Consider the following 47,467-nt stretch of genomic DNA (forward strand, 5'->3'; position numbering starts at 1 on the left):
ATAATTTAAAGGGTTATTAAAACGATTCTCAATGAAGGAAGCATTGTCCTTCAAATCCAAATAATCATCGAAACCAAGTGTACGTGCAAATTTTGAAATGGTTGATTTTGAAACATCACATAATTTAGCCATTTCTCCAATACTTAAATTATGAATATCATAATAATGATTTAGCATTGTCAGCGCAATATGATGGTTAGTGGTTTCACTCGCTTGCCCGTTTAAGAATATGATAAGCCTGATAATAAGCAGTCCCATTTTAATTCTCCTTTCTTACAGTTTCCAAAATTCGAACTTTGTAATATTTGATACAAAACCTTGTTATTGTTAGCTTGTAAAGCGCTTTAAAAAGAAAAATGACAATTGAAAAAAGGAGCATAAACTATGGCAAAAGATTTTACTAATTTAGCTAAAACGATTGTATCACATGTCGGCGGCGAACAGAATATTGTTAGTTTATATCATTGCATTACACGGTTAAGATTTAATCTTAAAGACACAAAAATTGCAAAAGAAAATAAAGAAAAGATTCAACAATTAAATGGGGTTCTTTCTGTAATCGAGGGAAACGGTCAGTTTCAAGTCGTTATTGGAAATGATGTATCCGAGGTTTTTCAATCCATTATGAAAACCTACACTATTAAGAATGCATTAGAAGATGGAAGCGAAAGTAGTGAAAGTGAAGAAAAACATGGTAATGTTATTATTAGATTTTTTAATGTTCTGTCATCTATTTTTAATCCCATCATTATTACGCTCGCTGGAGCAGGGATGTTAAAAGCACTACTAGTTGTCTTAACAACTTACAACCTTTTAGATGCAGAGGGAAGCACTTATAAAATACTTTCAGCCGCGGGAAATAGTGTGTTTTACTTCTTACCCATTTTTCTAGCGATAAGTGCTGCACGAATTTTTAAGGTTAATATGTTTATTTCATTAGCCATCATCGCAGCACTACTTGAACCAAATTTCACAGGAATGATTACCGAAACGGGAGTTACCGTAGATTTTCTAGGCATTCCAGCCGTATTAATGGGCTACTCCGGTACAGTTATTCCTGCAATCGTTTCCATTTATGTTTATTCACATGTTGAGCGTCTACTTAAAAGAATTATACCAAAGAGTATGGAGATTTTCGCTCTCTCCTTGATTGCACTTTTGATCATGGTACCTCTCACCGTTCTAGTCATTGGCCCGATCGGTGTTATGCTTGGTGATGGGTTAGGGACAGTCATGAACACCATCAGTGACACGAGTGGGTTACTAGCTGGTCTACTAATTGGAGGGGGTTGGACTTTCTTAGTTATGATCGGCATCCATTGGGGTGTTGTCCCAATTATGGTAAATAATCTTACCCTTTATGGATACGATACCCTGCGTCCTATGATTGCTGCCGCTACCTTTGCTAGTGCAGGTGTTGCATTAGGGGTGTTCCTGAGGTCTAGAAATAAACATACAAAAGGTTTGGCCTTATCTTCAATTTTCCCAGCTCTTTTGGGTGGTATTACCGAGCCGATTGTCTATGGATTATCGATAAAATATAAAAAACCTCTCATTGCGCAAACAATTGTCGGTGCACTTGCAGGAGCATTTATGGGAGCGATGCAAACAAAAGCAATTGTCTATGTCTTCCCAGCACTCACAACTCTACCGGCCTTTTTTGGTGACACCTTTGGTTATTATCTTATAGGAATTACTGCTGCCTTTTTCGGAACAGCTATTTTAACCTATATTTTAGGACTTGGAGAAGTCGGAAAACAAGAAGAAAGAACAAAAGAAGCATCCAATAAACTTAATGTACTTGTTCCTGTCGATGGACAAGTTATAACGCTAGATGATGTAAATGATCAAGTGTTTTCTTCTAGAGCTACGGGAGATGGGTTGGCTGTATATCCGTCAAATGGCGAACTCGTATCCCCCGTAACTGGTAATGTTGTTACTGTTTTCCCTACAGGGCATGCTCTTGGAATAAAAACGGATTCAGGCACTGAAATTCTTGTTCATATAGGACTAGATACAGTTAATCTTGATAAAAGTATTTTTAACATTTCTGTAAATGCAGGTGAAAGAGTAACTCGTGGTCAGAAAATAGGTGAATTTGATCTGGATGCAATTAAAGAAGCAGGGTACGACCCAACAACCATTCTTGTTTTCACCAGTCAAATTAAAGAAGAAGATTTCGAAGTTGTTGATAAAGATGAGCAAAACGTAACTGAACTGACTAAGATTAACTGATATTTACCGTCAATTCGGAGTATCTCCTTCTACAAGGGAGTTGCTAATCAGATTTGAACTGCCCCCTGTCAAGTAGACAGTGGAAATAATAAAAAGAATCTAAGTGGCTTTAGCTCTATATTCCATAGGGCTAAGGCCATTAAACCGTTTTTGGTATCTTTTATGATTATAAAAATGGATGTACACATCTATTGCCTAATCTCTTCATCCATCATCTCACCTCTCAATAAGCGTAATATGAATTGGACAAAAACTATCGAAAAAATAGAATGCCATCCACTGTTGGGGAATGCCATTCTATTTTCTCTAATTCAATATCTTTACTGTCTAACCAAATGGTCTTAAACTAATTTTAGCGCAAGTCCTTTTTTATATCACATATTAATCTAAATCTGGACCAATCGCTTTTATCGCCTTGTTATACCAATCAAAATGATGACTTCTTGACAATTTCCCATCCCCAATTCGGAGTAGATTTATCAAAAATCTACACCTCAGTGACGGATAACCCTTTCCCACCTTGATCGAATTCACCCTCTACTTGATTGGTAGCTGTAGCTCCTCCCCATAAATATCCCCCGGGAAGTGACTACTCATTTTTTACACCTCACCCAAATAATCTGTAAAATCTATCTTTTCACCATTTGTTTGAATAATTTGCTTATAATAATTAAAACTCGCTTTCTTTTTTCGCGTTAAGCTGCCTGAACCATCGTTTTGCTTATCTACGTAGATAAAGCCATAACGTTTTTCCATCTCTCCAGTTCCTGCCGAAACAATATCAATTGGCCCCCACCATGTATAACCTAAAATATCAGACCCATCTTTAATTGCTTCAGCCATAGCAACTACATGATCTTTTAAATAACCCATTCTATCTTTATCAAAAATGTTACCTTTTACATCTAGCGCATCCCTCACCCCAATACCATTTTCAACGATAAATAAGGGCTTTTGATAGCGATCAGTTAGCTCATTACAAACATAACGAAGGGCAAGGGGATCAATAGGCCAGCCCCATTCCGTTTCCTCTAAATAGGGGTTCTTCTTTCCTAATAAACCACCCGTATTCCCTAAAATCTTCATTCCTGATTCATGTAGGGAGCTACGATAAAAACTAAAGCCAAGAAAATCACAGGTTCCTTCCTTTATAATTTGTAAATCCTCCGGTTCTATTAATAATTCCAACTTATTTTCCTTAGTGATTCGGCTGAAATACTTGGGGTATTCTCCTCTTAATTGGACATCGCTATAAAGTAAGGATCTTCTTCTTAACTGATAAGATTCAAATACATCATTCGGATTACACGTTGCTGCATAAATAGGGCTCAATGAGAGCATACACCCGATCTGATTATCTGAGTTAACGGCTTTTCCATTCAAGACAGCCTTCGCACTAGCAACAAACATATTATGACTTGCTTGATAGAGGGTCTGCAATTTCTCGCGCTCATCTCTAATATCTGTAATATCAATTGCTGCAGCTAAAAAAGGGATGGTATGGGTATGGTTAATTTCATTAAACGTCATCCAATACTTCACTTGGTCTTTATATCTGGCAAATACAACTTTTGAATATCTATCAAAATACTCAATTAGTTTTCTATTACTCCAACCACCATATTTGGTCACTAAGTGCAAGGGGGTTTCAAAATGAGATAACGTTACAACAGGCTCGATTCCTTTAGATTTCAACTTGTCAAAGAGCCGATCATAAAAAATTAACCCTTCCTCATTTGGTTCTTGCTCATCTCCATTGGGGAAAATTCTTGACCAAGCAATTGAGGTCCTAAAACATTTTAGTCCAAGTTCTGCAAGCATTTCAATATCTTCCTCAAATCGATGATAAAAGTCAATCGCTTCATGACTAGGATAAAACTCACCTTTTTTCAATTCTAATTTAACTTTCCCTATTCGCTTTTCTCCGACTGGCAAAACATCCGCTATGCTTAATCCCTTTCCACCTTCTAAGTAGGCTCCTTCAGCTTGATTAGCAGCAATAGCGCCCCCCCATAAGAAATCCTTTGGAAACATTAATAAACCGCTCCTTCACTTTTTATTTATATAATCTAGATCTTTAGTACCAATGAATTTGTATGCAGTCTAGGACATCTATATAAATCGATACATTTTGTCCTCTTCTGTTTTACCATAATTCTAACAAAGTTCTTAGTCATTTTACTTGTTATAAAACATGGCTTCATAGGTGTTTTCTCACCTAAATTATAGTGCAGAATATAACGCTGCATTTAAAAGTTCGCAAATGAGAAACCTTTCCATCATTAATTGAATATTCAGGTTTAGCTCCCCGCAGTTTTGGGACGAATTTCTGCTATCTTTATGTGACACTTTGTGTAAAATTAGAATGTGAACTTGAAGAACGCAAAAAAGGATGAGGGATTTTAAGAAGACGTCACATGCTCACCCAAAAATGGTTTTGAGTCAACGTCTTTAAATTAATAGCGGGGTAATACACGTAGCCTTAATCGATCATATCATTTAAGACCAAATGCACGACACTTAATAAACTTAGTCTGGTTGTTTAACCCTTTTACAAACCCGTTGTTATAGCCAGAGGCCAAGCTGTTTAGAACTTCTGATTGCCAATTTTTGAGCGGATCAATGGCTTGGATAAAACCAACCTTCAATCAGTGGACATTTTCGTTCTTCTCCCACTGATGGTCTTCTTTGAAAAATCATATTTATTATCATCTCCAAAACGTCGAACAATTGGCTTTATCCGATATATTAAAATCAATTATCTTTTCTAATAGTAGATAGTCTAACTCTTTATTCCACGGCATACGAATCAATTCTTTTGTATGATCATATCCAGCTTTTTTAATGTCTTCTTCTACATGTTGAATAGCCACTTGCTCAGGAGCGACCGCTAAATGCTTCTTAGCCACACTGAATCCAATAATAAAAGTTCCATGATCAGTAAACATCGGTTGATTCCATTTCATTTCTATTTTTAGATTAGGATACTTATCTTTTACCCAGTTCAACACTTCTTCTATACGTTCACGATGCGAATCATTAGCAATACCCTCTATAAAAGCTTGTAATTCTGACATATGAATACCTCCTAAATGAAAATTTATTGTTTTCGTAGTATTTTCTCCATCTTTTTTCCCTTGGCTAACTCATCGACCAGCTTATCCAAGTAACGAATTTCCTGCATCGTTGGCTCCTCGATATCTTCCACGCGGACACCACAGATCACACCCTTGATTAATGACCGTGAAGGATTCAATTGAGGTGCTTCTTCAAAGAAAGTTTCAAAGTTTGTCTGCTGTTCCAGTTGTGCCTCTAACTCTTCTAGATTATACCCTGTTAACCAACAGATAATCTCATCGACCTCTGCTTTCGTACGCCCTTTTTTCTCCGCCTTGGCAATATAATGAGGATATACGCTTGCAAAACTCATGGTGTAGATTTTATGCTTTGTCATGATCGTTTTCATTCCTTTCATTATAGTATAGTGTTGCTTATTATAATAAAAAATTCATATGTCTTCATATACGGATTTGACATGACTACAATCAGTATACCATGAGTGGCATTTCTAATTTGTTTAAGCATAGCTCCGCTAATTTTCTCCCATTCATGATAGTTACCAATAAATTAACAATGTAAAGAAACACCTTCGATAAAGTGCTCCTTTTAAATCGAAGGTGTTTTAAAGTGAGTGACATTTTCCATAAAATTCTTTATTGCTTCACATAAAACGAACCTTCAATCAGCAGACGGAAGGCTGCAGAATGTAGGTCATGCAGACGTTGCCACAGGACGTGGCGACCTTAGTCTGTAATCCTTCTTAAAGATGTGGCGGTTTTAGTCTACAATCTTACCACCCACTAATGACGGAGGGTTATCTGTGATAAATTCGAAATGATTCTAACTCAAGCTCATCCCAACTGTAATCCCAATTTTCTTCATAGTAGCTTATGTGAAGTATTGGTTTCACTTCAATATATTCTATATCCTCAGCAAAGACAGGCATCGTAACGGTCGTATTAGCGTAGACGTGCCCTTCTTGATGATGATTTGGATAATAAATATTGCCTAAATCATCAATGATTTGATAATTTACGTAAAAATCATGGAAATCGAGCTGCTCTCTGAGTCTTGCCAAATGGATTGCATGAGAAAATGAAAAATAACTAGAAATAGGTGTCAGTATCATATCATTAAATTGAATATCGATAAATTCATCGTTAACAACTTGTTGATTAATCTCAATCTTTTCATTATCAATAAGATCCAAGTTAAACGCGATCGACCAGTTCCCTTCTATCGTTTCTTGTTCTTTAACATCACGCTTATCATCTTCCACTTGCTTTGACCAGCTGATCTCTTGACCACGCACCCAAACTTGGATGGAGTCAGCTGGGTCTTCAATGGCTAACTCTACCGTCTCTAAGCCCGTATATTGGTTGTCAGCAACCTTACGAACAAAGGAGGGATAAGAACTAATCAGCTCCTTATTACCTTCTACCTCTAAAAAATCCACATACAAATACTCCCCTAAATCACGATCGGTTCTAATATCGTAAGCCACTGAAATACGTTCACCATCATAAAGGGCATCCGTAACCGTAACCGTTATTCCATTGCTAGAATCGGTTAAATCAATAGCTGTTAGATAATCAGCTCTATCTCCCATCAACTCAATATCGTCACTACTAAACCAACTGAACATATCACCCACAATCGGAATATTTCTTGCCACCGTGGGATTAATTAAAGCAAAAATGATATTACTTGCAATAACTAACGTTGTTATAAGGGCAACAAGATAAAGTTTGTTGTTATTTTGTTTGTCTGGTAACTGATTGAAGACGTGGTGCTTTATTCGTTTAACTTCACTTTCACTGATCGTTTGCTCTTGAAGCGGATCATCTAATTTCAAATCATTAAATATCTTATATAAATTTCCCATAAAACAAACCTCCAAGCGCTTTTTTATTTAACACTTTCTTGCCTCGATATAACCGGTTATCAACGGCTGCTTTACTAAGGTTTAACTTTTCAGCAATTTCTTGATTCGACATCTCCAAAAAATATTTCATAATGAAAATTTTTCGATCAACTGCTTTTAGGTTAGATAATTTGTTCAAGAGCTGATCTGTCGTTTCTTGCTTCATTACACTAGCTTCAGCCGATTCAACATAGCTGACGCCTTCATCCAATTCAGTAAAGATTGGCATACGATGCCATTCCCTTTGTTTATCAACTGCTTTGAACTTCGCAATCGTACACAGCCATTTTCCAAAATCGTCTTTGTCACCTTTAAAGTGCTTAATATTGGTGTATGCTCCAATGAACACATCACTTATACACTCTTCAACCAAATAATAGTCTTTATATGCCTTTAATGTATTAACAACGACACCTTTAACAAGACCAGCGTATTGATCGACAACATATTCAAGTGCGTCGGGATTCCCTTTTTTCATCTGCTTAATAAAATTAGCATCCGATATTTGCATGGTAAAAACTCCTTTTCATACAGCGAACCTTCAATCAGTGGTTATTTCCGGTCTTCGCCCACTTACGGGTAGCTAAGTAGCTCAGAACCTCCGTTGTCTCCCACCTAAATAGATAAGCGCTACTCTCCATTTTGAGGCAGGCATTTTTCAGTCTATGATAAAGGCCTTTATACTTTAATTATCGAACAATCAGCCCAATTGTTCTCATTTTTTTATTTAACTAAGTCATTTTCAATATATTGCGCCTTGTTCTCGTTCTTTTCTTAACACCTAATTACTACCAAAAATTAACCCTGTCCTCATATGAGGACAGGGTTAAAATAAATGAAAATTTGATCGTATCTTTCATTGCTTATATATGATCTTAAACCGTTCACAAACCACAGGAATTTTATGATGAAACGTTTGATTGACCTTTTCAAGTTCATTTCTAAAAAATCGTTCATGAACCTCACACCAATACCTTAATGTACGGTCACCTTCCCCCTCTAAATATGCGTGTTCTGCTGTCACTTCATCGAATGGAACGACTTCTACTGATGTTGTCTCTGCTATCGCAACAGCATTCCCATCTCCATCAAGAATAATATTGAGCTGGCCAACATAAGGAAGCTCCTCTTTTTCCAATTCATATAACGTGTAATTTGATGCGGTTGCTGTTTTCGTTCCTTCTCGTACTAATTTCGCTAATGCATCAGCCATTTCTTTTGAATCGCCAAATGCCCATGCTTGATAATCATTTGGCACATTCGGATTTATTTTTTTATAATCTTCCCACATTTGAATAATGGAATTCTTTTTCATATGATATTCAACCTACTTTCCGCTTAATTTCCTAACTGGTTACATAGCTCTTCCCATTTCTTCTCTAAGTCTTCTTTCTCCTTATATAACTGTTGTAATAATACCACATCATCAGTTTCCAATAACTTTTTGTCTAACATTTCAACCTTTTGCTCTAATAACACTAAATCACTTTCCAAGTTTTCTTTGCAATTACACTGCTTCTTTTGTTGCTTGGGGTTTTCTTTCTTTTTCTCCACACGTAACTGCACCGAACCTTCTCTTAATTTGGCCATTTTTTCTCTGGCCCTCGTATAGTTACCTTCAAAGCAATGGACTTTCTTTGATTCTATCCAATAAATTTTATCAAACAGTTTGTTAAGGAAATAACGATCATGGGATACAGCTAATATACTACCCTGAAAATTTTCAAGGGTTTCTTCTAACACTTCTCTTGACTCTATATCTAAATGATTCGTTGGTTCATCTAAAATGAGAAAATTAATATCTTGATGCATTAATTGAGCTAATCTTAATCGCATCCGCTCACCCCCACTTAGCTGAGAAACTTTTTGAAACACTGCATAGCCATAAAACATAAACCTTGCTAAAATATTCCTGGCTTCACCTTCTGTCACTTTAACCACGTCTCTGAACAGCTCAATAACCGTTTCATTTTCTATAGTAGAGAAAATATGTTGAGACAAATAGCCTATTTTAACATTGCTACCTATCCGCACCTCTCCTGTATCTGGATAAAGTTTTTCAAGTATTAATTTGAGTAATGTTGATTTTCCTGCTCCGTTTTCCCCTATTATGGCGGCTCGATCTTGGTACGTCATATGCATATTTACATTCTCAAATAACACCTTGTCATTAAATCGTTTTGAAATGGCTTTAAACATCACCACATCATTTCCACTGCGATTCGAAGCTTCCATCTCCAGATTGATTTTTTTACGATTTAATACAGGTCTCTTTAACTTCTCAATCCTCTCTAACGCTCTTTCCATGTTCCTTGCTCGCCTGTGAAGGTCTGCATTTGGCGGGCTCGCTCGGTTTGCCCAATCTCTTAACCGTTTAATCGCTTCTTTCATCTTTTTTATTTTCTTTTGCTGTTCCTCATAGGCTTGAAATTCCCTGAGAAGCTTTTCTTCTTTCTCTTTGACAAACTCTGTAAAGTTAGTATGATAAGTCGTTATTTCTCCATCTTCCAAATCAATCACCTGGTTGACTACTTCATCAAGAAAATACCGATCATGTGAAATAACAAGCACTGTACCTCTGTATTCCTTTAAAAAGTTCCCAAGCCATTCAACTGCCATTAAGTCAAGATGGTTGGTCGGCTCATCCAATAACAGCAGATCTGGTTGCTTTAGCAATATTAATCCTAATCCTACCTTTGTTTTTTCTCCCCCACTTAATTGCGAGAAGGACTGATCAAGTAAGAGCTGAAGATTTAATCCGCAAGCTATTTTTTCAATATTGGCATCTATTTCATAACCCCCACTATTCGCAAACTGATCTTGTAAGCTCCCATATTGTTCAATCAGTTTTGAACGTTTAGCTTCATTCATTTCTACCCCCATCTCACCCTCTAACCTTTTCATCGTTTCCTCCATCTGCAGTAAGGTGGAAAAAGCTGATTTTAATACCTCCTTTACCGTTGTCGACTCATAGCCACCTGGGATTTGCGTAAGATAACCAATAGCAATCCCCTTTTTCCAATGTATTTGACCAGAATCGGGTAAGTCTTCGCCTGCTAGTAAACGAATCAAAGTCGTTTTTCCGCTCCCATTTCGACCAACGAGACCTACCCGTTGCTTTTCTTTTATTTCAAACGATATATTTTCAAAAATAGCGTTCCCTCCGTGCATCTTAGCTATTTTATTAACACTACATACGATCACTTTTATTCCTCCTTTTAAAAACAAAAAAAGCCATGAGAAGACATACCTTCCCATGACCACAGTTTTATATAGAACGTCATAGTCACTTCATTAGCGTTCTATTTCATTTAAAAAAGGAGAGCATGAAAATGCCCTCCTTTCAACCGTCTTTTTATCATGTGGGTTAAGAGATGTTTTTCACCGTTTTAGTTTGCTATTGAGTTGTTAAAAAAGGACATACGTATCCCGTTAACACCTGCAACAGCAAATTTTGCACGATTCAAATAGAGGAATTCAATCCAAAAATCGCACAATAAAACAGCTTGATTCAACATCTTTATCCCACCTCCGCTTCATTAAAAGTTAACTCCATTTTATCACTTATCGGATTTTTGTTCAATTCGTAAAATTATACGAGGCAAATAATTGATTATTTAGCATGGGAACATATCACTCATTTAGGTGAAATTTAAAACACAAAGAAGAGGAAATTAAGAGAGGCACATAACATAAAATAATAAGCCGGCTTTCATATCTTAGAGTAATGAAAACCAGCTTTTCACTCCTAATAATGGAGTGACGTGTATTTTTATCTTTCTATACCACAGAAACGAAGAATGTTTTGAAAACAATAGGCTGTTCCAAAATAGCGCCAATTAGGGAAGCCTCACAATCAATCTCTATTACAGTTCACTTAAATTAATGGATTCTACAAGTTTAATGATATACTCTTCCTCCATATTAAACCCTTGAATAATAAATTCATATGATTCTGTTTTTATATAAGCTCTAATTACTTCACCTTGAGAGATTATAAAAGTTGGATGCCCTTGAAGGTCAACCTTATTCAGATCCTCTTTATTAGTCACCTCTGCCATGATGTTTTTTTTATAATCCTCTATTGATAAATTGTTTTTAGTCTGGTAAACAATTATCTCATCTGCTTCTTTACCATAGCTGGTCATTGTTGTAATTAAATTATTTTGTGAGGAAATATCAGTATTTGATTTCTTATCACTTAACAGGTTTGGTAACCTTAGATCAATTTCATTTCTAAGATGTTCCGCACCTCGAATATTACTAACTTGATCCCAATCTGAATGTTCGCTTATATCATTACTGCTGGATAAATAGTCATCATCAGATGAACCGCTTGTATTATGAATTTGTTGTTCATTACTATTTTGCATAAAATGATAAGTCCTATCTTGAAGTATCAAGGAATAGACACTACCAAATAAAATAGTAAGCAAAGTGACGGAAATTACTATGTTTTTAGTTACAAACCATAATCGAATTGGCTTTTTATTTTTTTCGAGTTCGTCCAGCCTTGCGTTCATCTTTTGTTTTATGAGCTTTTTTCTACCTTCTTCCCAGTGAATATCGATTTTGTTTAATTGATGATCGTAATGAGAATGATCTTTAAAAGAGTTCATGAACAGACTCTCCTTTCAAAAAATTCTTTTCCAAGTTATTTATGGCTCGATGTAGCGTAACCTTCACTTTACTTTTCGACCAACCCAAGATTTCCGCAGTCTCCTGTACAGAAAAATGCTTGATTTTCCGAAGCAGAATAACTTCTCTTTGCGATCTTTTTAACTGTTGTATGGCTTCTATTAATTCTTGGTCTGTTTCTTTGTATAAAACAATATCTTCCGGCAAATCATGGTCATCAGCTTTTATAGGCAATAATGTATCCTTTAAGAGTTGAATGTGTTTCGTTTTTCGTATATAATCAATTGCCAGATTCCTTGCGATTTTCATAATCCAAGTCTTGCAACTGGAGTGACCTTCAAATTGATCATAATTTAAATACGCTTTGATGAATGTCTCTTGTGTGATATCCTCAGCTTGTTTATAATCTTTTATCATAAAATTAACAAATAATAAAATATCTTTCGAATACAAATCATACAAGTTATTTATTCGGTCCTTTTTATGTTCAGACAACAAAATCCTCCTCTCCTCATAAAATATATTAAGTTTTTAAACTTCTGCTTATACTGCCCTCTTTACCAATATAGACGAATTGTTAACTTAACGGTTACGATAATAATAAATTTTAACGATCGTAAAACTTTATAACAGGTGAAAAAAGTGGTGGAAGGTTGATAGCTAATTTGTTAAATAATGAAAAATAAAGTAGGCAAAGAATAAACATAGGAATTTCATTCTATTTTTCCTTGTACCTATTTCTCAAGATTTAACTCTGAATTTTTTAGTGAAATTCACCGCTTCAAAGAAGAAATTTCGGACAAATCAATTTGAGTTTCCGATTGGTACGAAAAGAAAAGCTTAATTATTACACTCACAAAAAGCCTGTCCTATTTATAATTGAGAACAGGCTAATTATTTCAATTGAACTTTGTACAATACTCATATTTCTAAAAAAGATCACTTTTACATGAAGTTCTAATAATTTATAGAATTTCCAACCTGAAGAATTTCTTCTTTTTTAAGAGTATCTGTGAAAAATATATATTGGTAATCTTTTTGTTTTTTTAAAATTATTAAATCACTTTAAATTATTTTCTCAAAATATGTAAAACAGGAAGAGAAACCATATATCCAACAAAAAAACCAATATTGTATAAAAATAGATCAGCTAAATCAAAAACACCTACTTTTAATTGAACTTGTAGAAATTCAATTAAAATAGCAAAACCCTCAAATACTAAAAATCTTGGTAAAAACCGACTAAAAATAGTTGAATGAGTAACAAGAAATAAAATGGAAGAAAAATGATAATGTTAACAATCATCACTATCAATGATGCGGTATCACCTTGAATATCAAAAATAAACCCAAATGGATTCCAAGAATATCCCCCAGTTTCTCCAAAGTATTGATGATCTGGTCGAAGTAATCCGATTACTAAGACTAATAAATATAATCCTAAAATTAGATATCTATCAATCTTATTATCTAGTTTAAATACGATGTTCAACAATACATAGATAGTACAAATTACTATAAATACAGCTAGAACGTTCTTATTAGCACTCTCCATATTAGCAAAAAACATTGGTAATATATCTATAAAGAACCCTACATACACTAAGGTACCTACTAACATACTAAATAAAAGCAATATAAACTTTACTATTATCCTTTTTGTTTTAACCGTTATTGTAAACCTCTCCTTTCTTAATAGAATCTGCATTTAATACTAAATAGATTATCATTTACGTGTTTTTTATACACTTAATATGTTCTTGATAAGATTAAAAATAATATGAATATATTTCAAGTTATTTTAGAAAATTATGGATTATTCATTTTTCATCTAGTATATATATCATTTATTTTCATATTGAATTAGAAATCTCCTCACCAAGAGACGAGGAGATAAAATATTCTAACATTATATTCTTTTGCTCCATTGTAGTTTAAGCGACCCTTTAAAAACAATTTTATTAGACTAACACTTGTTTCTAAATCTTCTTCTAATGGAAAATGGCCTGTGTTTAGTAAATGGACGTCACAGTCTTTCAAATCATTTTGGAAGGCCAGTGTCCCTTCAGATCCGAAAAACATGTCATTTTTGCCCCACGCAACTAGCGTCGGTGGCTGATGTGTTCTGAAATATTCATACCATTCTGCGATCTTATCAAACAATTAAAGGTTAACTTAACCCTTGACTCGGCGTCTGATAAGATGCACCTAATAACTGAAGGGCTAACAACAAGAGATCACGTCTTATATCAGCTTATTCAATCCGTTTTCGATACATTGGAAACAACTGCTACTGTTCGCATTAAAAAGTGTGAGCATGCCGAATGTTATCTTCATTTTGTTGATACATCGAAGCCAGGAAAACGACGATGGTGCAGCATGGAGCTATGCGGCAACCGACAAAAGGCTGCGGAATTTTATGCGCGGAAAAAGAAGAAGCGTCGTTCATAATTCGACATCAACCCTTCAGATATAATTACTTACTGAAAAGCCTTCTGCAGGAATGGTACTAGGAGCTTCAATCATCCTATTTAATATAGGCTTGAACGTTACCGCATTCAAACGCAACAACGAGCGTATTTTTTAGTGTTCAGTACCATTCCTGCGTCAAAAAGGTGATAATGTTTTGATTTACTTCGGAATACTATTTTGTCTGATTGCATGCATTTCAAGTTTCATTAAGTTAAAGTATATATTTACTGGAAAACAAGTTGAAGGATAGATCCGGTTTACATACAGCTTTACTCTTATAAATAATTTATTAGAGCAGTTGCCACAGAAAAATAAATGAATAAGCCTACTATGTCATTTACTGTTGTAATGAATGGACCAGATGCTACTGCTGGGTCTATTTTAAGCTTATCAATTATTAATGGAATAACAGTTCCTGTCAAAGTAGAAACAAGTACGGTTACAAATAATGAGATGCCTACAACAAACCCTAGTGCCAAACTGGAATTTGGGAGAAAAAACGTTATGATGGCTACGACTATTCCACACACGACGCCCATCATGAGGCCCGTCAAGCTTTCTCGTTTTAACAATTTAATGATCCTGCTTTGATCAAACCTCTCTAACGCTAATCCACGGACAACGATTGCTAAGGATTGTGTCCCCGTATTCCCTGCCATATCGGCGATTAGTGGGATAAAAACGGCTAAAATAGCTACTTCTGCTAATGTTCCTTCAAACCCTCCAATTAGACCTGCTGTTAACATGCCAAAAAATAATAATAAAATGAGCCATGGCAACCTTTTTTTTGTGGCCGTAAAAGCATCGACATTAAGGTCTAGCGCTCCTTTTACAGCTGCAAATTGCCCAATATCTTCTGTTGTTTCTTCTTCAATGACATCGATAATGTCATCGACCGTTACGATCCCAATTATTTTTTCATCATCTGTTACTACCGGAACAGCTAATAAATCATAGTCTTTAATAAGAGTAGAAACCTCTTCTTGATCTGTCAAAGGTGATACAGAAACCACTTGCTCCTTCATTATATTTTCAATCAACTCGTCTTCTAATGAGGTAATCAATTCACGAAGCGATACGATGCCAATTAATTTTTCGTCTTCATTTGTGACGTACAAGTAATAAATCGTCTCAGCATCCGTTCCTTCATTTCGCAACCGTTCCATTACTTCGGATACCGTTTCCTTTGAAGCCAAGGTGATAAACTCCGTTGTCATGATTGACCCTGCTGCCTCTTCTTTATATGATAGCAATTGTTTAATGTTATTAGCTTCCTTTTCATCCATTTTATTTAATAAAAATGAAGCAACACCATCAGGAATTTGACCAAAAAAGTCCGTAATGTCATCAGCGGCAAGCTCGTTTAACATATTTAATGCAAACGCATCTTCCAGCTCAGAAAACACTATTTTTTGCTCCACTAAGGCTAACCCTTGAAAAATTCCAGCAAATTCGATAGGGTCTAGGTAATCATACAGACGCTTTCTTTTTTCCTCACTCATTTGCTTAAATATTTCAATTTGATCGGTCGAGTGAAGGTCTAAAAATGCCTTTCGAAAGCTATCTTTTTCATTTTTTTTCAGATACAAAAATAGATAATAAGTAAATTCTTCTCTGTTCTTAATATTTAATGTTCTTTCCATATGGTCTTCCTCCTTTCTAACCTCTATAGATGTTCCACATTTACCGTTAATACAAAATCAATTTTTTTAATGAGATAATATATTTCCGTTGTGTACTGTTTTTCAGGTGCTGAGAGTCGTAAGTCAATTTGTTGATTGCCGTTATCCAAGTCTTTTATCTTAATATCTCGTATGGTAATATCACTTTTTTCATTTTGACTGAGTCCTTGACCCTTTTGTTCGATCGTTTTAATGAGTTCTGTCATTTTATAATTTGGCTCCATGACTATTTTCACAGCCACTTCTCTTTCCCGTAAGGTGACAGGGCCGACGGTTTTAATAATTAGTGGTAAGAAATTAACTGCGATAATAAGCAAAATTATTGCAACCGTTGCTTCAAAGTAAAAGCCAGCTCCCACAGTAATGCCTAATCCTGATGCTGCCCATATCATCGCTGCACTTGTTAATCCAGAAATCACATCATTGTTTCTCCGAAGAATGACACCTGCTCCAAGAAATCCGACTCCACTGACAATTTGTGCAGCTAAACGCATAGGGTCAGATGCATAATGATGAAACGATTGAATAGAAACGATCGTAACTAAACAGCTTGCTACACTAATTACCATACACGTTTTAAGACCTAGCGGTTTATGTTTTAGTTGCCGATCGATACCAATTAACATACCAAAGAATAAAGCTAGAGATAATTTTAAAACCATTTCGAATTCAAAAATCATAGTAATGCCTCCTTTCAATGTATTATGACATTATCTTTCTTAATGTCCCCACCGTCCCAACAGTGGAAGTGGAAATGGTTCGTCTGTTCTTTTTTTGAATATCAATAAACGTTCACCTTCGTTATCACTCCACGAATAGTGGGTATCACTCATTTCCCTTTTCCACCTCCTTTTATCATATTAAAAAACCATCTTCAAACGAACGAAGATGGTTTCAATAAACACGAATCATAAAGCATGCCTAAAAAGGCAGACTGATCCTGCATAATCCTTCCTCCATTCGTAGAGCTTTAGCACTGTGCGGCATAGGACCAAATCCAGCTACATTAAAAACCACCTTAATTCGATAGTCTCTGTTGACCCATTGGCGTCTTTGGACATTTTTGGGCAGCAGCGTATCTCCAGCACAGGAGCCTCACCTAACGAGGTTTTTATTTAATTAATTTCTCCGTGAACATCATACATCCTGAACAAACATCTGTCAACATGCTTCTGCTACCCCATTTGTGCATTCACTTAACATTCTTTTGTTTCAGAGTATGGATTAATATGAACCAACACATCGGACACATCGTCATGCTCAGTCATTAATGCCTGCTTTACTTGTTTAGAAATATGATGGCCTTTTTCCACATTCAGTGTAGCATCGACGCTAATTTTAAGATCAACGACCACATATTGACCATGGCTTCGGGCCCGTAAGTCATCCACCTGCAAAACACCTGTTACGTTCTCCGTTGTTACAGTAAAACGTTTGCTCTCCTCCTCATCCAATACATTTTCCAGCACCATATGAATCGATTGCCGAACCATCTGATAACCAATTCGTATAATAAACAGGGCCACGATAATCCCAGCCAACGGGTCCAGATAGACCAGTTGCCCATACCCGATCTGATCACCAATGATTGCTCCGGCTACCCCGAAAAACACGCCAATCGAAGATAACACATCGGAGCGATGATGCCAGGCATCGGCCATCAAGGCCGGACTGTTGATTCGTTTTCCCAACCGATATTTATATTGATACATGAGCTCTTTGCAGATAATCGAAATCGCCACGCCGATGAGGGCAATACCTGTCGGCGCTTGGGGTGTATCGCCCCAAAAGACTTGCAAGGAAGACCAGGCAATTTCAATCCCGACCAAGATCAATAATATAGACACAATAATGGCCGCAATACTTTCCGCTTTGCCATGACCATACGGGTGTTCTTTATCAGGTGGTTTATTGGCTGCGCGTATGCCCGCCAGAACGGTGACCGAGCTGATAACATCTGAAGCAGAATGAACCGCATCAGCAATCAGTGCGCGGCTTCCAGATAGCCACCCGACAGTCCCTTTCATAATAGCTAGTAACAAATTTCCAATAATACCCATCCAAGAAGCAAATTGTGCTTTTCGGCTGCGTTGATCTTGCTTCATCTTCGTCCCCTCCAAACTCTCATAACCTTATACTATTTTAATAAGCGTTTTTTAGCCTTTTTTTCTCTGTGGAAAGATCTCTTTTATTCTAGCAAATCGACTTCATATGGGTCTACAGCAACCTTTTTGAGGGGATGAAGTAATGTAAGCGAGGGGCAAATGAATCTGCGAAGCCCAACAAAATTGCCTATATCCAACATGAAGGTAAGAAGGGAATGTAGCATTTCTAGGGTTGAAAAACAAGTTGGATCAATGGGATAAAATGACTGCTAGGAAAGGATTTAATGGAGAAGTACTGGGCATATTATATTTTTTCGTCAATGATTTATAGCCAAGGTTCCCGTACCAATACTCGGTGACAAGCTTCACTATATTTGACCATAAAAACACCCCCGAAAGTTAGATTTTTTACTCTAACTTTCAGGGATTGGTACCCAATTAGGGCATGTAGAGGGTCTATTTTCTATTTGAAGTATTGATCTATTTCTCTTTTCGTTTACGCTCTAAAATGGACCGCAGTTCGTCCAGTTCTTCTTTCGACAAAGACTCTTCTTCGATAAATTGAACTAGCATCGGTTTGAACGTCCCACCATAGATTCTTTTAATAAAAGACTGTGCCTCGGCGCGTTTACATTCATCTTCCGAGTATAACGGGAAAAAGGTATACACTTTTTGATCTTTGTTGACCCCTACGACCTGTTTTTTCGTTAATCGATCGAGAAGCGTTCGAATTGTTTTGGGTTTCCAATCCGTTTGTTCTTGCACAGCTTGGATCACTTGATTCGCAGTCTGAGGACTATTTTCCCAAAGGACTTTCATGATCTCCCACTCGGATTCAGAAATACTAGGCAGTCGATTAGACATCTCCTCCCCTCCTTCTATTCACATTATTTATAGATCCCTTTGCTACTTAATATGGCATGCGTAATTTCAGCAGCTTTACTTCCATTCGCATGATCTTGATGTTGGATATTCGTTGCAAAGAAATACGTATCCGTTTCGGTTTCGAGGAATCCTATAAACCAACCGTTTACAGCTCGACCATTCACAATCCCCGTACCGGTCTTTCCATAAAGCGTGCCTTCTTGATTTTCTTCTAACTTTATGGCCTCTTTAACTAATTGTACATTTTTTTCTTTAAAATGATATTCATTCTTATAAAATGCTTGAAGGAGCTCTACCTGTTCAATAGGTGAAATCTTTAAAGACGATTCTAGCCAATACTCGTCTAACCGTCCCGAAAGATCTTTATTACCATAATCGAACATTTCCAAATAATATTGAATACGATCTCTTTGCATTTGTCGATCTAACTTTTGAAAGTACCAAGTGACCGAGTAGCTCATTGCGGTTCTTAAGTCGTGATTAGCATGCCATTCATCATAATCATAATGTACGCCGTCCCACTCTAATAGTGAATCATCTCCTGTAATCACACCTAGCTCTAACGCCATTAACGCGGTGAATACTTTATAGGAGGAGTTAGGAGAGATCCTCATGACACTTTTTTCTCGGTTATAAATTTGATATTCATCGTTGCTCGCACTGTATAATACAAAACTACCTTCATTCTCTCCAAAGTATCCACTCAAGTCTTCATATATCGCCCGCTGATCATCAAATAAATAGCGCTCACTAGAGGAAGCGGTTACCGATAAAAGAGGGAATTGAGCGATTAAAAACAGCGTGATAACGATAAAAATAAACATACTTTGTAATTTTAATCGTTTCGATTCTTCAGTAAAAGAAGCTATATGGATCATCCGTCTTTTTATATGTTTTTCAGAACCTAATAATGGGGTTGCTAAATTTAAAATAGCGGATTCCTTATTCCTCTCCACAAATCGAATGATCGTCTTCCCATACTTTTCAAAATCGCATCGATCTATTGAATGGAGCACTTCCGTGTCGCAAGCCATTTCCCGATCAAGACGCATCATTTTAAAGGCTTTCCATACAAGCGGATGAAACCAATAGACAATCTGGTATAGGACAAATAAACAATTCGCTTTAATGTGCTTGCTTTTATAATGGTGCAGTTCATGTAGCAAGACATAGTTTATTTCCTCATCAGATAAATAGGATGCCATATTCTTCGGCAGTAAAATATAGGTGTAAAACAAACCGAATGTCATTGGGGAACGTACACTCGAAGTTTCTAAAATCTTTGGGCGCTTCTTTATCCCAAGCTTCCGTATACAGTCGCTATATCGTTTTTTCACCTTTTCATTTTTTATTTCTATGGCAGCTGATACAAGACGTTGTAACTTTACATAATGATACAATGCCAAAAAGAAGAAAAGCACCATACCTATAACCCAAATAATAATGAAAAATGATTGGACGAATGTATGATCAAAACGGCTGACCGAAGTGCCAAAATCATTCACCCAATTTTCCGATTGATCCGCTAAAGGCCAACTATCCTGAGTCGAAGCATACTGCTTTCCTTCACTCTCATGAATAAAAGACAAGCTCGGGATCTCTATAAGGTGAACGGGTATAAACGGGAAGGTTAAAGCAAAAATAAGCAAAAACCATAAATGATAGCGCCATTTGGCTGATAATTGTTTATAAAAAAATTTCCTTAGTAGTAGGATCACCGTGATCGTTACCGTTGACAACACAAGAGAAAGTACTATATGTGGCAATGTCATTTTTATTATCTCCATTTTAATTCATTTTTCTTTCTCCTCTTATTACCTCACACTAAAACACTAAAATTCTAACATTTAAATTTAAAGTTGTAAATTTCTGTTGACATTTCAGATTACACGCGTAATACTAGATTACAGGTGTAGTCTATGAATATATTGGCTCCGACCATTTTGTAAGACTCATCAAAACAAATAAAGTCGAAAGGAGATTAATATGAAGATCACAAAATTAACATGCACCATTCTCTTAGGAACCTTTTTATTTTTAGGATGTTCGAGTGACAAGGAACAGGCCAGTTCTGATCAACCAGAATCTGAAAGACCTACTCCGACGGTAGAAGACACCTTTAGCCAATTAGAGGAAGAATACGATGCTCGGTTAGGCATTTATGCATTAGACACGGGGACAGGTAAGACGGTTACATATCGTTCTGATGAACGTTTTATCTATGCATCTACCCATAAACCCCTGTCTGTTGGCGTCCTTCTTCAGCAAAAATCGATAGAGGATTTAGATGAACTCATCACCTATTCAAGTGAAGATTTAGTCAACTACAATCCGATAACAGAAAACCATATCGATTCAGGATTGACATTAAAAGAGCTTAGTGATGCCTCGATTCGCTACAGTGATAACACAGCTGCCAATTTAATTTTTCATGAAATCGGTGGACCGGAAGGCTTTAAAGAAGGACTTCGAGCCATTGGAGATAATGTAACCGAACCTGAAAGAATAGAACCTGAATTAAATGATGTAGAACCTGGGGACATTCAAGATACGAGCACACCGGAAGCATTGGCAAAAAGCCTGCAACAATTCACTTTAGGAGATGCGCTACCAAACGATAAACAAGCGTTACTAATCGATTGGCTCAAGAGAAACACAACGGGTGACGCTCTTATCCGTGCAGGCGTACCAGAAGGTTGGGAAGTTGGAGACAAAACGGGCTCTGGCTCTTATGGGACGCGCAACGACATCGGCATCATCTGGCCGCCAGACAGAGACCCGATTATCCTTTCCGTACTAACAAGTAAGGAAGAACGAGATGCAGAGCACGATGATGCCCTTATCGCAAGAGCCACAGAAGAAGTCATTAACATTCTTTTTGAGACAGAGTAAATGGCTCAAAACGAGTATACGGTGGTTATCAAACTGTAAGCTAACACAAAGGGGAGAATCGTTTGATTCAGTTCTCCCCTGATTTACTTCTTTGGTTCCTTCGAGCGAAGGTGGATCGTCGCTCGTTTCCTTAGGGCTGAGAAAGGGAGTGGCAGAAAATAACATGGTAAAGCTTAAAGCCTAAAATTTTTCTTGCTCAGATTTTTGAAATCAGATTACCGTGTTCTATCACTTACTCTGAATGAATGTCATGCTCAATATAACGAAAAATATTCGAAATTAATAAACGTTCGTCGTTAGAAACGAAGAATTAGAACGAAAGATGGCGACTCTTGTGGGAAGAAGCTCAGTCTGAAAATCCATTCTGACTGAGCTTTGCAAAGGGAGAATGAGTTAAAGGCGAGCCCCACGGAAAGCATCCATCTGTCGTGGAAGTGAGTCATAACGTTCGGAAATAGCGATACAATCCTGATCTATGACATCGATTTACTCTACCAATTTTTTAAAATATGCCTTACGTATAATAAAGAAGCTCAGCGTAAACAGCAGCAAAATAATGCCTACACCAACCGTCGTCATCTGGAAAAAGGCTGGTGAAAGTGTATCACGAATACTGAATAACACGGTAAATAATAACATCGCAGCCATTGTAAAAGGGACAAAAATCAGTATGGATAATTCTCTTGTCACAACAGCACTAATTTCTTTCATAGATAGTCCGATTTTGCGAATGCCCAAATATTTTTCTTTTTCTTCCGCTAAAGAGGTCTGCAAGTAAAAATAAAGTATACTCATGGCTGCACTTAAAAAAATCAGACTCAGCATAAAACCAATAAAGAACATGATTCTCTTTACAAATAACTCGTCAACATATAATGAAATTTTAGATGAGACATAACGCTCATCTGGTTCTGTCATGATTTGTGATTCTATTTTTTCTGCTACATCCCTTTTCTCTGTCCAATCCTTCAATTCATAGGCAAACACATGATATTCTGGATAATGGATTGCTTCATAAATCGCATCTGGTATAACATAATATACTGCCCGAAAGCCTGATACAAGAATCATTCGTTCTTCTAATCCTACGTACTGAAGAGGATCATCCACATAATCCTGAATGGCATCCGTATTTGGAATTATTCCCGCATTTCCTGCCACAACATAATATTCATTATCGTTAAGTGTTAGCGCTTCGTGTGTACCAAGTGCATTGAAATTCGTATTCGACATGAAGCCAATCCTGCGGTCTTCGTCTGTTTTGAACGCAGATTGATATGCATCGAAATCTCCCTCTGTTTGCTCAAGGGTTGTCTCCATAAATTCAATATCTTGCTGTACTTTTTCTATAGGGTTATTTGGATGTGAAATATATTGAAAGCTATACGGATAGACAGCTTCCGTATTTTCTTCGACATTATAATACGAACTGTACAAAACACTCGTCGTCACAAATATGGCAAGTAGTAAAATACTGAGCAAATAAATGACATGAGCATGTGAATTACCTTTCGCTTGTAAATTCGATACAAATAACATATTGGTTTTTTTGTAATACGAGGCGCTTTTTTGCAACCTCCGAATCGTAAACAAGATGCCTTGGGTTAATATAATATAAATCGTCATTAACAGACTGGTAAACAAAATCATCAAATAAACAATTCCTAAGCTTTCAACGACATCTGGGCTAACTTTGAGAGGTAGTAATAAAGCTGCACTCACTAAGATGGATAAAAGGAGCCTCCATGGCGTTGGACGTATTAATTTTTTCCTGTGTGACATCTGCTTTTAACAGTTGTACAGCTTCTTCTTTCTTGATAAATCGTGTCGTTATTTTGGATACAATGAAAAATAAAACACTAAATAAAATGACCGTCATGGCAATAGCTTGTACAGGTACATACATGCCAAAGCTATCTGCTTCTAAGACATTTTTAACGACCATTAAAAACAGAGGAGAAACAATTAATCCAACAACAATTGCTGTTATAATTGCCGCAAAAGCAATCAGCATATTTTCCCGGAATACCATTTTCCGCACTTGCTTCGTTGAGGCTCCAGAAATGATAAAGACGCCAAGGCTTTTGGTTTTCTTCTTTAGGAAAGCCAGCATCGAATAAATAATAAAAATAAAAGAAAAAATATAGACAATCATACTACATAAAATCATGGCTATTCCAAGTGCGCTATTCGGATCGATGGCATCCATCATTGGATGAAATGCCGTAATCAAAAAAAAGAAAAAGACTAAAATAGAAAAGACGCTGCTCAGAAAATAGGAAATATACGTCCATTTATCCCGTAATATATTTTGAATGACAATATGATTAAAGCTCATGATATCCACCGCCCAAAAATGTCAGTGTATCTACAATTTCTTGATAGAATTGCTGCTTGTGGTCACCCTTCTGTATTTCATTGTAGAGCATCCCGTCTTGCATAAAAATCACTCGCTCAGCAAAACTGGCAACATACGGATCATGTGTGACCATTAATAAAGAGCTTTGAAACGTTTCATGAATGGATTGAAATAGTGTCATCACACTATTGGCTGCTTTAGAGTCCAGATTCCCAGTCGGCTCATCTGCTAATAATAGACTCGGCTGATGAATAACTGCTCGTGCAATGGCTACACGTTGCTTCTGTCCCCCTGAAATTTCAAAGGTTCTCTTCTTCATGATGTCTTCAATGCCTAAAAACGCAACGACTTCCGCTAAACGGGAGGTCATTTCCTTTGCCATCACTGCATCGAGTGTCAATGGTAATAAAATGTTTTCTTCTACGGTTAATGTATGAACCAAGTTAAAATCTTGAAAAACAAAACCCAATTCACTCCGTCGAAACTTTGCAAGATCTTCATCATTCAGTTCATATGGATTTTTTTGGTTAATTGTAATAGAACCATTTGTTGGGCGGTCTATGGTTGATATGCAATTTAAAAATGTTGTCTTCCCACTTCCCGATGGGCCCATTACAGAGACAAATTCATTACGTTTCAGTTGAAAATCAATGCCTTTTAATGCTTTATAGTTCACCTCTCCCACATACTCCTTATGAAGTTGTTGAACATTTAAAATTGTATCTGACATATATACCACTCCTGTTTTTTTCATGTTAACTTTAATATACTGAAGTCGTCCCTTCCTTAACATTTAATAACATGACGGCAAAGTGACAATATTGACACATTTAAAACGGCTGCTTCAATCGGCAGCCGTTTTCATACTTTTCGAAAGTTCAATGGTGAAAATGGTTTCTTGATCATGAGATGTTAACTCAAACGGATGATCTAGCGTCATCAAAATTCTTTTGACTAAGTATAAACCTATACCTGTTGCTTCACTTCTTTTCCTTCCTTTTGAACCTGTATAGAACAAATTGAATAAGCGATTGATCTCACTTTTTGGAATGGTTTCCCCTCTGTTATGAATCGATAACTGACCATCCGTGTAATAAATATGCACCGTAGAGTACTTCTCACCATATTTAATCGCATTACTAAGCAGTTGGTAGACAACTACTTTCATCCACTTTCGGTCTGAATAAAGAATAACGTCTTCCGCTATTGTCACCTTGGGAAATAGTTCTTCCTCAATAAAGTAATCTTTTAAATCATTAATAACCTCTTGCACCATTTTCTTTAGTGGCATCGGTTCAATTTTCAAATCAGATAATAATTGGGTAGAGCGGCTATAAGACAATAGCTGATTTAACGAAAAGTTTATTTTATCGCATTCGGCTTTTACTTTTTGCCATTCTCCCAACGATTTGACATCGTTTATTTGATTCGATTGAACAAGCAACTGCATGACAGAAATCGGCGTCTTCATCTGATGCACCGCATGTGAAATAAGGAGCTGCTGTTCCTGTAAAAAATCTTGATGTGTGTCCTGTTCTTTTAAGAGCAAGGAAGAAAATTGCTTCAATTGATTGGCATATGCCTTTTCAATTGGAGCATGAGGACGATAGACAAGAAAACCAGCATGGCCCACATTTTCTTTCTTTAAATGTGTATACATTTTTTTACGACGAAGATAACGAATAACAAGCAAAATCATTAATAAAGTGGTGGCTAAAAAACTAAAATAGACATAATGATTTTCAAAACCATCTAATTGTTCAATGATAAAAGGCAAGCAGATAAACGTTATCAGATACAAAAGAATAAAGCTGAGATGATCCTTTATAAATAACTTCATTTGTCTCTATCCGTTAATTGGTATCCGATTCCCCGAATCGTTTTTAGTTCTAAGGAGGATTGGACATTTTCTAATTTTTTTCGCAATCTTTTGATATTCACTGTAAGTGTATTTTCTTCTACAAATCCTTCTTCATCCCATATAGCAGAAAGCAGCTGCTGTCTTGTGACAACATTCGGGGAAGCCTCAAAAAACATATGACAAAGCTGGAGCTCTTTTACCGTCAATACTTCTTCCTGTCTCGGGGTAGATAAACGTACTGTGTCCAAATTTAAGATCGTATTACCCTTTTGTAATAGTCGTCGTTCTGCGTTTTTTGCATACTCTCCATAGGTTCGTCGAATTTGCCCATTGATTTTTGCTAATACGACATCCATTACGAAAGGCTTCGTGATAAAATCATCTGCACCATTTTCAATACCATATATCTGGTCGAGTTCGCTCATGCGAGCAGACAGAATCATAATGGGACATGTGGATATCTGCCTTATTTTTCTTGACCAGTAATAGCCATCAAAGTAAGGCAGATTTATATCCATAATAACTAAATGCGGTTCTGTTTCTTCAAAAACTGTACCCACGTAACTCACTCTTACAAAACCCCCAACCTCACTCAATCCCTTCCCCCACATGCACTCATGCCCTTTTTCACCCCTAAATACTAACCTTTTAATTTAACTCAGTTTTACAAAGAAAAGCATCATTTCTTGTCGAAATGAATCGAAAATTAATCGGGAAAGAATCGAAAAATGGAACTCGGTTTTACAGAGTAGATTGGAGAATTAAGAGTATAGATAGAAGAATCATAACGCTTTTTTCTTACTCTCTACCTCATATTTTTCCACGCACTAACGTTTTTTCTTTTACCATCAACCCTTGTCACGCTTAGTTTCTCAGTCTTTTCTTCAAACAAAAAAGAACCGAGAAGCTGTACAAATAGTACGTTCCCGATTCTTCTTGAAGTATTATCTAAAGCCGATATATAAATGGGTGTCGCTGCCCCTGCTTTGTAAAATTTACTTACATTTTGTAAAAAGAGTTACATTTTTGTAAGAGAGAGTTACAGGGGGACATAATAGAGTTAAGGGTACAGAAAAGTAAGGATTAAATAAACTCCTCAATCCATGAAGGATTAGGAACAATAAAATGTGAAATTGATTTTAACTTCCTACCTTTATAAAGCGAATATGTCTTTATTTTTACTGGATCATAATGATTAATAATTACAGTAATCAATGAGTCCCTATACTCATATGGTGTGTAACTTGATAAACGTTTCATTGCAATTAAATCTCTATTACTTGGATTGAGATTATTAGACAAATGAGTATGCCAATCACCTAAAAAGTATAATTTATGCTTAGATAATTCATTAAGTCTATTACAAAACCTTGTTACATATTCACCATCGATTTCGATTGAATCAAATGACATTTTTGTATTTCCCCCTGGGTCAGAGGCATGAGTAATAATTAATTGTTCATCTTGTTGATATCCAACAAGCGATCCACCTATCTCAGTGTTAAGTTCATGTTGACCAATAATCTTGTTTATATTAGATATACTGTTTTCTGTAAATAATACACTATTAATTTTCATAACACACTTCACAATCCTCTAATGCAGGGTTACTTAGATACTCCACACTATAGTTTCGATTTCCTCTACGATCCCTCTCACTCCATAGAATATAGTGTTTTTTATCTAAATCTACTTCTAACAAAGTGTCCATAACAGCTTGCGACACTAATCCACCTGCAATATTAACACTTGATATTCCTCCTATAAATGTTGGCTGATCGCATCCAGGTGCAAACTGCATTTCCCCTACTGGTGAACTTGGTGGTTCTTGATGTCCGTGATTTCGATTCCAACAGCCCCAACACCCTGATTGATTAGGTATATACTTGACAACCTCACAACTCCAAGCTCCATTTGAAACAGAGCTAACAATTAAGGGAATTTTATTTATAACACAAAATCTATTTAGAAAATGTGATACACTATGCTCCCCTGTAGTGTCTACGATTATATCAGAGTTTATCAAAACCTCATTAACCTTTTGATAGATTTTAGAATCTTTATTATTACCTACCGCTACTTCATATACATCTACGTTCGCCATCGGTGCTAACTCTCTAATACGGTTTCCAACCCCAATAACTTTAGGTAGCCCAAACCAATTTTGCTTTACTTGATGTCGTATTGCATTCGAGGGCTCATAGGTATCATAATCAAATAAATTAAATTTATTGATTCCTTCTTGTGCCAAAGAAGTTGAAACAATTGACCCCAGAGAACCTGATCCAACTATAGTTACTACCTTATCTCTTAATAAGGAGCCATAAGGAGTACGAATTTTATGATCATCTTCGCTTACCAAATAGCATTGTATCCATGTGGCGTTTCCTTGAAGAATTTTCAAAGCAATCCAGGCCATTCTTTTATTCCCTTTTTTACCCCATTCATCTTCAAAAACAAAGAATACAAATTGATTTTTACTTGGATTTATATGAACGTGATTCTCAATCAACCATGACTTAATATTGGCGGTAGTCAATGGTGGATGACTATTCACCTTGTAAATCTTAGATTTATATAAGGTGGAACCTTCGAACCAATCTTTGTAACCAGAATGAGCAATGTTATTCTCATTTTGTATGGCGATTGTTTTGAGCATACCCCTTTTTTGTCTGACAGAGTAATTTATTGCCACATCATTTACAATATCTAAGTCGGAAAGTGCCATATCTCCAAACGGCGGAGGGATTAATATACCACCATCAGCATAATTGTATTGATTTACAATTGGTTCTGGAACAATATCCTGATAAATTCCAGATTCTTCGTTAATTGTTAATGGTGAATAATTGACAATTAGTTCCTCAGCCTCTTGGAGAACTTCTCTTGCCGTAAAATCAGCTCTCCATCGTTCAGAGGAAAAGCCAAAGCAACATAAAGACTTAGTTAATTTCCTTTGATGGCTTACTAAAACCAATTTATCTTTAACATCACTAATTACCGTAGGGGGGAATGAAGGGTATCCGTTTGGATATATAATTCTCAACGGATACTCTTTTAAAACTGATGATTTTCCAATAAACTCGATAGTATTATTATGTTTATTTAGAAAGAAGCCTTTTGATTCGAGGAAACGTTTCTCCCTCTCAAAAACTTCTGGCATCTCTTCATACCATAATCGCTCTTCACCCATGTCTTCTATCTGGTTGCCTCCCCCAGTCGGACGTATTCCTTTTCACGATACTGGAACCTGTATAATAACTGTTGTTAGTTGTACCAGTGAAGTCATTGAATACCTTCTTCCAAGCTGATAATTGACTATCATTTTCATCATCCGCATCATCTAAGTAGCTTAAACAAGTTGATGCGGTAGTTTTCATAAATAGCTTTTTGTGATATTCAATTACATCAGCAACGTTATTATTTGAGTTGGCTGGATCTATTAAGTTGATATTCTCAATATTGTCTACTATATACTCTAATACCTCTTTAGTTCTATCCTTCGACCCCGTTGCAGTCGAATCTTCTAAAGCCTGTATAACCAATAATTCCATAGCAAATGATTTAAACTTAACATTCCATTTGTTTTTCCAGATTTTCATAAGTTTAATTACATTGCGACAACCACTCTCAGTAATGTGAGACTTATGCTTCTCTATGTTTGTTTTAATTCTGCTCTCGTCATCAGACTGATATAAAAATACGTCATTATTACTATCATCTTCCTCGTCTATGCGACGACCAGGAACTACATCAACATCGAAATCGGTTAATCCAATGGATACTTTCTGTTTTCTCACATTATAATTCTCGTCTAAAAAGTCGAATACTTCATTATACATTTCTTTTAGTGTATCAAAGGATTCCTTTTTAAAATGGATAGCAAGGTCTAAATCTTTACTTGAATTAATCGCAGTATGCTTTGCTATAGAACCCGAATATTTTACAGTTTTAACTTTATCGCCAAATTCCTCTCTTATTGCTGTTTCTACTTCATCTCTTTTTTTCTTAATCTCTTCTTTATCTTTTTCCTCAATTTTTTCTTCTTCAAGTAATGATTCAAGATAATCAGCAACAGTCATTTTCTTAACTCCTCTCATATGAAATTACATTTGCTAAGGACATCATATTGCTTGTCAGGCTTGTCGGCATATTCGCCAAAACAGAATATGGGTAAGAATTAATTAAATCAGCATCTTCTCCAACAACCCTATTTTGAAAAGTAGCATAAACAACTACTGGAATGTTTAGGTCTAATTCTTTCAGCTTCCCAATATATTTCCTTATTATTTCCTCTTGCTCGTTTCCGTTTAACTCATACCTATAAATAATAATATCTATTTCTTTATTATTTATTTTTTCCTCAAATGCTTCGAATTCATCTAAACCCATTATTTGTGCTTCTCCTACAATCTCACGAATCCTGGCTACTTCAAGGCTCTCCATTTCTTCTTTTTTACTTTCAGGAGTTAAAACTACAACCCTACTTTTTCGAATGGAATGTTGGTTTTCCATAAAACGTTCTAATTCATTGTATTTTTCTTCAAAATCTTCTATTGTAGGATCCATTAAACTTCTAATCTGTTTTTTTGTTTCAGCTTCAATTTCCTTAACAGAATCTTTTATTGTTGCGTTAGCTTTCTCTTTAATTTCATTTATAGATGACTTTATGGTTAAATTAGCATTCTCTTTTACTTCTGTTTTCGTTTGACCAAAAATCCAATAAAGGACTATTGTTCCACCTGTTACCAAAACGCCTAATGCCACAAAAAATAAGCTGACTAAGTTCATGAAACTTTCCCGATCATTATTTGCAAAATCCTTATAATTTGCATATTCCTGTTTAAGAAAATCAATCGTTTTATCAGAACTACCATTTCCTGTTGTCGAATCATTTTCCTGCAAATCGTCTATTTGACTACTTAATTCAGTAAGTCTTTCTTCAAATTGCTCTTGCTTTTCGTTCATTGAATTATCAATGTGCAATAAAAAGAAAAAATTGAAGGCCAATAGGGCTATGACCAATATTCCTAAAACCTTTTCAATGTTGCTTTTCAACATACCACCCCAACATTTAATTTAATATAAATATCGCCAATCAATACAAACTATTTCTTATTCGTGTTTACGAAAATTCTATCTTTTAATTAATTTTATGGTTGGCTCTGGCTCACTGTAGTTCAGTGTTCCCTTATCAAGATTACATAACATTTCTATATACTCTTGGGGTACAGACATTTCTTGAATTAATTGTTGTTCATTCTTCACATCATTTTTTAATAGCATTAAAATGCTTTTCTTTAGAACTACTGGCTCCTGCAATGGAAAAACATCGTCAAGTGGCTCTTTCTTTCTCATTTTCTTCATGGATATCTGCTTTTGTAATGAAGTATATTTTCCTTCATCAATAATGTTTAGGTCTAAACATCTATATATCATGGCCGCAATAGATACATTCCAATATTTCTTTAATTCAACAAAATGTAGTAAAGATGTAGATGTAACAGTTTTTGCAAAAGCGTCAGCTGGTAATGAAAATGCAGAGGAAAATTTATTTGCTTGATTTTCCATAATCTTAATTTCTTGTTTACTAAGGACATCTTGATTATCAATATCCTTGTGCATCATTATATGCCCCAACTCATGCCCACCATCAAACTGTCTCCTAAAAGCAGACTGTTTATCGTTACCAAGAAAAATAAAAGGTCTGCCTTTACGGTGTTGACAGAATGCATCTACTTTTTGACTATCGGTGTCTACAGAGAAAACCATTATACCGTTTTTTTCTAATAAATGAACTATATTAGTTATGGGCTTATCCCCAAGCCCCCAATGCTCTCGTACTTTGATAGCTAATTCTTCAATCGAATTATTATCCCATTCCGAATCAAACTCAGTTATGTCAGGCAGATTTAATTCTGGAAACTCGATGTAATCTGATAAATATTCATAGATGTATCCTGCTAATAGTGTTTTATTGTACTGCGTTTCCTTACTTTTCTTAGTGGCTGTAGCATTAGCTCTAAAGAACGTATTTCCAACAAATTGCTCTTTGTATTCTCGGTAGAAGAAATTTTTCGGGAACTTTAACGTATTAATAATCGACATCATTGTTTCTGTCTTAGGTGTATGATCCCCAAGCTCAAATTGTGAGACTGCTTGCTTAGTTACACCAATTCTCTCTGCGAATTCTTTTATTGTTAAACCTCTTATCAACCTTGCCTCTCTTAACCGTTTAGGATTAAACTTTGGCTCATTTTCAACTTTCATAACGTTACTCCTAACTAATTTAGTAATTCTAAGATGGATTATTCTTTAGCTTAATAACGATGTCTTCATCCTCTTTACGATCTTTAAGCGTGGTTTTAATATCTGATAAACTGTAATTATTTAATTTTACAAGGTCTCTGATGCTAATGTTTATGTATTCAGTTATATCTTCCTTGTAAATCCAATCTTCTTGGTCAGGTTTTAAAGCACCTTCAAAAGCAACATCGCTCTTACTATCGTAGCAAACTACAATTCCAAACGGCTGGTTTTCGATACCCAGTGGTAACGAATATTGGTGTGTTTCCTGATCAAGTAACCGCTCCTCTGGTACACCCTCTTGTAGTAGACGATCGAAATTAGATAAAGAAAATTCTTCACGATATCCACTTGGTTCAAAGATGTATTTCTTTTCTGGCAGTTTTAACACTAAAATAAAGATATTTCTTATGGCATCATGAATTACTATATATGGATGCCACCCCGCTTTTCTTGTATATACTTTCATTTGTGTATGAGGATTGTCTTCTATTATCTTTTCAACATAAGTATTAACATAGTCATAAAGCATAAAAGGTGTGTGTTTCTTAGTTGTTGTTTCTTCAAGTAATAATGAGATTTCCTGAAATTTCTCTTTTCCATTCTTTATGCCTTGTAAAATCAAACTTTTTTGTTCATCTGTAAGCATACATTCTTTAATTTTTTCATCCATTCAACCACGCCTCCACTATTTTTCAAGATAAGCTAAATCTATTATTTACTTTTCTTTTGATTTTGTCAAGTAAATCACCGCAATTATATGAAAAGTTAAAGTTTTATAGGATAATGCAACGAAAATAAACAAGTGATTTTTGAGAATCTATTATTTATCTATATCAGTAAAATTAGAATGGTATAATTCATTAAAAGGGGGATTTCTTTTGAGATATATGATGACTGACATATCAACACACATTGACTTAGGTTTTGGCATTACAGCATCAAATTTCAGACAAACCGCTTTGTTTCTCGATGAAAATTATGATGATAGCGTATATACGGGAGAGATGCCGATTTTATATCTATATAGGCATTCAGTTGAACTTTTTCTAAAATCACTAATCACTATATTCCATAGGAAATTGGAATTACCGTATAAAGAAGGCAAAGTAGCCTTCGATAACGATATACCATTTATAAAATTAGAGAAGAACTTTACTCATGTCTTGGATAACACGCTCTACCCTACGCAGACGAAATTCTTGTTCAGATTCCCATACCTGGTTAATAAATGCTTTGGTTTTCGACATCTTGTCTAAATGTTGCTCTAATAAGGCTCTTTCACCTATTGCATCACCTATGCCCTTAACGGTTATCCTCTTTGGTTTTTCATTCCAGTTTCTAAGTTCCCATGTTGCCATCTTAACCCTATCTAATATTTCCTGATCTCTTTTATCCCAATCTACCCGATTATTCTCGCTATTTCCTTTTCGTAATTTTGGTGAATTATTACCCAGCCATTCTTTATCATTTCTATATAAGTAGGCATACGTTGATGGTTTTTTGTTTCTCAATTCTGTTAAGTTGGGATTATCTTGTTGCAATTGCAACCATGTTTGGCGATTGCGTTCCAGGGAATCAATTTTATTCGCATTTGACACTTTCATAGATTCAGATTCATTCTTATCTGCCTTTGCATATTTAATCACACAATTTGAAACAATAAAAAGGGCTCCAAAATAACTTTTAACATGTTCTTAATTCAATGAGTACCAACCGAAATTCTAAATAATTTCAAAAATTTTAAAAATTAAAGTGTTTATATTTTTAAAGCGTGCTACATTCGTAATGTATCAAACTAAATACGAAAAGAAAGGAAGATTAAAATAATGAAATTCAAAGTCGAGACATTTCCAAACTATCGTACTGTTTTTATGCGACGTATTGGACAATATGGCCCTGCCAATATTGAAGTAATGGAGAATCTAAAAAAATGGGCTAAGGAGAGAAATCTTCTTGAATCTGCAATTCTATTTGCAATTCCACAAGATAATCCAGAAACAACACTTCCTGATAACTGTAGATTTGATGCTTGTATTGTAATTCCCAATGATCATCAAGTAGTGGATGATTCAGTTCTCGAAGGGCATATTACTGGTGGAAAATACCTTATATATGAAGTCAAACATACTGCAGAGGATATTCAAAAGGCATATTCTAATATTTTTCAATCTCTACAAAATAATGGATATAAAAAGGATACCAAACCAATTATGGAAAAATATATTGGTGATATGGTTAGCAATCCTTATTGCGAAATATGTGTTCCTGTTAAACCGTAATAGCCTTGAATTGTTTTATTGTATGATACATCATTAACAAAATAGAGCGAGAAGAACAAGTTGTTTATAAATGCTGATAACACCTTGTTCTTCCTATATTAATTTAATATGTGTTTAACGCTGTTTACTCTTTCCTATTTTGTATAGTGGATCTAAAATCTCTTGGGACATTTTATAAATTCTTTATATTTTTTCTTATAATCTTCTCGCGCCTCTTTAATAATCTTGCTTTGTACAGGAATAGTAATTGTATATATTGCTAACAGTAATGAAACTACACTAATACCATTGGAAAAATTCACCCATTTTTGCGTCTTAACCCATGAGGACAATGTCCCAAGCACATCTACATGCTCACCTTCAGAAAATTTGATAAAACATAGCATCCCATATATAACAAACAAAGCGTATAAAAGGCCATTTATCAAATTTATATTAAAAAAATTTTTTGTTTATCCAATTCCATATACTTAGACAGTCTTCTTCGGCTTATTTGTATAAAGCTATTTTCTTCGGGTTCTCTCTCGAACGGAAACATTTTCTTTAGTCTCCAATAATATAGTACGTTGATTAAATAATACACAAAAACACCAGTTACGTACATATAGGCAAATAAAACTACAACCAATCCATAACTATAAATTAATTGGTTACTTAACAGTGTAAGTAAAAAAATCAAAGCAAATGAGAGCACTAATAAATATAATAATGCTTTAAAAGCTATTGGATAATCCTTTTTCTTATTTTTTGATACTTGCACTAAAAGATAAATTGTGACTAAAAATAATAATGCAGAGATTAGTAAATGGAAAATAGGAATGTATATTAATAGTGTAAAAGAGAGCGTAAAAAGTTTTGTGTAAATGGTTATACTTTCCCATAAGGAGATGATCATTTACACAAAACTTTTTACGCTCTCCACAAGGATAAATAACGTGTTTTATAAAACATTCCTTCATTTCTTCTAAACCTTATCTTTCTTCGCTAATCTTTGAACTCGTTGGTTTTGTGACATTATTGATATCAAAGAAATAAAAAAAGAAGAAACATAAGGAAAATTATCTCTTCACTCTGCATCATCTTCTCTATCACTCACACTGCAAATTTTTCTCTCATTTGTTTCCTTGTTGCAACATCATTTTATTCTGATTCTTAATAATTAACAGGATGATTCAAGTTTTTTGTTGTTCATTCAACACAGTTGCCTTTCTTGCTCTATTCACTTTTTCTAACTTCTCTTGATCTTTTCGATACGCTTTTATGCTATGATTTTGATTGAATTGTTTGAGGTAGATATCGTGGTTTTTCTGCTTCTCTGCAAAAGCATTTTTAACAGTTGGGTTTTGTAGTTTGTTTTCTAACATTTTCCCGATCGGCACACATATCATCTCCTCTCTATTACTATTATACAGGTTTTTAATGAAAAGTCTTCATTGTACTTTTTATTTCTACTACAGTTTTTATCTGTAATTCACCCAAAAATAACTATAGCTAACCTTTAAATATCTTGGTTGTCATCTATGGTCGGAGATATTAAGATTTGTAATCCTCTATCTGATCCGTAATCCCACATCTTTACAAACGGATGCGTACCTTCAGGGAGATAAAAAGTTCGCTGTTCAAGATGTGAGATTACTTCTTGGCTATTTGATGTGCATCCATGAATAAAAGTTGCTGGATGGATTGTTACCGTTCTTCCTGTATCGTTGTAATAGACAAATTTCATATTCATCACCCTATCGTCATTGATATAATTGTATTTATTATACTAAATAACCGTTTAATCTATCTATATATTTCAATTTCCAGATACCTTCTCACCATTTTCCAGTTTTTCTCCTTCTATCTCTCATTCTTTTCTCTACTATGTACCCACGTAACTCACTCTTACAAAACCCCCAACCTCACTCAATCCCTTCCCCCACATGCACTCATGCCCTTTTTCATCCCTAAATACTAACCTTTTAATTTAACTCAGTTTTACAAAGAAAAGTATCATTTCTTGTCGAAATGAATCGAAAATTAATCGGAAAAGAATCGAAAAATGGAACTCGGTTTTCCAGAGTAGATGAGAGAATTAAGGTGATAGATAGAAGAATCATCATGCTTTTCTCTTACTCTCTACTTCATATTTTTTCACACGCTCACATTTTTTCTTTTATCTCCAACCCTTGTCACGCTTAGTTTCTCAGTCTTTTCTTCAAACAAAAAAGAACCGAGAAGCTGTACAAATAGTACGCTCCCGATTCTGATAAAAGTATGACATAAAAAGTCGATACATAAACTGCTTCGATAACCCGTCTTTGTAAAACTTACTTACATCTTGTAAAAAGAGTTGCATTTTTGTAAGAGAGAGTTACAGATACACAACAAATACATAATGAAACTTAACGGCCTACTCCACTGTAACACTTTTCGCCAAGTTACGTGGCTTATCAACATCACAATCACGATGTAAAGCTGCATAATAGGCAAGTAACTGCATCGGTACAACACTTACTAAAGGTGTTAGTAATGGATGAACATGTGGTAACACAATGTTATCACTGTCTTGTTCCAATCCTTTCATACTGACAAGGCATGTTTTGGCACCACGGGCTGCAACTTCTTGAACATTGCCTCGAATCGAATAGTTAACGTTCTCTTGAGTTGAAATAGCGATAACTGGTGTACCCTCTTCAATTAGGGCAATTGTGCCGTGTTTTAATTCACCGCCAGCAAAACCTTCTGCTTGAATATAAGAAATTTCTTTTAACTTAAGCGAAGCTTCTTGGACAACGAAATAATCAACGCTTCGGCCAATAAAGAAGGCATTTCTTGTGCCTGTGAAGTATTCTTTTGCTAACGTAGCAAATTGCTCTTTTTGATCTGTTAAGGATTCCATTACACTTGCAACAATACCAAGCTCTTGTAACGGATCAAAGTCTAATTTAATCCCTTTAGCAGTTGCTGTATCAACTGCTAAAATAGTTAGAACAGCGATCTGTGCTGTGTAAGCTTTAGTCGATGCAACGGCAATTTCTGGCCCTGCATACAAATGCAATGTATAATCCGCTTCACGTGAAAGGGTTGAGCCTGGAACATTCGTTACGGTTATCGATGGATGACCTAATGATTTGATTTTCACTAAAACAGCACGGCTATCGGCTGTTTCTCCACTTTGTGAAATAAAGATAAACAATGGTTTTTTAGACAGTAATGGCATATTGTAAGAAAACTCACTTGCAATATGCACCTCTACGGGTATATCTGCAAGGTTTTCAATAATTTGCTTACCAACTAAGCCAGCATTGTAGCTCGTTCCAGCGGCAATGATATAAATACGATCTGCATCCAGCATCGCCGCCCGTATATCACCATCTACTTTAATATTATCTTGTTCATCTTGATATTCTTGAATGATTTTGCGCATAACAAATGGCTGTTCATCAATTTCTTTTAACATGAAATGGGCATAGGTGCCTTTTTCAGTATCTGCTGCGTCAATCTCAGCTTTATATGGCGCACGAACTACTTGTGTGCCATCAAATTTCTGAATTTGCACTTCTTGACGTTTAACCAAAACAACTTCTTTATCCTCAATTTCAAGATAAGTGTCGGTTTCTTTTAATGTCGCCATTGCGTCACTTGCAACCAGATTGAATCCCTCACCAAGTCCCACTAATAAAGGACTTTTGCTTTTAGCGACATAGATTACGTCTTGATCTTTAGCATCTATTAAAGCAATCGCGTATGAGCCTTTTAGCAAGCTCATTGTTTTTCGGAAAGCAACCAATACGTCATTTGTTTGTTGATAAAACACTTCAATTAATTGTACAACAATTTCAGTATCTGTTTCACTGACAAGTGGAACCCCTGCTAAATATTGATCACGTAATTCGTAATAGTTCTCAATCACACCATTGTGAACCAACGTAAAACGTCCTGAAGTGCTTTGATGTGGGTGAGCATTTTCTTCACTCGGTTCACCATGAGTCGCCCAACGTGTATGACCAATACCCATAGTAGTTTCAATGCTGTTGTCTACTTTATCACGCAATGTCGCAATTCGGCCTTTTACTTTAAACAGATGAAGACCTTCTTCGTTTAAAGTTGCAATTCCTGCCGAATCGTATCCACGATATTCTAACTTTTCTAAGCCGTTTAACAAAACATCCTTCGTATCATTAGCTCCAATATAACCTACAATTCCACACATAATTCTGTTTCCTCCTAGTTGAGACCAGGGCAAACCAGAACGAACCTACTAAGAACAGAGGGGCGTTTGTTTGCCCCCTTTCTCGTTTTATTAGTAAACCTCTTACATGTCTTCTTTGTGCAAAGAGTCGCCTCTTCGTTTTCGAATAACATATAACGGTTGGAGGTTGTGCAACCGGGAGGTATCCGCCGATCAAATTCGATACTCCTCCTCCTCGTCAACTATTTCTCAAGCGCACGAGAAATAGTCCAGGCGCTTATATTCAAATAATCGCTCTGCCCACCTTTCCATTCTAAAATAAAGCCACATCTCCTCGACATGGACTTTTTCATTTTAACTGAAATACCACTATCTAGCAATAGTTTTTCAGTACTAAATTTTCTTGCAAATTATTATATGTTGATCGCTTCACATTTGTGTCAATATTTTAAAAGTAAACACTCCTATGAGTCAGCTATAACTGTGGCTGTCCTTGCCATAGGTTGACAGCCACTGGTGTTTTTAGGAAAACTAACTGATTGGTTAAACTAGATTTAACAACCTTTAAGTTTGCAGAAAGTGTATTCGTTCTTTGGTGAATCTGTTAGCTTTTTTCTTATCTTGAGTCCTTTATAATGTCGCCATTAAGTGACTCCGTATTATTCAACTGTTCGATCTAGACCTTCATTGGGCTGATCAGGTACTTCAATAACTTCAACAACCTCGCCATCTTCATCATATGTCGTTACAATTGCGTTTGAGAGGTCTTCTGTGTCGGAGTAGTAAAGAAAACTTTTAGTATTGCCAATTTCTCTTATTTCTGCTTCTCGTTTCTCTCCAGTATTCAATGTGACATCAACAGACGTCACATCTTCTTCGATGGAGTTATGCATCACTGTATAACGGCTTAATTCAACAAATTGAAGGTTTCCACCAATCTCCTCACTAGTCATGCTTACGGTTTCCCATCCAAATATAGTTTTGCTTAATTCAACCACACCTACTTGCCATGCCGATCCCCATGTGTAGATTGCCAAAGCAAAATCATCCTCTACTAGCTCAACCGTACTCACATCACCAAATATCAATTCTAATTTATTTATTTCTTCTTCAATCTGTTCAATATCATCTGATCGAAATAACGCAAACATACTAAGACCGCTTATTATGACGATTCCAGCTATTATCACTGTTATTTTAAATTGGCGTGACATCATTCTATATCCTTTCACTTTTAGCTTAAAATCCACTGGTTAATCCTCAAAGTTGGCTTCTTCCAGTAACTCGGTTACATTATCTGATCTGCTATTATCTCCAATAAACGCCATCACCTCTCGTGGATGGACCATCACTTCTTGTTCGCTGTATTCTTTAGAGGAGTAATAATCTCTATACGCTTCAATATCTTCTTCTAGCATACGCACAGCTTCTTCCCATTTATTTTCTTTTATCAATGCTTCTGGATATTCAATATAGGGCAACAACTCAGCAAGAACTTTCCACCTTTCTACGCGGTACTGCGTGTATGAAGTTGGATAATATCTCACTTTAACAGGATCATTCGTACTATAATAGTAGCTTCCTAACTTAAATGTCTCCGATACATTGGCGTAATATCGAATTTGTCTTATTCGATCATATTCTTTCTCTTGGACTTGATGATAATAGCTTTTAATTAGACTGCCTACAACGATAACTCCGATAGCGATACCTAACACTATGACTTTTTTCTTCATAGGTCACCTCTTTCTCTATAAAGCTGACATCCACGGTTCGTTAATATAATCAAATAATACATGCATTCACAATTTCTTATTATAAGACACGTCTAGGTGAATTTTATATATGACATAAGTTGGGTCTTTCCACCTTTATAACAAAACTAGATATTTAGTCCTGTTTGGAATTTAAAAAACTTAGCGCCTAATATGTAGGTGCTAAGCCTCTATCCTTATTCAACTGTTCGATCTAGACCTTCATTGGGCTGATCAGGTACTTCAATAACTTCAACAACCTCGCCATCTTTATCATATGTCGTTACAATTGCGTTTGAGAGGTCTTCTGTGTCGGAGTAGTAGAGCCAGTTTCTGAAACTTATTTCTCCTTTCTTCGTATCTCCTTCTTTGATTAATATTTGAGCGGAATCAATAACACCATTTTCCAACTCCACACTCACGTCTTGTACACTTGGATCAGCCCAAGTTTGAATAACAGAAAAGTGATTTAACTCTACAAACTGAACATCACCACTTAAAAATTCAGATGTTGCTCTAGAAATATCCCAACCAAATAACGTTTTATCTAATTCAGCTACGCCGATATGACCGATCCCAGACCATAAAAAGATAGCTAGAGCATGATCATTATCAACAAATTCAATCGGACCTACATCTGTAAGCGGAAGATTCATAGCATTTATTTCTTCCACAATCTTTTGTTGATCATCTCTTTTAAATAAAACGGCCAAAATTATACTGATCACTATGATTATACCAACTATCAACACCGCTATTTTTTTACGCAATATTTTCTCACCTTCTCTTTAATCATAATCAATACCCGCTTCATCTAAAGCCCTTAATAAATTGTCTGACCATCTGGAATTCCTCACAATAAAACTCCAAATAGCATCAGGGCGGATCAGGGATTCTTGTTCAATTTTAGACTTTGAATCATAGTAAGTTCGATAGTGTTCAATATTCCTTTCTAAGTTATCAGATACTTCAATCCAAGCATTTTCTTTGATTAACTCTTCCGGATACTCAATTATTGGCAATATTTCTGTTACCATTTTCCACCTATCTAGTTTCCATTGTGTTCGAGATGTCGGAAACATTTCAACTTGAATCGGATTATCTAACTCATAGTAATAAATCCCTAAAGTGAAGTTTTGTGCTAAATAAGCATAGTTACTTAACGTTCTATTAAGTTCTTTTTGTTTCTGTTGCTTCTCTTCAAAGTAATTATTTATAGGAATAATGGATATCATTACCATAACAGCAATTAAAATAATCGAAACTATTAGAATCCGCTTTTTACTCATATACATCACCTCGTCTTATTCGATTTCAGTTGCCACGTCTTCAACTGTTTTTCCGCTCTCTAAATCACCTTTTATAAGATACTCAAGTAATCCCTCATATTCTATAAAAGATACCTTCAATTAGCTGACATTTTCGTTATTCTTCCTCTGATTTGTCGTTAATGAATCAGGTCATTAGCGGCCGTTATTTAGGATAAATGCACTTGCATCTTCTCATTATAAGACACGGCTAGTTAAAAATTATATATGACATAAGTTGGGTCTTTTTACCTTTATCAAAAAACTGAATCTTTAGTCCTATTTGCGATTGAAAAAGCTTAGCACCTAATAGATAAGTGCTAAGCTAGTATCATTATTCAACTGTTCGATCTAGACCTTCGTTGGGCTGATCAGGCACTTCAATAACTTCAACAACCTCACCATCTTTATCATATGCTGTAACAGTTGCGCTTGAGAGATCTTCTGTGTCGGAGTAGTAAAGCCAGCGTCTAGCTAATCCTTTATTCTCCTCTTTAATATGCGCATCTCGCTTCTCTCCATTATTTAATGTGACATCAACAGAAGTCACATTTTTATCAACAGGCTTATGCATTACGCTATAACGACTTAATTCAACAAATTGAAGACCTCCCCCTGTCTCTTCACTAGTCATCCTTACAATTTCCCAACCAAATGACGTCTTTTGTAATTCTGCCACACCTACCTGAAGTATCCACGCCCATGAATAGAATGCCAAGGCATAATCATCTTCTACAAGCTCAACCGTACTTACTTTCCCATACGGCAACTGTAAAGTATTGATCTCTTCTTCAATTTGTTCAACATTATCTGATCGCAATAACGTAAGCATAATAAAACCAGTTAATATTAGTGCGATTCCTATCATTATCGCTGTTATTTTAAATTTCCGTGACATGATTCTGTATCCCCTCGCTTTCAGCTTAAAATCGCTGTTTAATCCTCAAAATTCACTTCTTCTAGCAGCTCGGTTAAATTATCTGATCTTCTATTACGCCTAATAAATACCGTCACTTCCTGTGGTTGAACCATTATTTCTTGTTCGCTCTCTTCTTTAGAGTAGTAGTAAGTGCTATATGCTTCAATATTTTCTTCAAGCATATGCACAGCTTCTACCCACTCATTTTCTTTTATCAATGCTTCCGGATATTCGATATAAGGTAGCAATTCAGCGAGGATTTTCCATCTTTCTACATGAGCTTGTGTGAATCGACTAGGAAAATACGCAACTTCAATCGGGTCATTTGTACTATAGTAGTAACTTCCTAACACAAATGCTTCCGCGATATCAGCGTGAGATAGAATTTGTCTTATACGCTCATCCTCTTTTTTCTGGACTTGATGATAATAAATTGTAATTAGGCTGCCTACTACGATAATTCCGATAACGATACTTAACACTTTTACTCTTTTTTTCATAGGTCACCTCTCTTTCTTATTTTCTGCAACAATTTGCTCTAATGTCATATCGCCATTCAACTTGTCATCGATTATATATGTCAGTAATGCATTCTCATTATTATCTGTATAATTATCCCTTAAATATGAATAAACATCTGCTATATCGTTCCAATCTCGTTTATCAATCGCCTCTTTCGGATAAGGAATATTAGGATTTAACCGATGAACCTCTTCCCATCTTTTTAATAGGTCATAAGTATCGTCTGTAGATATAAATTGATAGTGACTATCAGGGGATGAGTGCTTATCAACAGTTAACAGCTCTAACTCAAGCTCCGACGTAATGCTCTGTAAATTACTAGTCGTTATCTGATTTTCCAGCTCTTTTTTCCCTCCAAGGTAATCACCGAGTGTGAATAACGCGTCAACGCTATAGCCGACTGCCTCATGAGATTGGCTAGCTGATTCAGTTAAAATTGTTTTAGCTAATTCCTTTGTCCAGAAGTCTTTAGTATAGCTACTATATTGTTCACGCAGCTCTGCATTTTCTTCCCTATTAAGTTGATTAGCTACATTTGGCGAATTATATATTTTAACTAAAAAATGCTCTGGTAACACATAAAAATATAATGATACATCATCAATATCATCGAGATTTAGTTCCGCTGTGTTGATAGTTGCTAAGATTTGATAGTTATCAGGGCTAGTTGTTCGCCTACTTGACAACTCTATAGTCAATCTTAACTGCTCTACATCAGTTTCTCCTGTAAACGTTATCGCTTCATCTCTATAGCCTTTAAACCCTAATAAAATAGCTAAATAGCCCTGCAATAGTTTATGCTCTTGATCAGGGGTATCATCATTGGTGAAAATATAAGCTTGCACAGTCGCAATATGGCGATCAAATGCTTCTTCAGATTGCAGGAGTTCACTAAGATAAACTTCTACTTCATTAAATCTGCCTTCTCCAATCAACGTTGAGATCTCTTCTAATTGTTCTACCGTCTCGTCCGTTAAGATCTCTGCTTGGATAAAATGATATAGCATTTCTCTTTCAGCAGGGGTTAACACTTGATCAGTCATCATTTTCTGCATCAGGTTGTCAAATAGTTTCTGATCTTTAAACATCGCTTGATAGAGATTGTTAACATTCAATTTTTCAAGATTTGCTCCACCTGATCCGAGTTCATCTAAAAACGTATCAATCGTCGAACCTAAGACAGACAGGTCTTGAGTTACTTTGTTAAATCCTGTAGATGCATTTTGGTCTGCACTAACAATGCCGTTCCAAAAATTTGCAACAGCCTGTTTTTCTTCAATCGCTTCTGTAATCTCATTGTCATTTATTTTGAAAACTTCATTAGAAATTTTCGAAAATAGTGTTTGATTTTCATTCCACTCTTCTACCACATTTGTATATTCATCAATACGCCGGTTTAATTCATCGCGATCGGCACTATAATTGCCCATGTAAGATGCTCCTTCTTCATTATAATGTTCGTATCGTTTGTCTGGCTACCGTAATTTCATATTTCAAACGTTGAATGTTGGCTTGATTCGTTGAAAGCAACTGATTTAAGTGTAGTTGTTTGGCTTGCCTTTCTTCAATACGCTCTTCTATTTGGTTGGCTTTTCGATCCATGTCATTTACAGCAGCTTTCATCCGGATGATGGCTCTTTCTTGTGTATTGCGTACTTCCATAATACTTTCTTGAATTCTGTTCAATACTTTACTTTCAAGTAGACCAGCTTCAACCAGTTGAATTCGCCCCATCGGGGAGCCTTCTCCTTCTGTTAACGCTTCTAACTCGATCAATTTACTATCCATCTCTTTTCTACGCTCAAGAATGTCTTCAAGTTGTTTTTCTAATTCATATATGGATTGACCATAATCGTCGATTTGATTGCGATATGTTACATTTTGGGTCAATAGCCACGACACAGTGGCGTCATTGCGCAAAATTTCTTGGTTTAAGCGCATGATGCGTGCTTGGTTACTCAACAGCTTCTTCCTCCTTATCTTATTTACTGCTCATTTAATCACTGATTATGATAGTATTCGACTGTTGTTTTAAATTGTCGACTAAGCTCTTCATCTTTCTCTTCAAATTGGTCAATCGCGTAGTATAACGTCTCTAATACTTCGACCATTAATCGCTGGTTTTTACCTATGGTTTGTAATAACTTTTCCTGCATCGTTTGATGCGCTTTTGATGCTTCACCTTTCCAGTCACTAAGTGCCTCCCCAGCCCCTTTGATTTCTGTGATTACTTGCATCATCTCATCATTTGCGATTGATTGTGGTTTTTTTAGTAAGCTTTCGACAAGATTAGGGTCAACTTTTATTTGTAATGACATTGTATCTTCCTCTTTTTTTTATTGGTCAACTTCTTCTAGTTCTGTTTTAAAAGTAGTTAAAATCTGGCTTATGTCCTCAAAGCTTTCGCTATAACTAATTTCCAAATAGTTTTTTAACAACGTAGCGAAGGAAGAGAACTGCTCAGCAGCTTTACCTGTAAATACATCTTCTTCAATTAAGAGCTCAAGTGGTCTATAAAATTCATCTAACATCGTGTTCATTTCATTTTGAAGCTTCTTATAATGCGTTGCGAGAGTTTCCAATTGCTCATCACTAGTTTTGATTTTTCCGGGTCCTTCTAATGGGTACTTTATGCCTTTATTACTCATTTGATCCCATTCTCTCTTAGTACTGACAAGACTAACTCATTGTCTGTATCGTTATTAATATAATTTTTCAGCACAAAACCGCGTAACAATATCCCCTCTTCTTCAACACCTGCAAACATTTCCTCTTCAATTGCACGAAGCTCAGCTGATTGATTTTGGAAAATTTGAACTACAGCTAACCAATCGCCTTGATCAATCTCATCTTCAGGGTATGCAATCGTTGGGTAGGCAGTAGCAACAGCCTCCCATCGTTCTAGCATCGCAAGCGTCTGGTCTGTCGCAATCAGTTCTACATCGACAGGTGACTGTTCTCTATGATAAACACTGTCCATATGAAGTAGCATCTCGGCACTACGATAGGGGAATAACTCCCTCGTTGTTTGCATGTCAAGCTGTTCTTGTGCTTCCATTTCTTTTATGGTATTTTGTCGCTCAATCATTAAATAGACCCGAATCGAAGTTAAAATAATAAAGAAAACAATTGTTATTTTTAAGTACCGTTTCGTTTCATCTTTCATAAAACTATAATCCTCCCATAATAATTTATATATAAATACCATCTACCATTATACGGTCTTAATGGTTAATATTTGTATACAACAAAAGTAGTGAGTTTACTTGTAAAAAACGATAACAAGGTGAGAAGACCTAGGTTTAACGAATTAAACAGCCTTTATAATTGAAATAGTAAGGAGAATCTCGTTTCTATTTAGCAAAAAACAACATGTAATATACTTTTAATAGAAAACAACTTGAATGACTTTAGTAGCTTATGCACATATTCAAACGCTGCTTGTAACAAAAGAGTACACTTTTAGATGAATATGGATATTTAAATTTGAGATATTTTGTACCATACGAAGTCTATAATAATCAATTACTAAAACCTGATTACTATGATCATTATTTAATTCACTACTGCGACTTTCGTAAAATAAGTTCATATGTAATTCTTGTTTTTCATGCATTCGCTTGATTGATTCGTGCGAAATTTTTGTTTTTCGCGCGATCGCTTGATCCATTCGTGCGAAATTTTTGTTTTTCGTGCGATCGCTTGATCCATTCGTGCGAAATTCTTACTTTTCGTGCGTTCGCTTAATTGATTCGTGCGAAATTCTTACTTTTCGTGCGATCGCTTGATCCATTCGTGCGAAATTCTTACTTTTCGTGCGTTCACTTAATTGATTCGTGCGAAATTCTCGTGATCAATGGATTAATCAAAATTGTGAAGTGAGAAGAATGTAACAAGATCGTTATCGTTGGGAGCTAAAGAATTTCATGGTTTGTGAAGGGATTCTTTTACACGCGTTTCCTTAAACAAGCCAAAAGAAGCTAGGATGCAAGTAAAATGTACCCTATAGAGTAGACACTTTAAAAAAAGTCTACCTATAGGGTACTTTTGTGTATAATTAGAGAAAAAACAGTAAATGGGGAAAGAA

At 35.7% G+C, this 47,467-nt stretch carries 46 protein-coding genes, 3 pseudogenes and 1 riboswitch (1 of these 50 running past the window's edge); of the genes and pseudogenes, 4 read left to right on the forward strand and 45 right to left on the reverse strand.

Features of this window, described 5'->3' with window-relative positions:
- On the reverse strand, nucleotides 1-258 hold the beginning of the coding sequence (locus JOE23_RS14610; protein ID WP_204439529.1) for a MurR/RpiR family transcriptional regulator. It extends 555 nt beyond the left edge of the window; the window shows 258 of its 813 coding nt (coding positions 1-258); its start codon is at nucleotides 256-258; its stop codon lies beyond the left edge, outside the window.
- A gap of 126 nt (nucleotides 259-384) precedes the next feature.
- Between JOE23_RS14610 and JOE23_RS14615 the strand changes: the two genes are divergently transcribed.
- Nucleotides 385-2,235 (forward strand): beta-glucoside-specific PTS transporter subunit IIABC, encoded by a 1,851-nt coding sequence (locus tag JOE23_RS14615; RefSeq protein ID WP_204439532.1) that lies wholly within the window; start codon nucleotides 385-387, stop codon nucleotides 2,233-2,235.
- Nucleotides 2,236-2,334: 99 nt separating this feature from the next.
- Here JOE23_RS14615 and JOE23_RS14620 read toward each other — a convergent pair whose 3' ends face one another.
- The 14 genes and pseudogenes from JOE23_RS14620 to JOE23_RS14680 all read right to left on the reverse strand — a co-directional run bounded on the left by JOE23_RS14620 (nucleotide 2,335) and on the right by JOE23_RS14680 (nucleotide 14,020).
- The gene (locus JOE23_RS14620) at nucleotides 2,335-2,421 is read right to left on the reverse strand and encodes an IS3 family transposase (protein WP_420827547.1); all 87 of its coding nucleotides are present in this window, start codon (nucleotides 2,419-2,421) and stop codon (nucleotides 2,335-2,337) included.
- A 301-nt stretch (nucleotides 2,422-2,722) separates the two neighbouring features.
- Nucleotides 2,723-2,809, reverse strand: a pseudogene (locus JOE23_RS14625) (family 1 glycosylhydrolase); the annotation flags it as partial.
- A 26-nt stretch (nucleotides 2,810-2,835) separates the two neighbouring features.
- Nucleotides 2,836-4,269 (reverse strand): glycoside hydrolase family 1 protein, encoded by a 1,434-nt coding sequence (locus JOE23_RS14630; protein ID WP_204439534.1) that lies wholly within the window; start codon nucleotides 4,267-4,269, stop codon nucleotides 2,836-2,838.
- 464 nt (nucleotides 4,270-4,733) lie between these two features.
- A pseudogene (locus JOE23_RS14635) lies at nucleotides 4,734-4,871 on the reverse strand (transposase); the annotation flags it as partial.
- A gap of 72 nt (nucleotides 4,872-4,943) precedes the next feature.
- Nucleotides 4,944-5,312 (reverse strand): iron chaperone, encoded by a 369-nt coding sequence (locus tag JOE23_RS14640; RefSeq protein WP_204439537.1) that lies wholly within the window; start codon nucleotides 5,310-5,312, stop codon nucleotides 4,944-4,946.
- Between the two features lie 23 nt (nucleotides 5,313-5,335).
- Nucleotides 5,336-5,689, reverse strand: a complete 354-nt coding sequence (locus JOE23_RS14645) for a DUF2200 domain-containing protein (RefSeq protein WP_204439539.1) — start codon at nucleotides 5,687-5,689, stop codon at nucleotides 5,336-5,338.
- 420 nt (nucleotides 5,690-6,109) lie between these two features.
- On the reverse strand, nucleotides 6,110-7,180 hold the full coding sequence (locus JOE23_RS14650; RefSeq protein ID WP_204439541.1) for a DUF4179 domain-containing protein: 1,071 nt from the start codon (nucleotides 7,178-7,180) through the stop codon (nucleotides 6,110-6,112).
- Nucleotides 7,164-7,730 carry a sigma-70 family RNA polymerase sigma factor gene (locus JOE23_RS14655; protein ID WP_204439543.1) on the reverse strand — a complete coding sequence of 189 codons (567 nt, stop codon included), beginning with the start codon at nucleotides 7,728-7,730 and terminating at the stop codon, nucleotides 7,164-7,166. The genes JOE23_RS14650 and JOE23_RS14655 overlap by 17 nt, the downstream gene beginning before the upstream one ends.
- A gap of 345 nt (nucleotides 7,731-8,075) precedes the next feature.
- Nucleotides 8,076-8,534 carry an ASCH domain-containing protein gene (locus JOE23_RS14660; protein WP_204439545.1) on the reverse strand — a complete coding sequence of 153 codons (459 nt, stop codon included), beginning with the start codon at nucleotides 8,532-8,534 and terminating at the stop codon, nucleotides 8,076-8,078.
- A gap of 23 nt (nucleotides 8,535-8,557) precedes the next feature.
- The gene (gene abc-f, locus JOE23_RS14665) at nucleotides 8,558-10,477 is read right to left on the reverse strand and encodes a ribosomal protection-like ABC-F family protein (RefSeq protein WP_204439547.1); all 1,920 of its coding nucleotides are present in this window, start codon (nucleotides 10,475-10,477) and stop codon (nucleotides 8,558-8,560) included.
- Nucleotides 10,478-10,608: 131 nt separating this feature from the next.
- Nucleotides 10,609-10,737 (reverse strand): RAxF-45 family protein, encoded by a 129-nt coding sequence (locus JOE23_RS18105; protein WP_275581548.1) that lies wholly within the window; start codon nucleotides 10,735-10,737, stop codon nucleotides 10,609-10,611.
- A 348-nt stretch (nucleotides 10,738-11,085) separates the two neighbouring features.
- Nucleotides 11,086-11,838, reverse strand: coding sequence for a hypothetical protein (locus JOE23_RS14670; RefSeq protein ID WP_204439549.1), 753 nt, complete (start codon nucleotides 11,836-11,838; stop codon nucleotides 11,086-11,088).
- On the reverse strand, nucleotides 11,825-12,352 hold the full coding sequence (locus JOE23_RS14675; RefSeq protein ID WP_204439551.1) for an RNA polymerase sigma factor: 528 nt from the start codon (nucleotides 12,350-12,352) through the stop codon (nucleotides 11,825-11,827). The genes JOE23_RS14670 and JOE23_RS14675 overlap by 14 nt, the downstream gene beginning before the upstream one ends.
- A 1,380-nt stretch (nucleotides 12,353-13,732) precedes the next feature.
- Nucleotides 13,733-14,020: an alpha/beta fold hydrolase gene (locus JOE23_RS14680; protein WP_239585448.1), complete on the reverse strand. Its 288-nt coding sequence runs from the start codon at nucleotides 14,018-14,020 to the stop codon at nucleotides 13,733-13,735.
- Between the two features lie 39 nt (nucleotides 14,021-14,059).
- On the opposite strand from JOE23_RS14680, the gene JOE23_RS14685 reads away from it, so the two are divergent.
- A complete protein-coding gene (locus tag JOE23_RS14685; RefSeq protein WP_239585449.1) occupies nucleotides 14,060-14,308 on the forward strand; it encodes a CGNR zinc finger domain-containing protein in 249 nt (82 codons plus the stop codon).
- Nucleotides 14,309-14,604: 296 nt separating this feature from the next.
- Here JOE23_RS14685 and mgtE read toward each other — a convergent pair whose 3' ends face one another.
- The 5 genes from mgtE to JOE23_RS14710 form a co-directional block, all read right to left on the reverse strand.
- Entirely contained in the window at nucleotides 14,605-15,972 is a 1,368-nt protein-coding gene (gene mgtE / locus JOE23_RS14690; RefSeq protein WP_204439556.1) for a magnesium transporter, read from the reverse strand.
- 23 nt (nucleotides 15,973-15,995) lie between these two features.
- Nucleotides 15,996-16,691, reverse strand: a complete 696-nt coding sequence (locus tag JOE23_RS14695) for an MgtC/SapB family protein (RefSeq protein ID WP_204439558.1) — start codon at nucleotides 16,689-16,691, stop codon at nucleotides 15,996-15,998.
- Between the two features lie 267 nt (nucleotides 16,692-16,958).
- A riboswitch (M-box (ykoK) riboswitch) is annotated at nucleotides 16,959-17,125 on the reverse strand.
- An 82-nt stretch (nucleotides 17,126-17,207) separates the two neighbouring features.
- Nucleotides 17,208-18,116, reverse strand: coding sequence for a cation diffusion facilitator family transporter (locus JOE23_RS14700; RefSeq protein WP_204439560.1), 909 nt, complete (start codon nucleotides 18,114-18,116; stop codon nucleotides 17,208-17,210).
- A 480-nt stretch (nucleotides 18,117-18,596) separates the two neighbouring features.
- Nucleotides 18,597-18,980 (reverse strand): penicillinase repressor BlaI, encoded by a 384-nt coding sequence (gene blaI / locus JOE23_RS14705; protein ID WP_204439562.1) that lies wholly within the window; start codon nucleotides 18,978-18,980, stop codon nucleotides 18,597-18,599.
- A 23-nt stretch (nucleotides 18,981-19,003) separates the two neighbouring features.
- Nucleotides 19,004-20,773, reverse strand: coding sequence for a BlaR1 family beta-lactam sensor/signal transducer (locus tag JOE23_RS14710; protein WP_204439564.1), 1,770 nt, complete (start codon nucleotides 20,771-20,773; stop codon nucleotides 19,004-19,006).
- Between the two features lie 214 nt (nucleotides 20,774-20,987).
- On the opposite strand from JOE23_RS14710, the gene bla reads away from it, so the two are divergent.
- Nucleotides 20,988-21,893 (forward strand): class A beta-lactamase, encoded by a 906-nt coding sequence (gene bla, locus JOE23_RS14715; RefSeq protein ID WP_204439566.1) that lies wholly within the window; start codon nucleotides 20,988-20,990, stop codon nucleotides 21,891-21,893.
- Nucleotides 21,894-22,379: 486 nt separating this feature from the next.
- Here the strand turns inward: bla and JOE23_RS14720 are convergent.
- The 11 genes and pseudogenes from JOE23_RS14720 to JOE23_RS14770 form a co-directional block, all read right to left on the reverse strand.
- Nucleotides 22,380-24,231: pseudogene (locus JOE23_RS14720) on the reverse strand (FtsX-like permease family protein).
- Nucleotides 24,221-24,982 (reverse strand): ABC transporter ATP-binding protein, encoded by a 762-nt coding sequence (locus JOE23_RS14725; protein ID WP_204439568.1) that lies wholly within the window; start codon nucleotides 24,980-24,982, stop codon nucleotides 24,221-24,223. The pseudogene JOE23_RS14720 and the gene JOE23_RS14725 overlap by 11 nt, the downstream one beginning before the upstream one ends.
- Nucleotides 24,983-25,096: 114 nt before the next feature.
- Nucleotides 25,097-26,092, reverse strand: a complete 996-nt coding sequence (locus JOE23_RS14730; protein ID WP_204439570.1) for a sensor histidine kinase — start codon at nucleotides 26,090-26,092, stop codon at nucleotides 25,097-25,099.
- Nucleotides 26,089-26,709, reverse strand: coding sequence for a response regulator transcription factor (locus JOE23_RS14735; RefSeq protein ID WP_239585450.1), 621 nt, complete (start codon nucleotides 26,707-26,709; stop codon nucleotides 26,089-26,091). The genes JOE23_RS14730 and JOE23_RS14735 overlap by 4 nt, the downstream gene beginning before the upstream one ends.
- Nucleotides 26,710-27,196: 487 nt before the next feature.
- On the reverse strand, nucleotides 27,197-27,691 hold the full coding sequence (locus JOE23_RS14740) for a Mov34/MPN/PAD-1 family protein (RefSeq protein ID WP_204439573.1): 495 nt from the start codon (nucleotides 27,689-27,691) through the stop codon (nucleotides 27,197-27,199).
- Nucleotides 27,681-29,306, reverse strand: a complete 1,626-nt coding sequence (locus JOE23_RS14745) for a ThiF family adenylyltransferase (protein ID WP_204439575.1) — start codon at nucleotides 29,304-29,306, stop codon at nucleotides 27,681-27,683. The genes JOE23_RS14740 and JOE23_RS14745 overlap by 11 nt, the downstream gene beginning before the upstream one ends.
- Complete coding sequence (locus JOE23_RS14750; RefSeq protein ID WP_204439577.1) at nucleotides 29,299-30,195, reverse strand: SMODS domain-containing nucleotidyltransferase; 897 nt, start codon at nucleotides 30,193-30,195, stop codon at nucleotides 29,299-29,301. Before JOE23_RS14750 ends, JOE23_RS14745 begins: the two co-directional genes overlap by 8 nt.
- A 4-nt stretch (nucleotides 30,196-30,199) precedes the next feature.
- Nucleotides 30,200-31,171 carry a hypothetical protein gene (locus tag JOE23_RS14755; protein WP_204439579.1) on the reverse strand — a complete coding sequence of 324 codons (972 nt, stop codon included), beginning with the start codon at nucleotides 31,169-31,171 and terminating at the stop codon, nucleotides 30,200-30,202.
- A 78-nt stretch (nucleotides 31,172-31,249) separates the two neighbouring features.
- Nucleotides 31,250-32,383, reverse strand: coding sequence for an XRE family transcriptional regulator (locus JOE23_RS14760; protein WP_204439581.1), 1,134 nt, complete (start codon nucleotides 32,381-32,383; stop codon nucleotides 31,250-31,252).
- Nucleotides 32,384-32,411: 28 nt separating this feature from the next.
- Nucleotides 32,412-33,092: a hypothetical protein gene (locus tag JOE23_RS14765; RefSeq protein WP_204439583.1), complete on the reverse strand. Its 681-nt coding sequence runs from the start codon at nucleotides 33,090-33,092 to the stop codon at nucleotides 32,412-32,414.
- 469 nt (nucleotides 33,093-33,561) lie between these two features.
- A complete protein-coding gene (locus JOE23_RS14770; RefSeq protein ID WP_338021925.1) occupies nucleotides 33,562-34,068 on the reverse strand; it encodes a TnsD family Tn7-like transposition protein in 507 nt (168 codons plus the stop codon).
- 180 nt (nucleotides 34,069-34,248) lie between these two features.
- Between JOE23_RS14770 and JOE23_RS14775 the strand changes: the two genes are divergently transcribed.
- Complete coding sequence (locus tag JOE23_RS14775) at nucleotides 34,249-34,701, forward strand: AraC family transcriptional regulator (RefSeq protein ID WP_204439585.1); 453 nt, start codon at nucleotides 34,249-34,251, stop codon at nucleotides 34,699-34,701.
- A gap of 1,172 nt (nucleotides 34,702-35,873) precedes the next feature.
- On the opposite strand, the gene JOE23_RS14780 is transcribed toward JOE23_RS14775, so the two are convergent.
- The 14 genes from JOE23_RS14780 to JOE23_RS14845 form a co-directional block, all read right to left on the reverse strand.
- A complete protein-coding gene (locus JOE23_RS14780; protein ID WP_204439587.1) occupies nucleotides 35,874-36,080 on the reverse strand; it encodes a hypothetical protein in 207 nt (68 codons plus the stop codon).
- Nucleotides 36,081-36,199: 119 nt separating this feature from the next.
- Nucleotides 36,200-36,427 carry a hypothetical protein gene (locus tag JOE23_RS14785; protein WP_204439589.1) on the reverse strand — a complete coding sequence of 76 codons (228 nt, stop codon included), beginning with the start codon at nucleotides 36,425-36,427 and terminating at the stop codon, nucleotides 36,200-36,202.
- A gap of 669 nt (nucleotides 36,428-37,096) precedes the next feature.
- Nucleotides 37,097-38,899 (reverse strand): glutamine--fructose-6-phosphate transaminase (isomerizing), encoded by a 1,803-nt coding sequence (glmS, locus tag JOE23_RS14790; RefSeq protein WP_204439591.1) that lies wholly within the window; start codon nucleotides 38,897-38,899, stop codon nucleotides 37,097-37,099.
- Between the two features lie 638 nt (nucleotides 38,900-39,537).
- Entirely contained in the window at nucleotides 39,538-40,092 is a 555-nt protein-coding gene (locus JOE23_RS14795) for a hypothetical protein (RefSeq protein ID WP_239585451.1), read from the reverse strand.
- 39 nt (nucleotides 40,093-40,131) lie between these two features.
- Nucleotides 40,132-40,614 (reverse strand): hypothetical protein, encoded by a 483-nt coding sequence (locus JOE23_RS14800; RefSeq protein WP_204439596.1) that lies wholly within the window; start codon nucleotides 40,612-40,614, stop codon nucleotides 40,132-40,134.
- A 215-nt stretch (nucleotides 40,615-40,829) separates the two neighbouring features.
- Entirely contained in the window at nucleotides 40,830-41,402 is a 573-nt protein-coding gene (locus JOE23_RS14805; RefSeq protein WP_204439598.1) for a hypothetical protein, read from the reverse strand.
- An 18-nt stretch (nucleotides 41,403-41,420) separates the two neighbouring features.
- Complete coding sequence (locus JOE23_RS14810; RefSeq protein ID WP_204439600.1) at nucleotides 41,421-41,921, reverse strand: hypothetical protein; 501 nt, start codon at nucleotides 41,919-41,921, stop codon at nucleotides 41,421-41,423.
- A gap of 352 nt (nucleotides 41,922-42,273) precedes the next feature.
- A complete protein-coding gene (locus JOE23_RS14815) occupies nucleotides 42,274-42,837 on the reverse strand; it encodes a hypothetical protein (protein ID WP_204439602.1) in 564 nt (187 codons plus the stop codon).
- 38 nt (nucleotides 42,838-42,875) lie between these two features.
- Entirely contained in the window at nucleotides 42,876-43,358 is a 483-nt protein-coding gene (locus JOE23_RS14820; protein WP_204439604.1) for a hypothetical protein, read from the reverse strand.
- Nucleotides 43,359-43,361: 3 nt separating this feature from the next.
- Complete coding sequence (locus JOE23_RS14825; RefSeq protein ID WP_204439606.1) at nucleotides 43,362-44,810, reverse strand: hypothetical protein; 1,449 nt, start codon at nucleotides 44,808-44,810, stop codon at nucleotides 43,362-43,364.
- A 19-nt stretch (nucleotides 44,811-44,829) separates the two neighbouring features.
- Nucleotides 44,830-45,342 carry a hypothetical protein gene (locus JOE23_RS14830; RefSeq protein WP_204439608.1) on the reverse strand — a complete coding sequence of 171 codons (513 nt, stop codon included), beginning with the start codon at nucleotides 45,340-45,342 and terminating at the stop codon, nucleotides 44,830-44,832.
- A 38-nt stretch (nucleotides 45,343-45,380) separates the two neighbouring features.
- Nucleotides 45,381-45,698, reverse strand: coding sequence for a WXG100 family type VII secretion target (locus tag JOE23_RS14835; protein WP_204439610.1), 318 nt, complete (start codon nucleotides 45,696-45,698; stop codon nucleotides 45,381-45,383).
- Between the two features lie 18 nt (nucleotides 45,699-45,716).
- Entirely contained in the window at nucleotides 45,717-46,028 is a 312-nt protein-coding gene (locus JOE23_RS14840) for a WXG100 family type VII secretion target (RefSeq protein WP_204439612.1), read from the reverse strand.
- Entirely contained in the window at nucleotides 46,025-46,546 is a 522-nt protein-coding gene (locus JOE23_RS14845; RefSeq protein WP_204439614.1) for a hypothetical protein, read from the reverse strand. The genes JOE23_RS14840 and JOE23_RS14845 overlap by 4 nt, the downstream gene beginning before the upstream one ends.
- Nucleotides 46,547-47,467 lie beyond the last annotated feature (921 nt).

The organism is Amphibacillus cookii, assembly GCF_016908375.1.
GTDB lineage: Bacteria > Bacillota > Bacilli > Bacillales > Amphibacillaceae > Amphibacillus_C > Amphibacillus_C cookii.

Bases quoted from the DNA above. Each gene is read 5' to 3' on its own strand.
- JOE23_RS14810 (WP_204439600.1), bottom strand. From the start codon at position 41,921: ATGAGTAAAAAGCGGATTCTAATAGTTTCGATTATTTTAATTGCTGTT.
- blaI (WP_204439562.1), bottom strand. From the start codon at position 18,980: ATGTCTAATCGACTGCCTAGTATTTCTGAATCCGAGTGGGAGATCATG.
- JOE23_RS14825 (WP_204439606.1), bottom strand. From the start codon at position 44,810: ATGGGCAATTATAGTGCCGATCGCGATGAATTAAACCGGCGTATTGAT.
- JOE23_RS14655 (WP_204439543.1), bottom strand. From the start codon at position 7,730: ATGCAAATATCGGATGCTAATTTTATTAAGCAGATGAAAAAAGGGAAT.
- JOE23_RS14745 (WP_204439575.1), bottom strand. From the start codon at position 29,306: ATGGGTGAAGAGCGATTATGGTATGAAGAGATGCCAGAAGTTTTTGAG.
- bla (WP_204439566.1), top strand. From the start codon at position 20,988: ATGAAGATCACAAAATTAACATGCACCATTCTCTTAGGAACCTTTTTA.
- JOE23_RS14740 (WP_204439573.1), bottom strand. From the start codon at position 27,691: ATGAAAATTAATAGTGTATTATTTACAGAAAACAGTATATCTAATATA.
- JOE23_RS14650 (WP_204439541.1), bottom strand. From the start codon at position 7,180: ATGGGAAATTTATATAAGATATTTAATGATTTGAAATTAGATGATCCG.
- JOE23_RS14845 (WP_204439614.1), bottom strand. From the start codon at position 46,546: ATGAAAGATGAAACGAAACGGTACTTAAAAATAACAATTGTTTTCTTT.
- JOE23_RS14765 (WP_204439583.1), bottom strand. From the start codon at position 33,092: ATGGATGAAAAAATTAAAGAATGTATGCTTACAGATGAACAAAAAAGT.
- glmS (WP_204439591.1), bottom strand. From the start codon at position 38,899: ATGTGTGGAATTGTAGGTTATATTGGAGCTAATGATACGAAGGATGTT.
- JOE23_RS14630 (WP_204439534.1), bottom strand. From the start codon at position 4,269: ATGTTTCCAAAGGATTTCTTATGGGGGGGCGCTATTGCTGCTAATCAA.
- JOE23_RS14695 (WP_204439558.1), bottom strand. From the start codon at position 16,691: ATGATTTTTGAATTCGAAATGGTTTTAAAATTATCTCTAGCTTTATTC.
- JOE23_RS14840 (WP_204439612.1), bottom strand. From the start codon at position 46,028: ATGAGTAATAAAGGCATAAAGTACCCATTAGAAGGACCCGGAAAAATC.
- JOE23_RS14700 (WP_204439560.1), bottom strand. From the start codon at position 18,116: ATGAAGCAAGATCAACGCAGCCGAAAAGCACAATTTGCTTCTTGGATG.
- JOE23_RS14660 (WP_204439545.1), bottom strand. From the start codon at position 8,534: ATGAAAAAGAATTCCATTATTCAAATGTGGGAAGATTATAAAAAAATA.
- mgtE (WP_204439556.1), bottom strand. From the start codon at position 15,972: ATGGAAAGAACATTAAATATTAAGAACAGAGAAGAATTTACTTATTAT.
- JOE23_RS14730 (WP_204439570.1), bottom strand. From the start codon at position 26,092: ATGAAGTTATTTATAAAGGATCATCTCAGCTTTATTCTTTTGTATCTG.
- JOE23_RS14710 (WP_204439564.1), bottom strand. From the start codon at position 20,773: ATGACATTGCCACATATAGTACTTTCTCTTGTGTTGTCAACGGTAACG.
- JOE23_RS14800 (WP_204439596.1), bottom strand. From the start codon at position 40,614: ATGAAGAAAAAAGTCATAGTGTTAGGTATCGCTATCGGAGTTATCGTT.
- JOE23_RS14835 (WP_204439610.1), bottom strand. From the start codon at position 45,698: ATGTCATTACAAATAAAAGTTGACCCTAATCTTGTCGAAAGCTTACTA.
- JOE23_RS14685 (WP_239585449.1), top strand. From the start codon at position 14,060: ATGCACCTAATAACTGAAGGGCTAACAACAAGAGATCACGTCTTATAT.
- JOE23_RS14775 (WP_204439585.1), top strand. From the start codon at position 34,249: ATGAAATTCAAAGTCGAGACATTTCCAAACTATCGTACTGTTTTTATG.
- JOE23_RS14725 (WP_204439568.1), bottom strand. From the start codon at position 24,982: ATGTCAGATACAATTTTAAATGTTCAACAACTTCATAAGGAGTATGTG.
- JOE23_RS14820 (WP_204439604.1), bottom strand. From the start codon at position 43,358: ATGAAAAAAAGAGTAAAAGTGTTAAGTATCGTTATCGGAATTATCGTA.
- JOE23_RS14760 (WP_204439581.1), bottom strand. From the start codon at position 32,383: ATGAAAGTTGAAAATGAGCCAAAGTTTAATCCTAAACGGTTAAGAGAG.
- JOE23_RS14815 (WP_204439602.1), bottom strand. From the start codon at position 42,837: ATGTCACGGAAATTTAAAATAACAGCGATAATGATAGGAATCGCACTA.
- JOE23_RS14615 (WP_204439532.1), top strand. From the start codon at position 385: ATGGCAAAAGATTTTACTAATTTAGCTAAAACGATTGTATCACATGTC.
- JOE23_RS14640 (WP_204439537.1), bottom strand. From the start codon at position 5,312: ATGTCAGAATTACAAGCTTTTATAGAGGGTATTGCTAATGATTCGCAT.
- JOE23_RS14670 (WP_204439549.1), bottom strand. From the start codon at position 11,838: ATGAACTCTTTTAAAGATCATTCTCATTACGATCATCAATTAAACAAA.
- JOE23_RS14785 (WP_204439589.1), bottom strand. From the start codon at position 36,427: ATGAAATTTGTCTATTACAACGATACAGGAAGAACGGTAACAATCCAT.
- JOE23_RS18105 (WP_275581548.1), bottom strand. From the start codon at position 10,737: ATGTTGAATCAAGCTGTTTTATTGTGCGATTTTTGGATTGAATTCCTC.
- JOE23_RS14795 (WP_239585451.1), bottom strand. From the start codon at position 40,092: ATGTCACGCCAATTTAAAATAACAGTGATAATAGCTGGAATCGTCATA.
- abc-f (WP_204439547.1), bottom strand. From the start codon at position 10,477: ATGGGAAGGTATGTCTTCTCATGGCTTTTTTTGTTTTTAAAAGGAGGA.
- JOE23_RS14645 (WP_204439539.1), bottom strand. From the start codon at position 5,689: ATGACAAAGCATAAAATCTACACCATGAGTTTTGCAAGCGTATATCCT.
- JOE23_RS14750 (WP_204439577.1), bottom strand. From the start codon at position 30,195: ATGACTGTTGCTGATTATCTTGAATCATTACTTGAAGAAGAAAAAATT.